Source organism: Candidatus Manganitrophaceae bacterium, from assembly GCA_012960925.1.
Taxonomy (GTDB): Bacteria; Nitrospirota; Nitrospiria; order SBBL01; family JAADHI01; genus DUAG01.
Genome location: DUAG01000030.1, coordinates 50001 through 107671, shown reverse-complemented (window position 1 = coordinate 107671; position 57671 = coordinate 50001). Strand labels below are relative to the sequence as shown.

The following is a 57671-nucleotide window of genomic DNA, read 5'->3' as shown; positions in this document are numbered from 1 at the left end:
CTTTTACACTCATAAAAAAAGCCCGTTCTCTTCAGAAACGGGCCACTCGATAAAACTTCAGTTTTTCCATTTATCCGAGGTGGCCCAACCAGCATACCTTCCGACTGAAAGAAAGAAGGTGAAGCTTTGTGACTTTGCGTCCCGATCTTTCGATCGGTTTGCCTTTATCTGGATTACATATGGTAATCCACGGCGCACGTCGCGCACCGGGACTCCCTTACTGAGGGGAATCTACGGCAATAGTACCATAAAATATTGCTTTGTCAATTTTTCTGGAAGATCAAGTTTTCATGGATGACGCCAAACGACACGGGTCTTGTTGTCCTATTGGGACAATCAGGTCCCGTCATATTGCTTTGATTCCTTTCTCAGTGTATCTTCTGATACTAAAGGACCCTCTGAATAAGTCATAGATTGTTTTTTCAGGGCGAAAATGTCCCGTTTCTGCGTTGCAAATATTGACAATAGCGGCTATGGCTTCGCGAGAACCATCCTCTGCGATTTGAGTCTTGAATTGAAACATTTTATCTCCTGAAAAATGGAAGAACCGTCCTATAAGAATGGGGAGGATTCTTCGATACGAGTTGAACTTAAATGATTTTATGCTTACGCGATGCGTACCAACCAAGACTTAATCAGAAGTTCTATAAATAAAGCCGTCATCAGGAAAGTGTGATGTTGTTGGATGGTCACCGCATCTTTATGCTGGGGTTGTTTATGTTTTCTTTGGGATCGGCGGGTTGCGAGTTTCCATCTGACCCTCAGGTCCGGCGGGTTTCTATTGTTCTCAAAGCGGAATCTCTGGGGGATGAGGCCTTTACCCCAAATCCTATCCGCGTTCCCCTGGCGGGAAAGATTATCTGGAAAAATGAAGATAATATTTCCCACTCCATTGTGGGGGACGCGAAATCGGGGCCCTGTGCCTTCAGGTCGGAACCGATTGGCCCGGGAAAGCGCTTCAAGAAGATCTTCTATAAGAGGGTTGTGTGTCGTTATTATTGTGGTCTGCATGGCCGTTCGATGCGCGGTAAATTCATCGTGGAGTAATGCCTCACGAAGAATGATTACGGATAATATTTAAGGGAGAATATATGAAAGAAGTGAAGAGAGACCGTTTGCCGGATTGTGTCCGGCCTGTCCTGTATGAGATTGCACTAAAAGTTCTTCCTGAAGAAAAAACTTTTTCCGGAAGTGTTCAGATTGACCTTCGTATTGATGCGCCTGTCCGGGAAATTATTCTTCATTCTCTTGACTTGAATATTGGTGGGGTGAAGTTTCAAGAGGGGGAGTCTGACCCGATTTCTGTCCGGATCAAGAAGGATCTTCCCTCAGAAACGATCTGTCTTTCATTGAAAGAACCGGTCCCAGCCGGTACGGCCCGGCTTTTCATCTCTTTTTCCGGCAGGTTGAACCGGCAGATGCGAGGACTGTATGAGGCCCATGCAGAAGGAGAGACCTACGCCTTTACACAATGCGAGGCGACCGACGCCCGACGGATTTTTCCTTGCTTTGACGAACCGGCGATGAAGGCCCGATTTCGCCTAAGCGTGTGCGTTCCTTCTAATCTTACGGCCCTTTCGAACATGCCGGTGATTGAAGAGAAACAGGATAAAATTCAGAGTGAAGGGATGAAAGAGCTTGTCTTTGATGAAACGCCCGTTATGTCGACCTATCTTCTGGCCCTGGCGGTTGCGAAGTTGGAGAAGGAGGAAATAAAGATTGCCGGGACCCTTGTTGCAATCTGGACGCTTCCGGGAGAACTTCATCTCGGGAAGTTTGCCTTGGAAGTCACCTCCTCCGTTCTTCCCCTTTTAAATGATTATTTTGATCTGCCTTATCCCTATCCAAAGCTCGACCTCGTTTGTGTTCCTGATTTTGCGATGGGTGCAATGGAGAACTGGGGGGCCATCTTTTTTCGGGATTCCTGTCTCCTGCTCGATAAGGATACCGCCTCGACGACGGCGCAGCGTCGCGTTGCCAATGTGCTTACCCACGAGATCGTTCATCAATGGTTTGGAAATCTGGTGACCATGGAGTGGTGGGACGATCTCTGGTTGAACGAATCTTTTGCAACCTGGCTGGCCTGTAAGATTGTCGATCAATGGCGGCCGGAGTGGCATTCCTGGGTGGAGTTTCAACAGGAAAAAGAGATCCCGCTTGCACTGGATGCCCTAGAGAGTACTCGGCCGATTCGAGCCAGTGTGGCAAGCAGTGCTCAGATCGAGGAGATGTTCGATGCGCTGACCTATGAAAAAGGCGCGGCCTGTTTGAGGATGGTTGAGCAATTTCTGGGGGAGGAGACGTTTCGAGAGGGTATTCGACAATACATCAAACAATATCAGTATAAAAATGCACCGGCGGAGGCGCTCTGGAAAGCCCTGGAATCGGCGTCCGGTCAACCGGTATCGGCCATTGCGACCGATTGGTTTACGCGACCGGGCTTTCCGTTGGTCACGGTCAAGGCCGGAGACGGCGATCTGCGGGAATTAATCCTCACACAGAAACGATTTCACGCCTCCGGCCAGGAAGAGGGTAATGAGGGAAGTCGCTGGACGATTCCATTCAGCCTCAAGTATGAAGATTCCGATGGGACCCATGTGCACCGCCTCCTTATCTCAGACGAGACGACACGGTGTCGTCTCCCCGGAGAGAGTGAGGTTCGCTGGGTTTTTGGGAATGCTGGAGAGAGCGCATATCTGAGGACTGATTATGATTCCCGTTTGCGGGATAAGCTACAACCGGTTATTGCGGCACAGCTTACACCTTCCGAGCGGATCGGAATTTTAAACCATAACTGGGCCTTGAGCAAGAATGGCGCACTTCCGATTTCTCGTTTCATGGAGATACTTTTCCGATTTAAGGGAGATAAAACGCGTGTTGTCGTTGAGGCGATGACTGGATATCTCGAAACACTATCACATCACCTGGTTTTATCCGGTGATCGCTCCGCCTTTGTCTCTCTGGCCAAAAGTCTCATTTTTCCGGTCTGGAAGGAATTGGGATGGGACCCGGCATCGGGGGAAAGCGATGATGTGCGTCTGGCCCGTGCATCCGCGCTTTGGGTGATGGGGGCAATCGTCCAGGATGTCGAGATTCTTTCAGAACTTCCCAGACGCCAGATCCTTTATCTCGCAAAGCGGGGATCTCTTGATTCGACCCTGGCGACTCCCCTGATCCGTCTTTGCGCGCGAACCGATGGCGGGACGCGTTTTGAGCAGTATCTCAATAAAATTAAGACCAGTAAGACTCCCGAAGATCGGGATCGCTACCTCATCGCACTTGCAGACTTCCAGAAACCGGCCCTCACCCGAAGGGTCCTGGACTTTGTCCTGTCAGAAGACGTTCGGGCGCAGGATTCCTGGAGACCGATCCGGGCACTCTTTGCGAATGCGGTGACGCAAGGGGAGACCTGGAAATTCGTCCAGGGTCACTGGAAGGAGTTGCGTGAAAAAGGAGGAAGTGTCGGTGCGCAGCGGATTTTACAGTCTACCCGTTCTTTGTGGGGGCAGGAATGGTATGGGGAGGTGGAGGCCTTTTTCGCGGCTCCGGAAAATAAGCTCCCCTCTGCCGAGCGGTCGCTTCGTCAAACCCTGGAGTTTATCCAGCTCGGTATTCGCTTCAAGGCGCAGCAGACGGAGGATCTCTCAACGTGGCTGCGGGAACGAAAGGGATAAGAAAGCGCTCAAGATCCGACGGTGAAATGAGAGACCTCAAGAACCTTGACGTATTTTCATTGAATCCTCTATAATGCTTTGTTTTTTAAAAGGAGTTGTCAGATGGGGACAGAGAATGATCAATATACCCAACGGGTTAAAAAGCTCCAGGCTCTCCGCGAGGCCGGGATCGATCCCTATGGTGCACGGTTTAGCGGAAAAACAGCTCTCCTTGAGATTCTGGATAAATATAATGCCGCGACAAAAGAGTCGCTTGAGGCACAGCCGGTATCGTACCGGATTGCCGGGCGGCTCATTTCGCTTCGTCGATTTGGGAAGGCTGCGTTTGCGCACATTCAGGATGCTTCGGGACGCCTGCAAGTCTATTTTAAAAAGGATCGCCTTGGGGAAGTGGGAAGCGCACTTTTCGAAAAGGTGGATATCGGGGATACACTCGGGATAGATGGTCTTCTTTTTCGGACAAAGACGGATGAATTAACCCTTGAAGCGAGCACGCTCACCTTTCTCTCAAAATCCCTCTATCCGCTTCCGGAAAAATGGCATGGACTCACCGATGTCGAGTTGCGTTACCGGATGCGGTATGTTGATCTCATCGCGAATCCGGATGTTCGGAAGGTTTTTATCCAGCGCGGGAAGATTCTTGATGTAATCCGGAACTTTCTGAAGGAAAGGGGCTTCTTGGAAGTGGAGACCCCGATGATGCATCCGATCCCGGGCGGCGCGGCCGCGCGGCCTTTTGTAACACACCACAACACGCTTGATGTTGATCTCTATCTGAGAATCGCACCGGAACTTTATTTAAAGCGCCTCATTGTCGGAGGTTTCGAACGGGTCTTTGAGATTAACCGAAATTTCAGAAATGAGGGAATGTCTACCATCCACAATCCCGAATTCACGATGCTGGAATTCTACATGGCCTATGCAGACTACGAAGAACTCATGACGATGACGGAAGAGCTCTTTTCAACGGTCGCACAGGAGGTTCTGGGGAAAACGCGGTTTACGTATCAGGGGACAGAGATTGATTTTACCTCTCCATGGGAGCGCCTTCCCTACCTTGAGGCTATCGCCCGCAAGCATGAGGTGCCCTTGGATGATCTTGCCGACGCCAAAAAGGTGGCCGATCTCCTGCTCCGGGTCGGACTCCCTGTCAAAGAAGAGGATTCTATCTGGAAACAGCTCAATATTCTTTTTGAGGAGACCGTTGAGCCTGAGTTGACGGGACCTGTCTTTATTATTGACTACCCGACGGAGATCTCTCCACTGGCAAAACGCAAGCCGAAACAACCTGAACTCACAGAGCGTTTCGAGTTGTATATCGCCTCCCGCGAGATCGCCAATGCTTTTTCAGAATTGAATGATCCGAAGGATCAGCGGGCCCGGTTCGAGGCCCAGGTGGCCCAGCGGGATGCGGGTGATCCGGAGGCACATCAGATGGATGAAGATTATCTAAAGGCATTGGAATACGGGATGCCTCCCACCGCAGGGGAAGGCATCGGAATTGACCGGCTTGTCATGTTATTGACTGACCAGGCCTCGATTCGGGATGTGATCCTCTTTCCCCAAATGCGGCCTCAATCCTCCAACAGCGGCACGACGATAGCAAGCCGGGATTAGTCCGCACCTTAAAGGAAAAACCTGATGTCCCTTCCCTATGAATTTTTTATTGGTTTTCGGTATCTGAAGGCGAAACGTCGCCGAAAGGGAGCTTCGCTGAACACCGTGATTTCGATCGGCGGGGTCACGGTGGGCGTTGCGGCTTTAATCGCGACCCTTGCCGTCATGACCGGTTTCAAGGAAGATCTGCGGGATAAAATCCTGGGAACAAATTCTCATATTGTAATCACTGACCGGACCCGGGACAACATCAGCGACTATCAAAGACTGGTTGAAAGAGTTGAGGAAGTCTCACTCGTCAAGTCGGCGACCCCTTTTATCTTCCGGCAGGTTTTGCTTTCCTCGCAGTCCAATGTTTTTGGAGTCGTCCTCAGGGGGATTGATCCTCAAAAAGAGAATGAGGTGACGGAGATTGGAAGAAATATGGTGGAAGGTACATTGAATGATTTGATGGACCCGCCCCCGCCTCTTCTCTTGGAGAGTTTGACCGGATCCGGATCTGATGTTGAACCTGAAAGGGTATATCCTGGTGTTATTATCGGAAGAGAGCTGGCCGGGCGTCTCGGGGTGTTCCGGGGAGAAATTATCAATGTCATCTCACCGGTTGGAAAGGATGGAAGCTCGATTGAGGAGTCACTTGGCGGGCCAATGGGCTTTACCCCGAAGATTCGGAAATTCCATGTGGTCGGTATTTTTGATTCAGGGATGTATGAATACGACTCTTCTCTGGCATATGTCTCGATCCGGGAGGCGCAGAAATTTTTTAATCTTTCCGATGTTGTTACCGGAATCGAGGTGAAAGTGAATGATATCTTCCTTGCCGCTGAGGTGGCTCAGGAAATAGAATCACGCCTGGATTTTCCTTTTCAGGCCCGCGACTGGATGCAACTTAACCGGAACCTGTTCACAGCGCTGGAGATGGAAAAGGATATGATGTTTGTTATTCTGATTTTAATTATCCTGGTTGCTTCGTTCAATATTGTCAGCACCCTCACGATGACGGTTGTCGAAAAAAGCAGGGAAATTGCCATTCTGAAAGCGATGGGGGCGACCCGAAAATCAATTACGCGGATCTTTATGCTGGAAGGGCTGATTATCGGCGGCGTGGGTGTCCTCCTGGGTATTCCCCTGGGACTTTCCATCTGCTGGGTCCTTCAGACGTTTTATACCTTACCGGGAGATGTTTATTACATCAGCCATCTCCCGGTCAAACTTCACGCTTTAGATGTAATCCTGGTTTCCGTGTCGGCGATGGTCATTGGGCTCCTCGCGACGATTTATCCCTCCCGGCAGGCCGCAAAGCTTGATCCCGTCGTGGCGCTGCGTTATGAGTGAGGCGCTTGCATCACAGGGAAGTGTTCTGATCGAGGTCACCGATCTCTATAAATCTTTTACCATGGCCGGAGAGGAACTGGTCATCCTCAAAGGGGTGTCGCTGACGATCCGAGAAGGAGAGGTTCTGGCGATTGTCGGCGCGTCCGGCGTCGGGAAGAGTACGCTCCTAAGCATCCTGGGTGGGCTCGACAGACCAAGTTCGGGGAAGATTACTTTTGATGGTGTCGATCTGTTTGGCCATTCTGACGCGGAACTGGCGGGATTCAGGAATAAGAAAATTGGATTCGTTTTCCAATTCCATCATCTCCTTCACGAATTTTCAGCCCTCGAAAATGTGATGATGCCCGGCTTGATCCGGCGGATGAATCGTGGAGATATTGAGACGGCCGCACGGGAGATGTTGAATTCCGTCGGACTTTCTCACCGCCTCAGGCATAAACCGGGGGAACTCTCTGGAGGAGAACAGCAGCGGGTGGCCATCGCGAGGGCACTGGTTCTTCAGCCCAAATTGATCCTGGCGGATGAACCGACGGGAAATCTCGATACCCATACCAGTGATGAGATCTTTGGATTGCTCAAGGAGCTTAACAGGAAAAAAGGGATGACCTTCATCCTAGTGACCCACAATGAAAGACTCTCGCTTCAGGCGGACCGGGTGTTCAATATGGTGGATGGAAAGATAGAGAGAGGATGAGGTTAAAAGAGCATTGTGAGGGCGAATTCGGCCTTTGCCTCCTCCGGGATCTCGTCACCGTCGATGTTGGTTGTCTCTTTTGAGATAGCCGCGGCGATATCGAAATTGAAGAGGAGAAGGTCCCATCCGATTCCGGCAGTATAGACAAGGCCGATATCACTTTCAGCAAGATTTTTATATGCGCCGCCTCTATAAATTGTTGGAATGATCCAGCGAAAATACCAGGGAAGTTCCTTGTTCAAGGCAAATTCGATTCCCGCACCCAAGGTCTGGGAGTCAAAACCCTTCCCAACTGTTGTCCCATTTTTTGTAAGATCTAGGTCAGCAGCAAGGGTGATAAAGCGGGTCGGCTTGTAGGCAAGTCCGGCCCGAATTTGAGGCCTTTCCGTAAGATGGTCCGGATCGCCCGGGAGGACGACCTTCATGTCGAACTCGGGGGAATTCAGATTCCGGCCGACGATTCCGAAGCGCAAACGGTCTCCAGGGCGGTAGAGGAAGGCGAGGTCCACACCGAAGTTGGTACTTTCAACAAAATCGTCAAGCGCGCCATTGAGGGCGGTGTCAAAATTAGTGTCAAAAAGCTTCGGGGCGAAATTATAGACGCGTGCTTTCATAAACTTGATATTTCCGCCGATGGCAAGGTCATCTGAGAGGGCCAGACCATAGGTCAGAGGAAATTCGGCGATGCCTATTCCCTTGAACTGGATTGTCGACGTGTTGTTTTCGATGGTTCCCCCGGAAGTTGGGCCGGTTGCGATACTATTTGCCAGAGTGGCTACATTCTCAATCTGTGTGGCAATGTCAGGTGGAATTGTCGTACCTGGAGGTGCGGCGGCCAAACCGGTATCCACGGCGTTGATGAACCCGATTGCTTGAGCGGAGGTCCATTCTAGTGTGGCGGTAAGATGAGTATTTAAAGCGGTTTCCTCGAAGACGCTAAGTCCGGTTGTATCTCCATTAAGAACTGTCGTACTGCAAGTGAAGCAGGAAAAATTTGTCGGGTCTGTAAAATCAGCGATGGTAAATGTTGTTGTCGTGGCATTTGTTTGCGCAATATTGACAAGATCAATAATTGCTCTTGCGGTGACATCGAGCGAGGCAGATCCGCCGAGTCCAAAATGGCCAAACTGTGTCCTGAAGCCGGCATTTTCAATAACAGTCAAGGCTCTGTTTGGATTCTCGTCAAAGGCCCTGAGCGTATCCAGGAGTTGAATGAAGTCGGAAACCTTGTCCAGGGGGATCGTGGCAGCACCGAGGACCGTAAAATCGAATTTTGAGAGGTCGTTCAGGAAGACCGCGAAGTCTTCATGACTCTTGGTCCCGACGCCGATATCCACCAATTGCAGGCTCCAGTCTCGACGCCCATAATCTCCACCGCCTGGATCGCTAAAAAACCCAAAGGCGGCGGGGTTCCAATAACTGGCGGTGGCGTCGTTGGCGACGGCGACACCAGCTCCTCCCATCCCTAAGGCCTTAGGCCCGATAATCTGCCATTCCCCGGCCATCGCTGTGAACGGCAGGGAGAACAAGACAAGCGAGAAAAAGAACATGCGTTTTAGCCGGCTTTCCTTCTTCATACGGTTAGAACTCCTACTCTAAGTTAGCTTAATGTGGCATCTCATTGATGAGAATCTCCAGAAGGTCATCTGCAATCTCCTCAAGTTTCGGCTTGAATAAGAGGTAATCTTCAGTTAGTTCATGGTTGGCTTTCCAGATGATCGTTCCTTTTGAGGCGTCTACCAGTTTCAATCCGAGACCGACCCTTCCCACCTTGTTCCCTTCCATTCGGCCATAGCCCCATGAAGTGATATAGGTCAGAAACAGCGCGTCGGCCTTCAGCTTGTTATGCAGCCGTTTCGCCATCTCGGAATCCGATACCCCCAGGGTATTGATTCTCTGGATGTAGGCCGAAAGGTCGATCGCGAGCTTCGGGGTTTCTAATGTTCGGGTCTTAATCGTGGTGACATCGACGACATTTTCGAACCACCCGCGATCGGCGAGGTTCCGGGAAACGGCCACATCAACGATATCTCTGGCCGATTCATACTGGCCGACTGTTGCCGGAAGGACGGCGATGGTTCTTGGATGGAAGTCTTTGGCTTCCGGACTGATTTGGCTGAAGTTAAGGCTACCGCAACCCACAAGAAAGGTGATTATCAGGAACAGGAGGAGTTTTTTTGTCGGTTCACAAAAGGATTGTTTCGCAGAGGGGCGCATCGGAAGTTTCATCGTATGTTCCTTTACAATTAATAATTGTCTTGTGGTATGAAAAAAATAATAGATTCTTCCGAAGGTTTGGGATAACGAATAAAAGCTATCAAGGGGATACACTTTTGTCAAGTAAACCCTCGAAAACTTTACTTTTTTACTGAAAGATGCGATAATTCGTCACTTTATTGGAAGCGACTTTAGTTTTGGTCTACTCGGAGAATAGATGAATCAGGTTCGCGTTCGTTTTGCGCCCAGCCCCACCGGATTTCTTCATGTAGGCGGTGCCAGAACCGCCCTTTTTAATTGGCTCTTTGCCCGTCATGCGAAAGGGAAATTCTTCCTCCGGATTGAAGACACCGATCTCTCCAGATCGACCGATGAGGCGATTGAGGCCATCTTTGACGGTATGCGGTGGCTCGGTCTTGATTGGGACCTCTGGGAAGGATCAGAGGCGAATCCGGTCCGTCAGACCGCCCGCTTCGACGTCTATCGGGAGAAGGTTGAGACCCTTTTAGAGCAGGAGAAGGCGTATCGTTGTTACTGTAGCCCTGAGGAGTTGGTCACCCGTAGAAAGGAGGCGCTCAAAGCGCGGCAGGTCCCGCGCTACGATGGGCGTTGCCGTCAGCTTACGGCCCCTGTTCCTGGGCGTCCTGCGGCGATTCGCTTCAAGGCCTCTTCCGTAGGGGAGATTGTTGTCGATGACATGGTCAAAGGGAAAGTGGTCTTTGACAGCAGGACGGTTGACGATCTCATTATCATGAGATCGGACGGTAGCCCGACCTATAATTTCTGTGTTGTGGTCGATGATGTCGATATGCAGATTTCCCATGTGATTCGCGGGGATGACCATTTGAACAATACTCCGAAGCAGATCCAGCTCTACAAAGCCCTTGGGTACGCCCAACCGCGATTCGGCCATCTCTCTATGATCCTAGGGTCGGATAAAAGTCGGCTGTCGAAGCGGTATGGCGCGACCTCTGTACAACAATACCGTGAGGAGGGTTACCTGCCGGAGGCGATGGTCAACTACCTGGTTCGCCTAGGCTGGTCTCATAAGGACCAGGAGCTCTTTACATTGCCGGAGATGATCGAGAAGTTCTCGATGGAACGCGTCGGATCCTCAGCCGCCATTTTTAACCAGGACAAGCTGCTCTGGATCAATGCGAATTATATCAAGACCGGTGATCTCGAACGGATTGCCCAATTGCTTCATCCTCATCTGCAGGGGCTTGGTATCGATCCCGGCCAACTCGACCCCGATCACTTGCTTAGGGTGGTGAATGCCCTTCGTGAACGATCACGAACCCTGAAAGAGATGGCCGAATCGGCCTTCTACTTTTTTTCAGACAAGATTTCGTTTGATGACAAGGCGCAGAAGTTTCTGACGGTCGAGAATCTGCTGATCCTTAAGACCGTCCGTGAAAAATTAGAAAAAATTCCATTCGAGCATGACCCGCTTCGGGAGGTCTTCAAGTCGATCAGTGCGTCGATGGATAAAAAGCTGGCCAAGGTTGCCCAACCGGTCCGTGCAGCCGTGACAGGGAAGACCGTGAGTCCGGGAATTTTTGATGTGCTGGAGGTTCTTGGAAAAGAGAAGGCCCTGGAACGTCTGGATTTCCAGATCGAAAGCTTGTCACAAACAGAAAAGGGTTCAATGCCCTGAGTCCCTAGGGTGCTTCTTCTGCGTGAATGGGAGCCGTCAATAAGGCGAGGAGTAAAATCAGTGGGAATATTTTCGTGGTATCCTCCATCTAAACGCTTCGGATCTATTGAAGCTGCAAAAATTTGATCAGATGGTTTCGGATAAGTGTGATCTCCTCCGAGATTACCTGGTGCCCCATGGGGTATTCCTTTAAATCGACCGTGTACCCTTCCTTTCGCAGTGTGTCCAAAGCCTGACGCGATCCATTTACGTTGACGACGGCGTCTGCCGACCCATGGACAAGGAGGATCGGCATCTTGGCGGATGCCGGTGATTTTTCTGTTGGAATCGCTTCGGGGGATGAGAGAAAGCCGCTCATCGCGACGAGACCGGCGAGGAGTTTCGGAAACCGGAGCCCCACATCAAGACTGACCACTGCCCCCTGGGAGAATCCCATCAGGACAATCTTTCTGGCCGAGATCTGGCCCTTTTCGATCAGGTGATTGAGCAGGTCGAAAAGGAGCATCCGGCTTTTTCTGATCCCGCTGTGCTGGTCCGGCGGCGAAGCAAACCACATTCGTCCGTCAAAATCTTCAAGGAAGGGGAGAGGCGCGTCGGGAAAGATCCACCGTAGGGAGGGGAGGGAGAATTCGTCCGCAAGGGGCATAAGATCTTTCCCTATCGTCCCACGTCCATGGAGAAAAACCACGCAGCCTTCCATCGGCTGTGCCGGTGGGATTTCATTCCAGAGAAAATGAGCGGACATTGGTTTATCCCTCCAAGCTGAAAGGGGTTGGCATCATAGCGGTGGGATAAAATCGTTTTCATCGATCGTGATCCGACGCTTGAACTTCCTCTCCAACCATTGCCTGAATGCGTTCCGTGTGGTCGGGATGAGCAGGCCGAATCCAAGAAGATCGGTCAAGAGACCCGGTGTCATCAGAACGAGTCCGGCTGCAAAAATCAAGACGCCGTTCACCATGTCCTGTGTTGGAATTCTCCCGAGTTGAAGCTCTTCCGTGATCTTTCTCCAGACAAAGAGTCCTTGCAGTTTGGCCAGCGAGGCCCCCATGATGCCGGTTCCGATCTGAATGCCTATGGTCGGCCAGAATCCGATCAGCGATCCCAATTTAATGAGGATGGTGATCTCGATGAAGGGGACCACGATGAAAAGAATGAGCAATATTGCGAACATATGTGGATACCCTCCGGTGAGCTCCCCAAGATCAGCGATTGATCTTGGGGAGGACCGTCAAGTCGCTTGAAAGACAAGGCCAGAGGCCATAAGGGCGATCGAGGCGTACTCACCTGTACGGTGGGAGATCTCTGGCCGATAACACAGTCATTTTCAGGCGAATCGGCGGTTCCTAATTCCGTAATCGCGGAATTAGGAAGATAGGGAAGTGTAGCTTTTTATCGTCAAGAGGGTCAAGATGATTCGGCATTGCAGGATGACAAGTGGGTTTCTTAATAAAACGTCATTCTTCCGGAAGTCGGGCGAAGGGCGCGTTCTTCGAGGAAAACCTCAACTTTTATTCTAACCTTAGGCAGAGGAATAAAGTGTTTTATAAAATCGTAGATCTCGAACAAGGGACCAAGGAATGGCTTGCATGGCGAAGCCAGGGAATTGGAGCATCGGACGCCCCAGCGATCATGGGAGAAGGTATTTGGAAGAGTTCGGCCACACTTATGAAGGAAAAGTGTGGGAGGACGAAAGCAAGCTTTATCAACCGTGCCATGGCGAGAGGGAGCGCACTAGAGCCTAAGGCGAGAAGGTGCTACGAAGAAAAAGTGGGGATTCGTGTTTATCCGGTCTGTCTCCAGAGCGTGGAACATGACTGGCTTCGGGCCAGTCTGGATGGTTTGGCAACGGATGGACGTACTGTCGTTGAAATCAAATGCGGTGAGAGTTGTTACCGAAAGACGTCAAAGTCTCAGGCTGTTCCCAAGTATTATTACGGGCAATTACAACATATTTTAGCCGTGACCCATCTTCCGTCCATCGATTTCTATTGTTACTTTCCGGGACAGACGGGGGTACATCTGTGCATTCCGAGAGATGATTTCTACATCAAACGGCTCCTTGATACGGAATATCAATTCTGGCAGGAGGTTTGCGAGAACCGGTAATAATCCCGCAATGTGGCAGTCCAAGGGAGTCTGCAGGGGGTGCTTCAAATCGGAACTTAAGGAAGCTCTGAATAAGTTATGAATTGTTTTTTCAGGGCTAATAATATCCCGCTTCTGCGTTTCATATCTTGACAATAGCGGGCTATTCTCCATGATTTACGCCTTGAATAGAAACATTTTATCTCCTGAAAAACTCACCTCAGACTTAATCAGAGCTTCCAAAGACGTTTTTTCCCTTCCAGGCCAGGGGTTTCCACGTGGTCCCCGCTTTGCGTCAGGATGCTCGCCATCTTTACCTTCTCCCAACTCTTTGCGTTACCCTCCTGAAGACCTAAGCGGATATTCTCCACTGTGAGAGACGCCAGGCCTCTATAGTGATTTGCAAAGAAAAGGACAGCCAACACCCTGTCTTTATGGGTTCTACTCTTTAAAGGGTTCAGGAACACAACCAGAGTCATATGCGTACTCTCCTGCTGTATCGAGCCTGTATTTACAGGATTGTTCGTTGCCTACGCGAGAGGCCCATTAATCTTATCCGATAATGAGACAGTGTCAATTCCCGAGAGATCTTGTTCGGAGCTATTCATTATGAAGTTATACTGCCGGTTTATCCCAAGATCCAATTTCGAATACGGGGGCTCCACACATTTGTTTTTGAGAAGAGAAATATGTTACGATCTTCTCCGATATTTATTCGAGTATTTATGGGGTTGAATCAACAATGAACATATCAATACGATCAACAAAAGAAAACAAATGCAGGGTGGTCACCTCTTGCTGGTTTATTGGGGGGTTGTTACTGGTTTTCTTACTCGTGGGTTGTAGGCCGCAGACCGAGATCCCAGTAGAAGAACGTGCGCCAAGCGGTTGGGAGATCAAGGATATCGGGGCCAAGGTTTCTTTGGGGGGCATCTTTTTTATCGATGAAAAAAATGGGTGGCTCAGCGGGAATAAGGGGACAATCTTTCATACGAGTGATGGGGGTGAGACCTGGTCTCAGCAGGAGACAGGAACCGAGAGGCTCATTGTCTCTATTTTCTTTCTGAATCCAAACGAGGGATGGGCCGTCGGTGAAAACGGTTTGATCCTCCACACCTCGGACGGTGGTCGTAAATGGGCCTGGCAGCTTGTAGGAAAGAAGATCCGAAGGAAAAACCTGACCGATGTCTATTTCATCGATGCGAATCGTGGATGGGTCTCAGGCTTGAAAGGGGCCTTCCTGAAGACAGAAGATGGCGGTTTGAGCTGGGGGCCCGCGCGAGGGGAATCCCGTGCCAACCTCAATTCGATCTTCTTCATCAACTCCCGACGGGGCTGGATCGCTGGAGACGGTGGTGGGCTTCTTTACACAGACGACAGCGGTACGACCTGGTCGGTTCAGGATACAGGAATAAAAATGGACCTTCATCGGCTCTTTTTTATCAATCCGGAGACAGGTTGGGCGATTGGCGCCCGCGGCACCATCCTGAAGACGATCGATGGGGGCAAATCATGGGTGGCCAAAGAGAGCGGCCTCCCTACATTTCTTCTCGGGATCTTCTTTCTGGATGAACAGCTTGGGTGGGCTGTCGGTGCGGCCGGAACGGTCCTGCGTACCGATGATGGGGGAGAGACCTGGACGCAACAGATCACCGGGACCATCCAGTTTTTGATTGATGTCCACTTTATCGACAGAAACGTGGGATGGGCCACAGGTAAGAACGGGACCTTAATCTACACGAAACGCGGCGGGATCCCGCCGGAGGGAGAAGTATCAGAGATCTCAGGGATCAAAGAAATCGGAGTTTCCCTGGAATAGAGGTCAACTTACCGAAGATTCTCAGGGTTTGAAGCTTTTCTCCTGTCCCTTCTGGCCCGTCGTTCTTTCCCGCTTCGGGTGTCTGTTCCCCGGTAATTCGGGTCACTGTTTCTACGGTCTAACCCTGATCTTATTTCTTCTCCCGAACGGCGTTTTTTCTGTATCCCGTCAGCGGGGCCCGCTGACGGGATATCTCCTTCTAAGAATCCCCATTTGTCCGCAATGCCGCATTTACATCGACATTCAGCCTTAAAACGGGTATCGAGATTGTAAGTATGGACCCTTATCGAGAGCGCCTCGCAGGCACATCTGGCGAGACCATCCTTGATAATACGTGCGATTTCCTGTTTAAGCCTCGCTTGTATTTCTTGCGAAAGGAAGGGGGGCCACCGGTATCTATCCTTCATTCTTCAACCTCATTTATTTCTTCCAATCGCTCTTTAGCATTTCCTTCATCAAAGGATTCTCTTAAGTGAGGCTAGGGTTTCTCCTGCCATTACCCCCGTTTAGATGGACACAATCGAAGACGTGACCTGCTCCAAAATTAGGAACAGACCATTAACCGGCAACCAAAAAGACCTGCGCCCTCTCTTCGTGTTGGGGCCAGAAACATGGCAATATGAATAATGACGGAGAGATTCTGACCACGAAGAATCTCTCCGCCTTTAGGACTGGCTCCCCTAGCCTGGTAAATCCGATCAATGGGAAGCATGCTTCTTTAATGTGGAGAAATTTATCAGATTGATGCTTCAAAAACAAGAAAATTACCCAGTTCTATATAGTTCCCCCTTATACTTTCATATCTGTTATAATCCCGAAAAGCATAATTTAGGGAGAAACTATGCGTGAACCAAAGAGGAAGCATATGAGATGAAGAAATTTTTATTATTGACGCCTGGCCCGGTTAATGTGGCAGGAAATGTGCGACTGGCTGTTTGTAAAGATGATATTTGTCATCGGGAAACTGATTTTAGTGATCTGTTGCAAAGCATTGAGAATAAACTGCTGAGGCTTTTTGAGATAAGGAATGTGTCTGACTATCGGGCAGTGGTCATTACGGGTTCTGGAACGGCATCGAACGAGGCCATCCTCTCTTCAGTCGTCGGGAATAAAAAGATCCTTATTTTATCCAATGGTGAGTTTGGTGAGCGTCTGCACCACATTTCTGCGATTCATAACAAAAACACTTTCCTCCTTGAAATCCCCTGGGGAAACGTCTTGGATTTAGGAAAAGTGGAAGCCTACCTACAAAACCATGAGGTTGACATCCTTATGATGGTTCATCATGAAACTAGCTCGGGGATGTTGAATTCCCTGGCGGATATTGGTGCATTATGCTTTAGATATGGCACGATGTTCATCGTAGACGGTGTAAGTAGTGTAGGTGCTGAAGTGATATGGAAAAACATCACATCACTTTTTGTTCCGGTTCGAGTTCAAAGGCAGTTGCGTCTTATCCCGGATTGTCTTTTGTGGTAGGAAGAACCTCCGCACTTGAAAACCTTAAAAATATGCCGCAGCAATCCACCTATCTGAACCTGTACCGGTATTATCAGTTCATCAAAAATATTTCTCAGACCCCGAATACCCCGGCCGTTCCTCTGTTTTATGCTCTGGAACAGGCTTTGGACAATATCTTGCTTGAAGGGCTTGCCCATCGTTGTGTTGATCTGAAATATAAAGCCAAATTCTTAAGACAGGGGATGTCGAATTTAGGCCTTAAATTCCTGATTGGACAACGCGATATGTGTTCTGTCTTAACCACCGTCCTTATCCCTTCTCACATTGATCTGGGTATTTTTCGTCAAAAATTACGAGAGAAATCTATTATCATCTATGAGGGCAAAGGTTGTTTAAATGGCCGTGTATTTCAGGTCGGAAATATTGGTGAGTTGTCTCTTGATGATCTCCAGTTTTTCCTGGATGCCCTTGGGGAGGTTTTACTGAGTTTTGATCGACTTTCAACAGGAATCATTGGCACAATCATCAAGCCTGTTCCTACTTTCTTGAAAGAATGCTTAGAGGGCGAGGATCAGGAAGCGCCCGCGACCGCTTGAATGAAACATTCCCTCGGATTCAATCCGTATTTCTCCGGTGTAAATGCTATTCTTCAGTAAAAAATAGAAGCATGCGTACGACAAAATTCACCCAAAAAAACGTAATCGAGCCGCCCTATTTTAGTAATTGGGCGGATTTATTTTTTCCAAAGATCGCTAATCTAATTCTTCCCTTCGTTTCAAGGTTCTCTTGGATTACACCTAATTTTGTGACATTATTTTCTTTCTTCTTATATGCACTAGGTTGTATATTCATTTTCATCGATGTTCCGAATCACTTATTTTACACTGCGATTCTTTTACCGATTGCTTATATCGGAGATTGTTTGGATGGTCAGTTGGCGCGGACCAAAGGATTGTCTTCCGACATCGGCAATTATCTTGATAAGGTTGTAGATGTCTTAAAAATATATATTATTACAATCTGTCTCTCCTACAATGCCTACCTTGCAAGCAATGACGTGACCTATGTCTTTCTGGGTTTTACCGCTTGTTTTTTCTTTAATTTCAGATACTACCTTAAACTTGAGACGATCTTCAGTCAGTTTAATAAAGACGCTCAATATCTGGTGAAAGCACGCGAAAGAAGACAGGTCTTGTATCGGGCGAAAGAAAGAGAATATCAACAACTTTCAGAGAGCTTTATGGGGAAGGTGAAATTATTCTGGCTCAAAAATCGCAGTATTTTTTGGGTGGATGAAGCAGAGTTTGTTGTCTTCACAAGTATCGGAGCAATATTTAATAAAATTGAAGAGGTCTTGTGGATCCTTGCCATGAGCCAAGGCTTAATCGCCTTCTGGCGTTTGTTTGAACGGGGATATCAAACGCATAAGGCCAAAGAGATGCTCCTTGATCCCATGAGAAAATAGAATGAAAGCAATAATATTGGCCGCCGGAGTGGGTTCCAGAATTAGGCCACTGACCAACAATTGCCCCAAAAGTCTATTGAAGGTCGGGGGCAATACGATTCTTGAAATGATGTTATCGCATATTCAGGATTGTGGAATTAATGAGGTTATCTTTGTTCTTGGATATTTGCAGGAACAAATCAAAGAGGCTGTGCGTGCAAAATTTCCGAATTTAAATGCTCATTTTGTGCTGAATGATCAATACGCAGAAACAAACACCGGATATTCTCTCATGTTGTGCAGGGACCGGGTCGGAGATTCTGCTTTTGTAAAATTTGATGCCGATGTCGTGTTTGATAAAGAGATTCTTAGTAGACTGATCAAAAGCGAATATGACACGTGTTTATGCATCGACAAGAACATCAATCTGGAGGCTGAAGAAATTAAAGTCATTGTTGAAGACCAGAACCGGGTTGTCAAGGCCAGCAAAACGGTACTTCCTCAGGATGCGATTGGAGAATCAATCGGCATTGAAAAAATTAGCAGCGAAACAGCTAAACTTTTGTTCAGTGAATTGGAAACCATGATGGAGAAGAAGGAAAATCATCAGGAATATTATGAAGGCGCGTACGAACGGCTCATTGAAAAAAATGTTCCGTTTTATGCCTTGGATATTTCCGGCCTGAAATGGACAGAAATTGATACAAAAGAGGATTTTGCAACAGCAGAGCTGATATTTAACCCTTAATCCTCAGGCGAGACGCCTTCGGAGGAGTATCCAGTTTTGTCCCGAATTGGCTCCTCGGGCCGGATTCGAACCAGCGACCAGTCGGTTAACAGCCGACCGCTCTGCCACTGAGCTACCGAGGAATATTCGTTATGAACACGTATAGAGGGTGCAATCCTCGTCTTTGCAGGACGGGGTTTGCGAGCGAATAAAAAAATAAATTGGTTTTTCTCCACTCGGATCGGAGAATCTTTGCCGCTTTGCGGCGGGATTCTTCAAAGCGGGGCACATTCTATCGAGACCAAGCCTTATTGTCAAGAAATCATCTAATTCATCCAGAATTCTCGCGCTTGCTCTGCGTGTTCAGAAATTGATCGATCTGCTTTGAAAGAAACTGTGCAACGTCTGTGGCGGTAAAGGGCCAGGCATAGATGATTTCAATCGTCGGGTGCTTTTTCCGTGCGCGTTGAATGGCTTCCGGAATATCTCCCTTGGAATGACTTCCTCCCTGAGTCATCATCGGGGTAATGACGATGACTTTCTCAGGCGAAGCCGCGACGGCCTCATCGAGTGCCTCGTCTATGTCCGGGCTGCAAAATTCGTTGAACCCCACGACCACGTTCCAGCCTGTTTCTCCACAAAGATGCCCCGCCAATTTGTGTGATCCGGCATAGAAGGGGTCATTTTTGGCTGTACGCGGCCAACGCCTCATTTTTAAGTCCAGGGTCTTGAGGCGTTGTTTGAGATCTGAATCGTCGGGTGGAGGATGTTTGAGCCGGGCGCGCAGTGAAAACAATGCGGCCTTCTCCTCCCTGGGGAAATCCAGAGGCGGTGTTCCGTGCATTGCCAGAACGATTACAGGTTTCTGAGGTTCTTTCTTTTGATCTGTGGCCAAGGACGGTCTCTTGAGGGGGAAAGATCTCTTTTGTTCATCGGAGTATAACATGGCCTGTTTGCAAAATCTTGTATCCCCTTCCGTTGAAAAAGGTTGATTTCACACTGGACTCGCTGTTAGAATCGATCGAAATTAAGGGCCTCATTTATAAAAAAGTGAAGGATGTTGTCGGGTTGTATTATGCGGTTATCGTGTTGTTAAATATGAAGGATGGAGGAAAGATCAATGGCAGAAATTAAAAGGCAATATGTGAATTATCTCTTCCTGAAGTTGGATCCTGCCTGGAGACGGCTTCCGGAAGCCGAACGGGAAGAGGGAAAAAAGGAGTTCCTCGCAGCAGTGGAGTCCTTTGGATCAGACTGTCTGGTTATTCCTTATTCCACTGTTGGGATCCGGGCAGAGGTAGATATCATGCTCTGGCGGATCAGCTATGATTTGCAGACGCTTCAGGACATGATGGTCAAGATTTCCAAAAGCGGCTTGGGAAAATATCTGAATACAGTCTATTCGTACCTGGCCATGACCAAGCGCTCTGTCTATGTCGATAAGCATTCCCACCCTGGACAGGAGTCAAAACGCCTGACGGTGGTCCCCGGAGAAGCCAAGTATCTCTTTATCTATCCTTTTGTCAAGACACGCGGGTGGTATCTTTTGACGAAGGCAGCCCGGCAGGGGATGATGAGCGAGCATATTGAGATCGGCCATAAATACCCAACGGTGAAGATCAATACCGGCTACTCCTTTGGTCTGGATGATGCAGAATTTGTCGTCGCTTTTGAAAGTGATTTTCCCTCTGATTTTCTGGATCTTGTGATGGAATTGCGAGAGGCAGAGGCCAGTCGCTATACAGAACGGGACACGCCGATTTTCACCTGTGTCCGGAAGAGCCTGCAAGATACACTGGAAGATCTGGGGGGCTGATGTGAGCAAAGAGATCCACGAAGTCATTATCATTGGGTCTGGTCCGGCAGGGCTGACCGCGGCAGTATACGCGGCCAGAGGCAATCTGCGACCTCTTCTGATTGAAGGTGCGCAAGCCGGAGGTCAGTTGATGATTACAACCGATGTCGACAATTATCCCGGCTTTGCGAGGGGGATTCAGGGGCCGGATCTGATCCTGGAGATGAAGAAGCAGGCGCAGCGCTTCGAGACGGCTTTCCTGACCGGTGATGTGACTTCGGTCAATTTTTCTGAGCGCCCTTTCAAGGTTGTGGTCGATGGAGACAAGACCTATACCGCAAAAACAATCATTATAAGCGCGGGTGCGCGTGCCCTGCTCCTCGGTCTGGAATCAGAGACCCGACTGATGGGCCATGGGGTCTCGGCTTGTGCGACCTGTGATGGTTTTTTCTTTAAGGACAAGCTGGTCTATGTCATTGGTGGGGGAGATACTGCTGTAGAAGAGGCCATCTTCCTGACCCGCTTTGCGAGTAGAGTTATTTTAGTTCATCGCCGTGACAGCCTCCGGGCCTCGAGAATTCTTCAGCAGAAGGCTTTTGAAACGCCGAAAATCGAAATGTTATGGAATACGGTCGTGGTGGATATTCTCGGCGGGGAATCCGGTCCGGTCAATGGAATTCTCCTGAAAAATGTAAAAACAGAGAAGATATCCGAGAACAAGGCCGACGGGGTTTTTATTGCGATTGGGCATACGCCGAACACGTCTCTCTTTGAAAAGTGGCTTGAACTGGATGAGCGTGGGTATATCAAGACGAAGCCCGGTTCAACGGAGACAAATATTCCGGGTGTCTTCGCGTCCGGAGATGTCCAGGACCCGATATACCGGCAGGCAATCACAGCCGCGGGAACGGGTTGCATGGCGGCGATCGACGCCGAGCGCTTTCTTGAAGGAGAGGGGCACGCTTAGGGTCTGTTCGGTAGTAAGATGTACTTCTGAAAGGTTCTTTTTTGAGTTCGGAGCAAAGGCGTGCATGATGGATCATGGAGCGAGTGAAGAGAAGGGGAACGTCTTACTCATTGCCTGTAGTGAAACAGATTCAAACATATACTATGCCAGCGGGTTTTTAGCGCCCGATTCCTACGTTTATCTGTCCGCAAAAGGACAGTCCTATCTCTTAATGTCCGACCTGGAAGTTGACCGTGCCCGTGCGCAGTCAAAGGTCGATCATGTCTTTTCTTATTCAGAATATGAGGAGCGTACCCGAAAAAAAGGGCTGGCCTCGCCCGGCCTTGCTGAAGTGGTTCATACCCTGATGCAGGAATTGAATATCAAGGAATGGACCGTTCCTTCTGATTTTCCCCTGGAATACGGAGATGCTTTTCGTGCGCTCGGCTGTCATCTGGTGATCAAAAAAGCCCCCTTCTTTGAAGCGCGGTCCGTCAAGACGCCCGAAGAGGTTGCCGCCATCCTTGAAACGCAGACCGCTGTGGAAGAGGCGCTTGATGAGGTGCTCGCGCTTCTTCGTCAAGCGGAAATAAAAGAGGGTTTCATTCATGTAGAGGGGAAGCGCTTGACCTCGGAGGCAGTTCGACAACAGCTGCATTTGAGCCTCATGGGGAAGGGTTGTATCGGCCAGCACACGATTGTCTCCTGCGGTATCGATGGCTGTGATCCGCACAATGAAGGGGCCGGTCCGCTCCGGGCCAATGAGTCCATCATCATGGATATATTTCCGCGTTCAGTCGGGAGCCGCTATTTTGCCGATATGACGAGAACAGTGGTCAAAGGACGTCCCTCGGATGATTTGAAAAAGATGTATGATACGGTGCTTGAAGGCCAGATCCTCGGCATCGACCATGTTAAAAATGGCGCATCCGGTCGTGAGATTCATGAAGAGATTACCGCTCTTTTTGAAAAGAAGGGGTATCATACCGGAAAGGTAAAGGGACGGATGCAAGGGTTTTTTCACGGGACCGGGCATGGCCTCGGGCTGGATATTCATGAACCCCCACGGATCAGTCGAAGCGATTGGGTCCTGAAGGAAGGAGAGGTGGTGACGGTTGAGCCGGGGCTTTACTATCCTGAAATCGGCGCAGTTCGTATCGAAGACATGGTTCTGGTTGAGAAAGAAGGTTGTCGTAACTTGACGACCTATCCAAAATTCTTAGAGATTAAGTGAGCCACAATTATGAAAGACCCTTACCCGGAAACAGAGAAAATAGAGATTAAGGACATCATTGAGAACTTGTTGGTTTCTCTTGGGGAAGACCCCGGACGTGAAGGCCTGAAGGGGACACCGGAGCGGGTCGAAAAATCACTTCGGTTTTTGACCAGTGGATACCATCAGGATGTTGAGCGTGTTTTGAATGATGCCTTCTTCACAATCACGCATGATGAAATGGTGATCGTGAAAGGCATCCAGTTCTACTCTCTTTGTGAACATCATATGCTCCCCTTTTTCGGAGAGTGCCACATCGCTTATATTCCCAATAAGAAAGTGGTTGGTTTAAGCAAACTCCCCCGTGTTGTGGAGATCTTCAGTCGAAGACTGCAGCTTCAAGAGCGATTGACCAGTCAGGTTGCTGAAGCGATTCTTGACAAGGTCGATCCCCTGGGTGTCGGCGTGGTGATTGAGGCGCAGCACCTTTGCATGATGATGCGTGGTGTACAAAAGCAGAATTCTAGAACGGTGACCAGCGCGATGCTCGGTACCTTCAAGACGGACCCGAAATCAAGGGCGGAGTTTCTGGACCTTTTGCGGCGTGATCGACCCTAATGATTACAGTTGAAGCAGCCCGAAAAATTATCCTTGCTGAGATTCGGGTTATGGGACGCGAAAAATGTCTCTTGTCCCAGACCCTCGGGCGAACCCTTGCCGAAGAGCTTGTTTCTCCCTTGAATCACCCCCCCTGGGATACCTCTGCAATGGACGGTTATGCCGTTCGAAAGACCGACATCCCAAAAGCCTCTCCATCAGAACCACGAACTTTGAAGGTGATTGAAACGATTCCCGCCGGTCGACTTCCTGAGAAAGAACTGGGTCCGGGGGAGGTGGCAAAAATCATGACGGGTGCTCCTTTGCCGGAAGGGGCCGATGCCATTGTTCGGGTTGAGGATACTGAAGGGGCCGGAGAGGAGGTTTCTATCTTTGTGGTCCCGGAGGATGGGGAGTTCATTCGCCGCAAAGGGGAAGCTGTCCGGGTGGGAGACGCCATCCTCAAGAGAGGGATTCAAATCCGCCCGGCTGAAATTGCCATGATGGCCTCAGTCGGCAAGTCGGTTGTTCCCGTATTCCAGAAGCCCCGTGTCGCGATTCTCTCGACGGGGGACGAATTGGCCGACCTGGATGAAGTGAGGGGGCCGGAGAAGATTCTGAACAGTAACGGGTATGGTTTGGCAGCCCAGGTGAGCGATGCGGGTGGTGTTCCGATCAGCCTCGGAATCGCAAAGGACACCCACGCCGATCTGATCGAGAAACTGAAGGAGGGACTTCATGCCGATATCATTCTGGCCTCTGGTGGTGTTTCGATGGGGGATTATGATTTTGTGATCGAGGTTTTGAAAGAACTCGGGGCGGAGATGAAGTTTTGGAAGGTGTCGATGAAACCCGGACGTCCGCTGGCCTTTGGTGTGATCTCTGGAAAACCGGTTTTTGGCTTGCCGGGAAACCCGGTTTCATCAATGGTTTCTTTTGAGCAATTTGTCCGGCCCGCGATTCTCCTTGCAAGCGGTCGAAATGAGATATGCCGCCCGACGATGAAGGCCGTCTTGAAAGAAGAGATCCGGAAACGGCCTGGCCGGCGTCTCTTTCTCAGGGCGGTTGTATCGAGTCGTGGAGGAGAGCTCTCAGTTTGTCTTGCGGGTGATCAGGACTCCGCCGTTCTGATGTCCCTGGTGAAGGCGAATGCCTTCATGATTCTCCCCGAAGAGGGGGATCTCGTTAAATCGGGGGAAGAAGTCACCGTCCAGTTTTTATCTGATATTCACATGGATGATTCTGCGGAATAGTTGTTTTTCGTAATAATCTCTAGAAGTTCCGGTATCAATACTATTGACTGGATTCGAGAGAAGGGTCTATGGTGTATAATTGCAACCGTGTGCGACTGCAACGCGAGGGTCTTGGCTTGCTCACATTGATCTGAAAATGAAGAATTTTGTATAGGGGAACATTGATGAAGAAAAAAATATTTCATTTGATCCTGATTAAACCTTCTCATTACGATGATGACGGTTATGTGATCCAATGGCTGCGTTCGTCAATCCCCTCTAATTCACTTGCCGCACTTTACGGTCTGGGATTGGATTGTTCCAAACGAAATGTCCTGGGCGATGATGTCGAGATTGTGTTGAGTGTCTACGATGAAACCAATACACGAACCCGTGTGAAGCAGATCTCCGGGCAGATCAAAAAATCCGGCGGCGACGGCCTGGTGGCCCTCGTGGGTGTTCAGTCGAACCAATTTCCCCGTGCGGTGGACATAGCGCGTCAATTTCTTGCAGAAGATGTTCCCGTTTGTATTGGAGGATTCCATGTCAGCGGGTGCTTGTCGATGCTGCCGGAGATTCCCGCAGACCTTCAGGAGGCAATGGATGAGGGGATTTCTCTCTTTGCCGGGGAGGTCGAAGAAGGCCGAATGGATTCGCTCCTTCAAGAGGTCTATTCAGGCAAGATGAAACCACTTTACAATTATATGGATGACCTTCCCAACATGGAAGGGGAACCGGTCCCCTTTCTCCCGGCGGAGAAGATTAAGAAAACGGCAGGTTTGAGAGCGAGCTTTGACGCGGGGAGAGGTTGCCCTTTTCTGTGTAGCTTTTGTACGATTATCAATGTGCAGGGGCATAAATCGCGTTATCGCAGCGCGGACGATGTCGAAGAAATTATGCGGGCGAATGTGGCACAGGGGATTGAGAACTTCTTCATCAGCGATGACGATTTTGCCCGAAACCGAAATTGGGAGGCCATTTTTGACCGCCTGATCAAGCTGCGGGAAGAAGAGGGGCTGAGTCTGCGCTTTGTCATCCAGGTGGATACGATGTGCCACAAGATCCCCCGGTTTATCGCCAAGGCAGCCCGGGCCGGAGTGACCCGTGTTTTTATCGGGATGGAGAGTATTAATCCGGATGCGCTGAGAGCTGCCAAGAAAAAACAGAACCGTATCTCAGAGTACAACGTGATGCTGGATGCGTGGCATGAGGCGGGTGCCCTGACCTATGCCGGGTATATTCTTGGTTTTCCGACCGATACCCCGGAAAGCATCTTGCGAGATATTAAAACGATCCAGAAAGAGATTCACATCGATATTATGGAATTTTTCATTCTGACTCCCCTTCCCGGTTCTGAGGACCACCAGACCCTTCATAAAAATGGCGTAAAGATGGTCACCGACATGAACGAATACGATGTCGTTCATGTCACCACGGCGCATGCCATTATGACGGATAAAGAATGGCTCGATATCTATCATCAGGCCTGGGAGGCCTACTATACTCCTGCACATGTGGAGAAGGTGATCCGAAGATCAAAAAAATGGGGTTTTAATACGCGGGAGATGATGCTGAAGTTGCTTAGTTTTTATGCTTGCGCCAAGATTGAGAAAGTGCATCCTCTTGAAGGAGGATTTATTCGCCTGAAATTCAGAAAAGATCGTCGGCCCGGCAGGTCTCTCGAAAACCCTCTGATTTTTTATCCCCGCTATCTATGGGAGACCCTTGGCAAGGTTGTACAATATTATCGTCTTGTCAGTCTGTATAAAAAGATTGTCCGTAAGGTGGATCAGGAACCAGCCACACCCCCGGATAAGGTGAGTGTTCTACCGGAAGAGGAAGAAGCCTTGAAAGTCCTCCCCGCGTGGGAGAGCACAGAACCCGAGAAAGCACTGGATAAAAAAGAAGATAAAGTGCTCACCTGAGCCTTACAGCGGCGGAACCTTCTGAAGCCAATCCATAATCTGACCGATCTCTTCTTCGGTAATTGCGCCCTCGAAACGGGGCATCCTGTCTTTCCCTTTCAATACCGTCTCTGTAAACTTCTCGACGCTGATCGTCTTTCCGGATTTGACGAGGGCGGGCGCGCGTGAGGTTCCCTCACCCTGTGTGCCATGACATCGAAAACACCGGATGGCCGGCTTCAGGAGTCCACTGAATAACTGACCGCCAGGATGATCAGGGAGCGGGATATCCTTTTTCGAGCAGCCCATTGTTGAAAGAAAGAGGATCAACACCAAGAGTAAGTTTCGCGTCAGGAAATTATTTTTAAGGATTTTTAGGGCCATATTGAAAGGCAGTATACCTGTTTTGTGTAGGGGCGTAAAGAAAAAACTCAGCTCTCATCTTTTAAGGCGGCGACCTTTTCCAGCCAATCTGCAATCAGAAGAATGTCTTTTTCCGACAGAACACTTTTAAAAGAAGGCATTTCACCTCTTCCATGAACCACGGCGCTCATAAACTCTCTGGGAGAGATGGTTTTTCCGGATTGAAGGAGTGCCGGTCCATGTGAAGTCCCGTTTCCCCTCAGCCCGTGGCAATGGAAACATCGGACATCCCGCCGTTTGACCCCGTTGTAGATCTTTCCTCCAGGATGTGTCGGCATCGGGAAATCTCCCTTCACGCAGCCAGTCTGAAAAAGCAAAGCAATGACCAAAAAAAGGGTTTTTATTCCCGGGAATGCCGTGATTGTCTTCATCGTGCTTATGATACGTGATATGTCATTAACTTCCAAGATCAAGATGGTCTTGTAACGATTCAGATTGCTTAAATAAGGTTTCATGGCAAGACGCGAGGAGCACAGAACCCGGAGCGTAGGTGTATATACGTGAGGATTCGAGTACCACAGCAACGCCGTCATGGAGCCTTAAATGGGTGAACTGAGTCGTTATGCTTTTCTTTCTTGAGTTTTTTAGTATTCTTCTCTAAACTTCTGCCATGCCGATCAGTTGGTCAAAAGAAGAGGTTATGGAAGAGGTAGAGGCCCTGGCCCGAATCGCGGCTGTACAAGGCGTTTCTGATGCCTCCACGGGGGAGCGAGGATGGACGGAAGACACCTATGAGGACTATAGCGAGCGGCTTGAAAGGCTCCGGGGAGTCTACCGCGAAGCACCCACGCTCTTTGATTCTTCCCTTGTGAAGTGGATCAAGCGGCTGGCGGATCAGGCCCGGATGGAACCCCTGCGCTCAGAAGGCTCTCCCAAAGAAGTCTTGCGGTCGATCTTTGGCTACGACAGCTTTCGGGCCGGTCAGGAAGAGATCATTAACGCGGTCCTTGCCGGACGGGATTGTGTGGGTGTCATGCCGACCGGGGCGGGAAAGTCTTTGACCTACCAGATCCCGGCCCGAATCCTCTCCGGGGTGACCCTGGTCATCTCCCCCTTGATCGCCCTCATGAAAGACCAGGTCGATGCCTTGACGGAATTGGGGATCAATGCCACCTTTATCAATTCCAGCCTGAGCTTAGAGGAACGTCGGTCCCGGATCGGGGTGCTCATGGCGGGGAAGTATGACCTGGTCTACGCCGCGCCCGAAGGGCTCGAAGGGTCATTGTTTGAACTGCTGTCGAAATGCCGGATCAACTTGATTGCCGTCGATGAGGCCCATTGCATCAGCCAGTGGGGGCACGACTTTCGCCCTTCTTATCGAAACCTTTCCACCCTGAAGGATTATTTTGGCCACGTTCCGGTTTTGGCACTGACGGCCACTGCAACCGATGTGGTTATCGATGATATTGTCCGACAGATGGGGATGAATGACCCCTTGCGATTCAGGCGGTCGTTCTATCGGTCGAACCTTCGGCTGCATTCCTATAAAAAAGGGGAGGGCCGGGAAACAAAACGGGATATCCTCCACCTGGTTCAATCCCGGCGGGGCCAGTCCGGCATTATCTATTGCTTAAGCCGAAAAGGAGTTGAGCAGACGGCCGCCTACCTGGTGAAGAACGGGGTCGAGGCCCTGCCCTATCACGCGGGGATGGAGACCGGCCTCCGGAACGAGACGCAAGAGGCCTTTCGCAGGGATGATATTGATGTAATTGTCGCGACGGTCGCCTTCGGGATGGGGATCGATAAGCCGAATATCCGTTATGTCATTCATCGGGATATGCCAAAAAGCGTTGAGGGATATTACCAGGAGATCGGGCGCGCGGGCCGGGATGGCATCGGGAGCGATTGTGTTCTTTTCTACTCCTGGTCGGAAGTCATCAGTTATGACCGTTTTCTCGAAGGGACATCGGACTCGGAACTGAAAGACCGAATCAAGGCCCAGACCCGTGAGATGTTCCGCCTGGCGGAGGCGAAGCACTGTCGTCATCAGGGCGTGGTGGCCTATTTTGGTGAAGAAATTGATCCCTGTGCCGGATCCTGTGATGTCTGCGGGAAGTGGGACCTCCTGGAAGAGATCCGTCCCCTGCTCCTTCAAAAAAGCCGGGGGAAAGGTGTCGGTCGTCCGGCAGATCGGCGAGAGCAGCGGAAACTCGCGGTCGAAAATATGGACGAAGCCGGAAGCGGTCTCCTAACCCAACTGAAGGAACTCCGTAAGCGTCTGGCCGATGCCAAGGGCATCCCGGCCTATCTCGTTTTCAGCGACGCCGTCCTGATCCAGTTGGTCGAGCAAAAACCGGCAACCGATGAAGCCCTCCTTCAGATCAACGGCATCGGCCCAAAAAAGCTCGTGCAGTATGGGGAAGATTTTCTGTCGTTATTGCGAGAGTGCTAGGGAAGGGGATAGGGGAGACTCACTCATTCTGTTCTCTGTTTTTCCGTGCTCGGGATGACATCGAATCCAGAGTTTCCTTAAGTTTCTCGTTCAGCCTGAAATCCATTGGCATCTCACTGAATTGCCCGAGGACTGCTTTTGCAGCGTCGCGAAGATTATTCACGTTTACGATGAGAATCCAGTGAGGCGAAAAACAGAGGTCGAGAATCTGTTCCTCCAATGGCGGGAATCAATGGAGCGGATGCTCCTCGCGCCATGTGGGATGTTGAAGCTTCCATGTATCGATGTGTTTCATGTTGTGGTCTAGCAAAATTCTGCGGGGGGCATAGTAACACCACGTCCATGGAAGCTCATCGGCAATGTCATCTGGAGCGCTCGCCTGTCTTATGCTCTTAATATTCTGAGAGTTGGGCCTCAGACAGAAAATCTTGGCAGTAGTAACGATCACCGGGATAACCCCTTCGGGATAGTACCCACAAAAGTGATACAGCCGCTCCAGACAGAATGGCACAAACCCAGAGGCGAGTTGATCAAGCGCAGCTTGGGCCATGTTTTCCTCTCGGTTGCCATCATGTGACACTGTGACTCCCCAAGTTGTTTTCGGAGCGAGTGTCAGCAATGACTCCTGGTCTGGCTTTTCCAGAGGACAGTATGGCGCAAAATGTATGACGTTCTTGTCTGCCTGCAGATTTTCTCCTGTTGACATGGCACCGTACTGGGCTTGGTGGTCCACCGTGGTGCATGGAAGGAAGAACCAGAAGCGCTGCTCATCGTGATACTTGCACTCGATTACGAAGGTCAGATCGGCTTCTCCCTCGGAAGGCGCATGCGCTATCAAATCCAGCTCAAACCATTTCAAATCGCCCGAGCGATTTACGCGCTGGTATTCATACTTCGGCTCGCACTCCCATCCCAGAGACTTAAGTGTGACCAATGTCAGGTGCTCTAATGGTAGGCCGCTCTTTAGAAAACTTTCTCCCCATTTTTTACCCATTGGTATTCCCTTTCCTTCGGAAAACAGTCTCCGATCAATTCAATACCCAAATTTTGAATATTATCCAATCGTACTGAAGATTACAATACTATCGCTAATATTTCGATAAAGAGGGGCTGGTCACGATAAATTTCTTATGTTAAAATCCCTTTTGCATTTAAAACACTTGAGGAAAGACGAAATGCGGGACTTTATTCGGCGGATGGAAGAGAAGGCGATCGCGGGGGAGCGTTTGTCTTATGAGGAGGGCTGTCGGCTGATTCAGGCGGAGGGGCCGGATATTATGGACCTCATCTCTTCCGCAAATCGGGTCCGGCTGCATTATCGGGGAGATCAAATCCATCTCTGTTCCATCGTTAATGCCAAGTCGGGGGACTGTTCTGAAGACTGCGGTTTCTGTTCGCAGTCGGCCTATCATGGGACGGCCATTCCGGCCTATGGCCTCCTGGATTCAGAGGAGATTGTTAAGGCGGCTAAGGAGGCGGCTGACAACAATGCGGAGGCCTTCGGCGTCGTCGTGGCCTGGTGGGGCTTGCGTGAGGGGCCTGATCTGGAGGCGATTCTGGAGCGCATCCGCGCCCTCACGGCCGCTGGACACACCCGGAACGATGCCTCTCTGGGGATTATTGCCGAAGAGGGGATTGCCCATAAACTGAAAGAGGCCGGGCTGGCTTGTTACAACCATAATCTGGAGACGGCCCGTTCCTTTTTCCCAAAGATTTGCACGACCCACTCCTATGAAGAACGAATTCGGACCATTGAATATTGCAAGGCCGCCGGGATGGAGATCTGTTCCGGGGGGATCTTCGGGATGGGGGAGAGCCTGGATCAGCGCATTGAACTGGCCGTCGATCTTCAGGACTTGGATGTCGATGTGGTGCCGCTGAACTTCCTGAACGCGATTCCGGACACCCCTTTTGAGGACATCCCGCCCCTTCGCCCGATGGAAATCCTGACAATTATTGCCGTGTATCGCCTGATGCTCCCCGCAAAAGACATCATGACCGCCGGAGGCCGCGAAATTCACCTTCGGGATCTGCAATCGTGGATGTTCACCGCTGGCGCGAGCCATACGCTCATTGGAAATTACCTGACAACCACGGGGCGGCAATCGAAAGACGATCTGAAAATGATCGAAGATCTTGACCTGCGTCATGCCTCCGGCTGCCATGACCCGCTTCCGATGGTAAAAGCAAAGGGATAAAACCTGTAGGGGTGGACCTGTGTATTCGCCTTTTTTTTGATTGGTTATTAAGGAGTAATGCAATGGAACGTGATCTAAGAGAAAACAGCCGCATCATCATGGCAGGCGTCGATCGCGCCCCGGCACGGGCGATGATGAAGGGGATCGGTTTTAGCGACGATGATTTGAGAAAGCCCATCATTGGTGTTGCAAATACCTGGATCGAGACGATGCCCTGCAACTACCATCTCAGACGTCTCTCGGCCAAAGTAAAAGAGGGTATCCGCGCGGCAGGCGGAACCCCGATGGAGTATAATACCATTGCAGTCTCTGATGGCGTGACGATGGGAACAGAGGGGATGAAGGCCTCCCTGGTCAGCCGTGAAGTGATTGCCGATTCCATTGAACTGGTTGCGAGGGGGCACCTCTTTGACGGGGTCGTTGCCCTGTCCGGATGTGATAAGACGATTCCGGGAACGGTCATGGCCCTTGCCCGTCTGAACCTTCCTTCGTTGATGCTCTACGGCGGCTCGATTGCACCAGGATCTTTTCAGGGACATGATGTGACGATACAGGATGTCTTTGAGGCGGTGGGTTCGGTGGCGAAGGGGAAGATGAGCGAAGCCGATCTGACTGATCTGGAAAATAAAGCCTGCCCCGGCGCGGGGGCCTGTGGCGGGCAGTTCACGGCCAATACGATGGCCACGGCGATCGAGATACTTGGAATGTCTTTCATGGGGAGCGGCAGCGTTCCGGCTGAAGATCCCGAAAAGGACCAGGTTGCCTTCGAGGCGGGGAAGTTGGTGATGGTCGCACTGCGAAACAATATCCGACCGAGCGATGTCATTACCAGGAACTCCCTGGAAAACGCCATCGCGTCCGTGGCGATGACAGGTGGGTCGACCAATGCCGTCCTCCACTTTCTCGCAATCGCCAGAGAGATGGAGATCCCCCTGGTGATTGATGACTTTGACCGGATCAGCCGAAAAACCCCTCTGTTGGCCGATTTGAAACCGGGTGGGCGCTATGTCGCGGCTGATATGCATCATGCTGGTGGAATCCGACTGATTGCGAAACGCCTCCTGGAGGCTGCCGTTCTCCATCCGGATGAGATGACCGTGACGGGAAAGACCATTGGCGAAGAGGCGAAGACAGCCGAGGAGACTGCCGGACAGGATGTGGTGCGACCGCTCTCCAACCCGATTAAGGAAACCGGCGGGCTGGTAATTTTAAAAGGGAATCTGGCTCCGGAGGGCTGCGTGATCAAGGTTGCGGGCCATGAGCGGATGGAACATACGGGACCGGCGCGTCTCTTTGATTGTGAAGAGGCGGCTTTTGCCGCGGTCCAATCCAATGTGATCAAGACGGGCGACGTGGTGGTCATTCGCTACGAAGGTCCGAAAGGGGGGCCAGGTATGCGGGAGATGCTCGGCGTAACCGCCGCCATCGTCGGTGCGGGTCTGGGAGATTCGGTTGCCCTCTTGACCGATGGCCGTTTTTCGGGGGCAACGCGTGGACTGATGGCCGGTCACGTAGCCCCGGAGGCCCAGGTGGGTGGACCCATTGCCGCCCTGCGGGATGGCGATACCATCACTTTTGATATCAATGCCCGGAAGTTGGAGGTCGTATTAACAGATGCGGAACTGAAGGAGAGGTTAAAGGGATGGAAGGCCCCGCCGGCGCGCTATAAATCGGGTGTTATGGCGAAGTATGCGAGGCACGTACTCTCAGCCTCCGAAGGGGCCATCACCCGGTAAGGGTTCCAGAGCGCTGATCTAAGGCTCCATGGTTGCGTTGCTGTGGTGCTCGAATCCTCATGTACCCTTGGGTACATTGCGGTTCTTCGCTCCTCGTGCCTTGCCCTGAAGCTTTATCTAAGCACTCTGAAACCCTTACCCTCCGTTTGAGCGTTTCGGTAACCATAAAACCTTATTAAGGATCATTAGGATGTGGCATGCTTGTTCTCCTTTAAATTCTCCGCGATCTCATCCGGCTGTTGCGGCTTATGGGGGGAAGATTTATTCCTTTGGGGGTGGAGGGCCTGGTTTTAAGAGCCTGGACTTTTCTGAGGTTTATGATCCGGGAGAAGACCAGTGGTCTTCGCTTTGTCCGATGCCGACGATGCGCTCCGGCGCATTGGCCGTTGCGTCGGGGGACGCGATTATTGTGATGGGAGGGGGCTTCCGGAAGCCTGACGGCAGGTTCCGGTTTCTGAAAACGGTTGAAACCTATTTCCCGAAGGAAGACCGCTGGGAGACCGGGCCGGACCTGCTTGCGCCGCATGACTATCCTGCCTGCGCCCTTGTTGATGGACAAGTCTATATCATCGGCGGCCACCATCCCGATGCCACAGAAGGCGGACCGCAGACCGATCCCGCTTTTGGCTTTACGGAACGCTGGGACTTCAAGTCGGATGAATGGGAAGAGATGCCGGCTTTGCCGACCCCCCGTTTTGCGGCTTCTGCCGTGTCTGTCCGGGACCAGCTCTGGGTCATGGGCGGTGTTGCCGCCACACCTCAGGGTTTCCACGAATATGACAGGATCGAAATCTTCGATCCGAAAAAGAAAGAATGGCAGCGTGCCGACGAGACGCTTCTCTGGCCTTCTGCGGGTCAAGGCGTCTCTTGTGTGGACGGCAAACTTTACACTATGGGCGGATTCAGAGAAGAAGTTGGAATCGGCACCCACGGGGCCGTCTACGATTTTGCCCGAAAGAACTGGACCGAACTTTCCCCCATGCCGGAGGCGCGCGCCGCCATGGGCGTGGCCATCATCGACCAAGCGATCTACCTTGTCGGCGGCTGGCGTCCCGACCGATCCGTGATGGAATCCGTGGTGAAGTACGAGAAACCTAACCAAGGTTCCGAGAACAGATTTTAAGAAGCCCTCTATTAGGATGTTGTAAAACTTGTAACCTGTCATTCCCGATTATTTTATCTGAAATCCAGCATGTTTAAGATCAAGTTCTTATGGATTCTCATCTACGGGAGATGACGACTTACGGCACAAACACATACTTTTTTAACAGCCTGCTATGTCCTCCCATTCCGTTGACTTTTATCATGAAAATCTGTTACCCTCCGTTCAATTATTATGAAGATTGGTGTGCCGAAAGAGATCAAGGATCAGGAGTTCCGGGTCAGTCTCACTCCTGCGGGGGTCGGCATACTGACGCGGCAGCGGCATCAGGTCTTTGTGGAATCCGGAGCCGGTGTGGGAAGTGGTTTTCCCGATGCCGCCTACCGTAAGGCGAAGGCGCGGATTCTCAAGTCCAAAAAATCGCTCTTTGAGCAGTCTGAATTGATCGTCAAGGTGAAGGAGCCTCTCCCGGAAGAGGGAGACTTTTTTCATCCGGGCCAAATACTGTTCACTTATCTCCATTTGGCAGCAAACAAAGCCCTGATGGAGGTCTTAATCACGGGAAAGGTCACCGCCATTGCTTACGAAACAATTGAACTGGCGGATGGCTCAAGACCGCTTCTGAGACCGATGAGTGAAATTGCGGGCCGAATGGCGGTCTTGGCCGGTGCGCATTATCTCCAGAAGACAAAGGGCGGCATGGGGCTTCTGCTGACCAGCATTGCTGGAGTCTCCAAGGGAAAGGTGTGCGTCATTGGCGGCGGCGTGGTGGGTCGAAGCGCGGCCCAGGTTGCCCTCGCCCTGGGCGCGGAGGTGACGGTCATTGATGAAAGTTCTTCTTGTCGCTCCCGCCTGGATGATTTTTTCAGAGGCCGGGTGGTGACCCTACCGTCGTATCCGGATGAAATCGCGGATCAGGTTAAAAAGAGTTGTCTGGTGATCGGTGCGGTATCGAGAGTGGGAGACAAGGCCCCTCATCTGGTTACACGCCGGATGATTTCGAAGATGGAAAAGGGCGCGGTCGTGGTCGATGTCGCCATCGATCAGGGGGGGTGTTTTGAGACATCGCGTCCAACCTCGCATTCTGATCCGATCTATACCGTAAAAGATGTGGTGCACTACTGTGTTACAAATATTCCGGGTGCCGTGCCGAGAACGGCAACCTTCGCCCTGGCGAATGAGACATTTCCATATGTACAAAAACTCGCGCTTTTGGGTTTAAAGCGGGCAACAGAAACAGATATTCCATTTTCTCTGGGTGTGAATACGCATCAAGGGGAAATCGTTCATCCCGGTGTGGCAAAGGCCTTCGGATTACGGACAGTTTAATCACTTTTGTCGGGGCGTAGCGCAGCCCGGTAGCGCACACCGTTCGGGACGGTGGGGTCGGAGGTTCAAATCCTCTCGCCCCGACCATTATTTCTGTCAGTAAAGGCTTGAACATTCTGGAGTCACAAAAGAAGGAAAGTAGAAAGAAATCCGCTCACATCTTTGTCAGCGGAGTCGTCCAGGGGGTAGGATTTCGAAATTTCACGCAGGATCAGGCGCTTTCCAGAAGCCTGCATGGTTTTACACGGAATCTTTCCGATGGGCGGGTTGAGATCGAAGTCGAGGGAGAAGGTATGAAGATTGAGGATCTGATCCTCAATCTGAGGAAGGGGCCACCTCGATCAAGCGTTGAGGGGGTGGATGTCTCCTGGGGGGATCCGTCTTCCCGGTTCAGTGATTTTTCAATCACTTTTTAACGAAGTTATATACCTTACTGTAATGTTAGGGCGAGATGGGAAGAAGACGAAAAAAAATTGATGACGATTGGGTAAAGGAAGATAAGGAAGGTAGCGAGCAGGACGCAACCGAAACCACGGCGAAAGACCTTGAAGTCCCACTGCCGGGAATGGGGCCTGAGCCCGTGGCCGAAGCGGAGGAGGAAGAAGAAGATCCTTATGAACCTCCGCCGGATGCCGTAAAAGTCTATCTGAGAAATATCCGCCGTTCAAACCTTCTGAACTCTGAGGAAGAGGTGATGCTTGCCAAGAAGATCGCGGAAGGGGATGAGTCCGCGAGGCAGCGCATGATCGAATCAAATCTTCGCCTGGTTGTCAGCATCGGAAAGCGATATATGAACCGTGGCCTTCCCTTCTCGGATGTGATTGAAGAAGGAAATATCGGTCTGATCAAGGCAGTCGAAAAATATGATCACACCAAGGGATTTCGATTTTCAACCTATGCTTCCTGGTGGATCAGGCAGGCTATTGAACGGGCCATTATCAATCAGGGAAAATTGATTCGTCTTCCGGTGCATGTTGTTGAACGTGTGAATCAATACCTGGGGCATCTTGAAGACTTTGTTCAGGAATTGGGACGAGAACCGGCACATGCTGAGATTTCTCGGAAGATGAATATCACAGAAGGCGACATCGCCCATATTCAACAGCTTCTCAAGAAGACCTACTCTCTGGACAGTCCGATTTCCGTGAATCAGGAGACCTCGCTGAGAGATATTATTGAAGATACCAAACAGGTTTCCCCCATGAGCCGGGCCGAAGGGGTTCGCCGGAGAGAAAACATTCTGGAATGCATGGAAACGCTCAATGACAACGAACGCCGGGTGATTATCATGCGGTTTGGACTGGAAGGGGATGAAACCTATACCCTGCAACAAATCGGGAAGGACTTCGGGCTGACCCGTGAGCGTGTTCGCCAGATCGAATCGGCCGCCCTTCGGAAGTTGCGCGGTATCCTAGCCGAAAAGACCATCACCTCTGAAGAAATACTTTAGTGGATTTAAAATCTAAAATACGTGAAGTGCCTAATTTCCCTAAGGAAGGGATCCTTTTTTATGATATTACGACCCTCTTAAAAGACCCGCTTGCCTTTCGTGATGTGATTACCCGGCTTGCCGCGCCGTTTCTCGATAAGCAGGTTGATAAGATCGTTTCAATAGAAGCACGCGGTTTTATCTTTGGTGCGCCATTGTCCGAGCGGCTCAACGCCGGATTTATCCCTGTACGCAAACCCGGAAAGCTCCCGGCGGATAAGATCGATGAGGCCTATCAACTCGAGTATGGCTCCGACCGCTTGTGTATTCATGAAGATGCTATTTCAGCAGGGGAGAGGGTCTTGATTGTAGATGACCTCCTGGCGACCGGGGGAACCGTTGCCGCGACAGCTAGGCTTGTGAAACGCCTGGACGGGGAGATTGTTGGCGCGGTTTTTGTAATCGAACTGGTCGGACTGAAGGGGCGGGAGCGCCTGAAAGATGTTCCTGTGACCGCGTTACTCCAGTATGATTAGTGCTTTCTCATTCCACGTTCGCGGAATGAGAAACCTCGGTTTATCCCCTTGGATGACTTTCCTGATGGACTTTCTTTAATCTCTCTTTAGCGACATGCGTATAAATTTGCGTGGTTGAAATATCCGCGTGACCCAGCATCATTTGAATCGACCGGAGGTCGGCACCTCCCTCCAGCAGGTGGCTTGCGAAGGAATGTCGGAGCATGTGGGGGCTGATCGGTTTTTGAATGCCGGCCTTAAGCGCGATGGCGGCGAGTTGCTTCCAAAAGGTCTGACGGCTCATCCCTTTTCCGGAACGGTTGAGGAAAAGTATCTTCGAGGCCCTTCCTTTCAGGAGTTTGGGGCGGACAACAAAGAGATAGGTTTCGAGTTTTCTCAGAGCGCATTGTCCAATGGGAACAATGCGTTCCTTCGATCCTTTTCCTCGTGCCAGTAAGTAGCCCGATTCCATATTGACGCTATCCACAGGAAGTTGCAGAAGCTCTGAGACGCGCAATCCGGTTGCGTAGAGTAACTCAATCATGGTGTCATTTCGCATCGCGTAAGGAGCATCCCCTTTTGGAATGTTCAGGAGGGATTCCACCTCTGAGAAATGGAGGGTTTTTGGGAGACGGAAGCTTTTTCTCGGGGTCCGGATTTGCGCCGTCGGGTCATGAAAGAGAAGTTCCTCCCGGATGAGAAACTTGAAAAATGTTCTCAGCGTCGAGATAATTCGCGTGACGGATGCGGGCGAGAGCGACTGTGCCCTCAACTCGGAGAGGAAGGCCATAAGCTCTTTCCGGTTGATCCTTGTGATATCGATCGGTGCCTTTCTGTCGGGTGAAGCGGGATGATACTGCTTTATGAGAAAAGAGGAAAACTTGCGAAGATCCCGATGGTATGCTGTCAGGGTATTGGAAGAAAGTCCCTTTTCGATGCTGAGGTGGTTTAAGAAATGGTCGATCAATGATTCCATCGGGTAATTTTATCTGAACAGGGCATTCTTGACAAGGAGAATCATTTCTTTTAGTATTCACATACTGCGTATACCTTTAAATACTGTAACGATTTTAGTGATTTCTGTCCGAAAAGAGCCTGGCCCGCCCAAGGGGATAAGATAAGATCTCCGTTCTCCGCTCATACTTTGATTGACGTTCTACCCATAGACATTGGAGATTTTGTTTGAGAAGATGTTTATCCCTTATTTTATTCTTCATGGTGCTAGTACTTTTTTTCCCTGCGGGCGGGTCGGCGCTCCAATTGGTTCAAAATTTATCCCTTCCCTCTCCCTTGTTTGAAATTCTGACGGTTCAAAATCGCACGGGTGTCGTTTTATCTGAAGAGCAGCATCTTTTTGACCAGGCAGGATCATATTTCGATCAAGGTAACAACGAAGAAGCCCATTCATCTTTGGAGGAATTTTTATTTAAATATCCAAATAGCACTCTTTTACCGGATGTCTATCTCTTACTGAGCTCTATCTATTCCAGGACGGAAGAACTAAAAAGATCTATTGAAGTTCTCAAAACCTTCCTGGACCAGTTTTCGAATGAGTCAAGAGCTGGACAGGTCCGTCTGATGTTGAGCGATATTTATTTTGATATGGAGGCATTCAAGGAGGTCTTTTCATTCTGGAATGATATTCCGGGGGAAGAAGGCTCAAAATCACTGGTCTATGAAAAACTGGCCAGGGCGTATCTAGAACGCGAGGATTATCTCAGCGCGCTCCTCGTTCTCATGGAGAAGACAGTCCTTGTTCGTGACCCCCTCGCCAATGATGTTGTCCGGGGAGAGGTGAAAGCGATTGTTCAGAATAAACTGGATGAAGACGCACTTTATCATATAATAAATAAATTTAAACCGAAGTTCCCGGCAGATGTGGGAATGATCCGCCTCATTGCGCTATATGGGGGGAGGGGGGATTACTATCGTGGCGGGAGAGAGATTAAACGATTTGTCTCGTTGTTTCCGACGCACCCGTTTGCACCCCGTGCCCGGGATCTTCTTGATGACTTGAAGGATAAGATTAAATTAAATCGTTTTTTAATTGGCGTCATTCTTCCCCTTTCCGGAAAGCTGGCTCCGTTTGGAAAGACCGCCTTGAACGGAACAGAGTTGGCGCTCCATTTCTTTCAGGAGGAATTGCCGGGGGCCTCGGTCGGCTTGGTTGTGAAAGACTTGAATGAGCGGATCCCTCCTGATGGATCGAGAGGTATTCGTGATCCCTTTCAGGCGGTCATCGAAGACTGGTTGGAGGAGTATCGACCGATTGCCGTGATCGGTCCACTCCTCAGTAGAGAGGTCAGTCGTGTCGCGCCGATCGTCGAGAGGGCAGGCGTGGCCCTGATTACCCCGGCGGCAACCGCACGCCGAATGACCTCCTTGGGGAAGTATGTTTTTAGAAATGCGGTGACCAACCGTTTTCTTTGCCGCGCGATCGCCGAGTATGCCGTTGTTCATATGTCGTTGCGATATTTCGGTGTCTTTTTTCCGGACGAGCGAACGGGGGAGCAATGGGTGAGCTGTTTTTCAAAGGCTGTGACTGAACTCGGCGGAGAGGTGGTCCACGCTGAATCGTACCCGATGAACAACTCGGATTTCTCACGAGCCATCCTGCGTCTGAAAAAAGCAGATTTGTCCAGGCATGGTGTTATTGAGGTTGTAGAAGAGCTTGTAGAAACAAAAGAGGGAGAACTGGAGGAGGGGGAAGTACCGGAAACGCGGGAAGAGACCCTGTACATACCGGGGCTAGATGCCATCTTTCTTCCGGGGGATGCCCGAATTACAGGACTGATTGTCCCTCAGCTTATTTTTCATGGTTTTGAGGGGGTGACCCTTTTGGGGGAGAGAGGATGGAACTCTCCTGAATTTTTGAAACTTGTGGGTCCCTACGCGGGAGGGGGTGTTTTTGTTGACGGTTTCTTTAAGGACAGTCCGGACCCCTTGACCCAGAGATTTGTTCATGAATATCAGAAAAAATATCACCAGAATCCGGATGTGTTTGCCGCTCAGGCCTTCGACGCAGTGCGCATTATTCTTACTGCGCTTCAGGAGGGGGCTTTAAGCCCTGAAGAGATTAGAGAAAGTATTTCCACGATGACCAACTTTCCCGCTGTTTCAGGGTATATTTACGAGGTCCGGGAGGGGGATATGATTAAGAAGCCATTCTTTATTGAGATCAAGAATAAGCGGTTTTTACAGGTGAATTAAATTAGGTTAATTAGGGAAAGAAGATGTTTAAAAAGGTTTTGATTGCAAACCGCGGAGAGATCGCTCTGCGGATTATTCGGGCATGTAAAGAACTTTCAATCCGGACTCTGGCCATTCATTCCGAGGTCGATGCCGCAACCCTTTTTGTGAAGAATGCTGATGAGGCCTGCCTGGTGGGTCCGGGCCCGATTGAAGGGTATCTTAATATTTACCGGATTATTGATCTGGCCAAACAAAAAGGGGCAGACGCCATCCATCCGGGCTATGGCTTCCTCGCGGAAAATGCGGAATTTGCACAGGCATGCGAGGACAATAATCTGACCTTTATCGGGCCGTCGCCAAAGGCGATCCGAATGATGGGAGACAAAATTTCTGCGCGGATGATCATGAAGAAAGCTGGGGTTCCCATCGTTCCCGGGCTGATGGAGTCGATACAATCCCTCGAAGACGCGGAGGGGTTTGCGGATGAAATTGGTTATCCTGTAATGTTAAAGGCCTCTGCAGGTGGTGGGGGAAGAGGTCTTCGTATTTGCCATAATAGGGAGGAGTTAAAGAAGTTTTTCCAGATTGTCCGCTCAGAGGCGAAGATTGCCTTTGGGAAAGATGCTATATTTATGGAAAAATATCTCCTTTCCCCCCACCATATCGAAATTCAGATTCTAGCAGACAAGCATGGCAATGTGACCCATTTAGGCGAACGGGATTGTTCTATTCAAAGGAGGCATCAAAAGTTAATCGAGATTGCGCCCTCTCTCTTGCTTGATGAAGCGCTTCGGGAGGAGATGGGGAGGGCGGCTGTTCGGGCGGCGCAAGCCGTTGGTTATGACAGTGCTGGGACGGTCGAATTTTTAGTGGATGCAGGCCGGAACTTCTATTTTTTGGAGATGAATACCCGTATCCAGGTCGAACATACTGTCACAGAAGAGGTCACCGGGATTGACATTGTCAAGGAGATGATTCGTGCGGCCGACGGACAGCGCCTCACGCAGTTGCAGGATGAGATTTTCTTGCGCGGGTACGCGATCGAGTGCCGGATCAATGCCGAAGACCCTCAGCATCAGTTTGCCCCGACCCCGGGTAAGATCACGTCTTACTATTCTCCGGGAGGATTTGGAATTCGAATTGATGGGAATATTTATAAGGGATATGTTGTTCCGCCATATTATGATTCACTTCTTGCAAAGGTAACCGTACGGGCAATGAGTTGGTCCGGCGCGGTTCAACGGATGCACCGTGCCCTGGATGAGTATGTGATCCGGGGGGTGAAGACCACTATTCCTTTTCTGAAGCAGGTCATGCAGGATCCTGATTTTGAGGAGGGTCGGTTCGACACCTCCTATATCGAGACACATCTTGAAAAGTTAAATATTGCGTCGGCGGAGAATGGGATGGATAAGGTTATCGCGATTGCCGCAGTGATTGCCGCACATTCCAGGAGAGAGGCCCGACCACTGAATAAAGAGAAGGCAAAGAAAACGCAAAGGAAGTAGTCTGCTAAATGAGGGAGCTTCTTAAGATTTCTCGTTATGCCGCGTGATGACAACATGATGCTTTTACGAATAGAACGATAAAGGAGTCACAGAGTGCCGAAATTAACATCAGAAAAAAAGAGTAAGTCAGATTCGACCCCGATCCGGATTATGGATACGACTCTCCGGGACGCGCATCAATCACTTCTCGCGACTCGGCTTCGGATAGAAGATATGCTCCCGATTGCGGCAAAGATTGATAAAGTCGGATACGCAGCGATCGAGATGTGGGGCGGTGCGACCTTCGATGCTGCGATCCGTTACCTGAGAGAAGACCCTTGGGAGCGACTTCGAAAATTAAAAAAAGTAATGCCGAAGACCCCATTTCAGATGTTGCTTCGTGGACAGAATCTAGTTGGGTATCGCCATTACGCGGATGATGTGGTGGAGCGTTTTGTGGATCGGTCCATCTCGAACGGTATTGACATCCTGAGAATTTTTGATGCGCTCAATGATTTGAGAAACCTCAAGATGGCCTTCAAGGCAACACTCAAGTACGGGGGTAAGGTTGAGGGTTCGTTTTGCTATACCCTGAGTCGCTTCCATAATAATGACCTCTTTGTTGACCTGGCAAAACGTTTGGAGGACATGGGTTCTGATGCGATCTGTATCAAGGATATGGCGGGGCTTCTCTCTCCATATGCCGCTTATGATTTGGTCAGTAAGTTGAAAGAGGCTGTCTCTGTCCCGATTCACCTTCATAGCCATGATACCAGTGCCATGGCTGTCTCGACCTATGTCAAGGCGATTGAAGCCGGAGTCGATATCATTGATACGGCGATTTCTTCAATGGCATCCGGAACATCACATCCGCCGGTTGAAACGATTGTGAACATCCTCAAAGGGAGTCGATACGACCCCAACCTGAATATGGATCTTCTCACGGAAATCTCAGATTATTTTAAGGAGGTTCGGAAGAAATATAAAGCATTTGAATCAGACTATACCGGGGTGGATCCGCGCGTGCTGGTTTATCAAATCCCCGGGGGCATGACCTCTAACCTCGCCCTGCAGCTTTCGGAGCAACAGGCCCTTGACCGTATGACGGAAGTTCTTGAAGAGGTTCCCAAGGTACGGGAAGATTTTGGTTTTCCCCCTCTGGTTACGCCTTCCAGCCAAATTGTAGGAACGCAGGCGACGCTCAATGTTCTGACAGGAGAGAGATACAAGGTCATTACAACGGAAACCAAAAATTATCTCAGAGGGCTTTATGGGAGGCCTTCCGGCCCGATCAATGCCGAGATCCAGAAAAAAGGCATTGGCGAGGAAGAACTTGTCACCTGCCGACCTGCTGATCTGATCGAACCTGAGTTGGAGCAGTCCCGGTTGCGGCTTCGAAAAGAGAATAAATCCGCGGCAAAAAGTATGGAAGATCTACTGACCTATACCCTGTTTCCCAAGGTAGCGCTTGACTTTTTCGCAAAAAGAGATAATCCTAATAAGAGGGCTGAAAAAGTTGCTGAGAAGGAGTCGGCCCTTGCGGATGTTGGCACAAGAGAGCCCGCACCTCTGATTGCACCCAGCGAATTTAACGTGAAGGTTCACGGTGAGACCTTCCATGTGAAGGTTGGAGGGATGGGGCATCCGGGAGAGGGAGGTCGGCCCTATTTTATCTACATTGATGGACAACTGGAAGAGGTTCTGGTTGAGTCTCAGCATGAGGTGGTTCAGAGTGAGGAAGGAAGAATCGCCTCTCAGGTGGGTGGCCGCTCGACCCGGCCAAAGGTCACTGATGATAGAGATGTGACAACCCCTATGCCGGGGTCTGTTGTCGCAGTAAAGGTTCGCATTGGCGACAAGGTAAAGGCGGGACAGGTGGTCCTGGTGATTGAGGCAATGAAGATGCAAAGCGAGGTTCACACAGCCGTCGCGGGCGTGGTGGAGGAAATATATGTGAAGGAGGGGGATCGCGTGAATCCAGATGAAGTTCTCATCCAGGTCGGATCGGAGGTTTCAGCGCAATGAATGACAAGATACAACAGATTGCAATAATGGCCCTTCCGCTGATCTTTGCGGTGACGCTTCATGAGGCCGCCCACGCTTGGGTTGCGGATAAAAAGGGAGACGGCACGGCAAGGATGCTTGGCCGGATCACCCTGAATCCGCTTGCCCACATCGACCTGTTCGGAACAGTTCTTATTCCCTTGATGATGCTGATGACAACGGGTTTTATTTTTGGATATGCTAAGCCTGTTCCGGTGAACCCCAATAATCTCCGTCGTCCCAAGGAAGACATGGCCTGGGTCGCGGCGGCCGGACCGGGCATGAACTTATTCCTGGCCGTCGTCAGCGGCATCCTCTATCGGCTGATCTTGATGGTTGATCCAATGTTATTCAGCCGAGGTTCCCTTATTCCCAGCTCGGGAGATATGCTGAGCTATATCCTGTTTCCTCTGATGCTGATGCTCCGTTTTTCTGTTTCGATCAATGTGGTTTTGATGATATTTAACCTGATTCCTGTTCCACCGCTCGACGGCGGGCGGGTACTTGTGGGGCTTCTCCCTGAGCGGCAATCGCGCCTGATCAGACGGATAGAGCCTTATGGGATGCTCGTTATTGTCTTCCTGGTTTTTCTTGATCCGCTGGGATTGATGCAGAAGATTGTCTGGCCGCTGGTCTCGGTTGTCTCAAGTTATATCTTCGGCCAAAGAATCATCTAACCCCGAACTTTCCCTAATCCCGTTCCGGTTCTGCCCCCCCTTGCCGGTGTACAACTTTATCTTCGTCGAAGATCTCTTGCATTTCCTTGGCAATTTCTTCTGCATCATTCGGAACAAGACGGAGCGGAATACGGAAGCTCCCTTCTTTTTTCTTATCCTCTTTTTTTTCAGACATGACGGCTTCCTCCGACAAAGAATATAAAATGGTGCTGTCCCACTGTGGAATAAAAAACCCGGAAGCAGACCGATTGATCTTAGAGCGGCTACAGCATCCGCGCTTCCGGGCCTTGGCGGCGCTGGGGTTCGTCGCCCCCAAGCGTCACTTTTCGTGCTGTGTGACTGTCCTGTCAGGGCGTCGCCACCTCACATGCCGTAGGATTCATACTGCCCACTGGACCACCTCCTTTCACCGGCGCGGAAACATGATGGCAGGGCCCAAGCCCTGCCCACCCCTGAAAGCGGCTCGCCGAGCGCCGAACCAGGGGACGCCCCTGTTTATACAGGGACTTGGAGGGGTGTGTTGTCCCTCCTATCTTCTAACGATTCAGTTTAACCATCCTTCCCTCCATGGCCGCGCTACTGTGGTACTCGAATACTCACGTATAAACCATACGCTACGGTTCTCAGTTCCTCGCGCCTTGCCCTGAAGTAAAATCTGGTCATGCTGAACCATTACATGCAGCCAATATAGCACATACTATGAAAATTCTTTCCAGTTCAGGAAGCTTTTCTCGCGGTAGAGGCCTTCAATATCCAGAGTGAAAGGAATGTCTCTGTGGCGTAGAAAATCGGCAATGGAACGGAGGGGAAGTCCGACTGCGGCAAGATAATCCCCCTGAAGTCTCTGAATGAATTGTCGGCCTTTTCCCTGTATGGAGTAGGCCCCTGCTTTGTCCAGAGCTTCTTCTGTTGCGACATAGTGGTCTATCTCATCCTGATCGATACGGCACATTTGGATATCGATCCGCTCCACGGAGATCTCCGTCGTCTGATCACGCGTATCGATCAGGGAAATCGCGGTCCAGATATGGTGTTGCCCACCCTGCAATCGGTGCAGAATTTTTTTGGCGTCCTCCGGGCCTGAGGGTTTTCCAATCTTTCCGTTTGCATCTTCAATGAGTGTATCGCTGCCGATGACAATGCTGTCTGGAAAAGCGGGTTTTACCGACTCGGCTTTTCCTGTCGCAAATGAAATGGCATCTTCTTTTGCAGAATATGCAGGATTCCAATGTTCTTCAAAGTCGGGGTCCACACTCTTGAAAGGAATGCCAAGGAGGGCCAGAATTTCTTTTCTGCGAATGGAGGTGGAGGCCAGAACAATACGCGGACCGGCTCTCATCCTAGAATCGCGTCGGCACAGATCAATTTTTTTCTGAGGAAGGGACTGAGAAGGGTTTCGATATCCTCCAGGCTGTTGACGCGAACGATCTTTGCGCGCAGGCTCCGTGCACCTGGAAATCCCCGGCAGTACCAGCCCAGGTGTTTTCTCAAGCCGACAAATCGAGAGACGCCACAAGTTTTCTGGAAAATTTTCGCATGTTCAAGGGCAATACCAAACCTTTCCTCCAGGGAGACCGGAGTATCGGATGACATGAGGCTTGTCTCTTGGTCTGCGTCCAGATCTGTTGTATTGAACCTCCGCCGGAGTTCTTCTATATTCCGAAAAATCCACGGATTTCCCAGAGCGGCGCGCCCGATGAGAACGCCATCGACGCCCGACTGACGGATCTTAAAAACTGCGTCGTTCAATGAGAGGATATCGCCATTCCCCATGATCAGCGTGCCCGAGCCATGGGCCGTCTCGACCGCTTCTGAGATTGCGTCCCAATCGGCGTCTCCCCGGTACCTTTGCATCAGCGTCCGACCATGAATCGATATTGCGGCGGGGCTTTCCTCAAGGAGATGTTGGACCCATTCCCGAATGACAACCTGATCAATGCCCAGCCTTGTTTTGAGTGAGACGGGGAGGGGAAGGCGGGGGGAGAGAGGATCCCGTTGCGCATAAAATGCACCCATCTTGTTCAGGCGAAAGTGGGCGTACCAATCGGCTACTTTTGGGTGACGTTTTAGAATAGAAAGAGGGCCCCCATCGGCCCATGCGGCGATTCCTCTGCGGGTCTCCTGAAGGATTGCCCTGGCACGAGGAGGGTCCTTAATAAGTCCCGCCCCGCATCCTCTCGCGGAAACCTTTTTTGCGGGACACCCCATGTTAATATCAATTCCATCAAAGCCCAATTCGCAGATGAGCTGGGCAACATAAAAAAAAGCCTCCGGTTCTGCGCCGTAAATCTGAGCAATGACGGGGCGTTCGATTTCACTGTAGAGTAATTGCCGGAGTTCACTCTCTGCGCCATGGCAGATTCCTTCTACAGAGGCAAACTCCGTAATGGTGAGATCCGGCTTTCCGTAGGTCGCTGCAATGCGTCTGAAACTGGCATCGGTCACGCCGTCCATCGGTGCAAGGCCAACGATGGGCCGGGGAAGGGTATTCCAGAAATTAACCAAGGGTGTCCTACTCGTGGATATCACAATAGATAGAGAAACTTATATAACATAAAGATTGTCCGGAACCAAGCCTATTCACGATGGGACAAAATCGGTGGAAATGTAATTTCATTCATAGTATGATGTTGTCTTCAAAAAGAATAACTCTAAATTTTTAGGACAGTGATAATGGATGCTTTTGTTTTGTTCAGGGGAAGTCGGGAGGGTGCGCAAGGGGGAGAGGTTCCCAGAGTGCTTTTTCCGTTGGAGGGTCGTCCTCTTTTTTTATATGTTCTGAAGGCGCTTGACTCGGTCCGGGGCATCGAGCAGATAGTTGTGATCGGACCGCAGAAGATGATCATGGCGGCGATAGAAAGATCGCTCCCGGATGTGCTCTTTGAAAAAAAAATAGTGGTGCTGAATGAGAAAGCCGGTCTTTTTGAAAATGTGCAGCAGGTGCATGAAGGATCGGTGCCCGTCGGACAGGAGATGACGGACCTGAGCGTGTTGCGTCAACCCGCTCCCCCGGCACTTTTTCTCCCCGCAGAGATACCCTTGGTAACCACTGAAGAGATCGAAGCCTTTCTCTCCGCAGCAGATTTGTCTGAATATGAGTCTTGTCTGGGTGTGGCAAGGGAAGAGACCTTGGAATTGTTTCATCCACAGGGAGAAAAGCCCGGATTCAAATTAAAAGGAAAGTCTGTAAAAGGAGAGGTTTATCGAATGACCCACCTTCATCTTGTCCGACCTGACCACTCAAAGGGTGTGGAGACCCTCCAGAAGTTTTATAATGACCCGCTTGCGCCGATTCCCGGTGACCGGACTTGTTCTTTAAGAAAATTCATCGATTATTCTGCATCGAAAATGACAGGGCCTGAGAGATCCGTAGCGTTAAAAACACAATTAAAACTGGTTGAAACGACCCCAGGCGGGGGGGCGGTCAAGGTGGATGATGATGAATCCTATCAAATTGTGTCGCTTCGCTTCAGGGAGTGGCAGTCTTCTCTGATGCCGAAAAAGGAAGGTGAAGAGGAGATCTCGATCTGTCCTCTATCCGGACATATTTGTAAGGAGGGCCAATTTCAGGGAGTGATTGAGTCGGAATAAGGGAAAACTCCGGTCCTGAACCGAAAAGATCAGTCTTTTTTAGATGAAAATCTTGGAAGGTCCCGGATGGAAATCATTCCAATCAGATCCCGGATAGAGAGTATTCCAACGATTTCTTTTTCCTCTCTGACGGCAAGATGGCGAATTCCCTGAAGGGCCATCTTCTCTGTTGCTTCCAGAACCGAACGAGAGATGTCGATATCGACAATCGGCGTGTTCATGATTGCCCCGACGGGGATATCCGATGCCGAGAGGTTGAATCCGATGATTTTTCGTGTCAGATCTGTTTCGGTGACAATTCCGCTATACTGTCTGCCCTCAGAGACCAGAAGAGAGCCTATCTTGCTTCCGGTCATCTTTTGAGCCGCTTCTCGGCATGAGGCAGATCCACTGATCGACTGGATGTGCCGTCGGGTCAGGACGGACAGTGGATTGTAGATATCTTCCATTTTATTCAAAGTACTGTTTTGATCAGAATAAAAGTGCTGGACAATGTCTCGAACCGAAACTAGGCCGATGATTCTGCCTTCTTCCGAAATCGCCAGATGTCTGATCCCATTTAAATGCATCAGGTGGTTTGCTTCGACCATGGACTTTTCAATGTCAATTTCCAGGATGGGTGAGTGCATGATGTCGCGAGCAGGCATGTCATAAGGTATTTTTTTTGTTAAAACCTTTCGGCTCAGGTCACTGTCTGTCACGATGCCGATATACCGTCCGTTTTCCTCGATAAAGAGGGAGCCAATTTTCCAGAGACGCATTTCCTCTGCGACCTTGAGTATTGTCGTGGCAGGGGAAGTTGACTTGATCTCCCGAGAGGCCAGTTCACTGAGTGTCATAGGCTTTTCCTCATGTCCAAGGATGGTGACGTGTGGGATGATAACTGATTGATTTCGTTCTGTCAATGTGTGATCGATAGGACAAAAAGTTTAAAAATACTTGACATCATTACGTTATCTCCGATAATATCGGCCCGGTTATTTGTTCGTCCCCATCGTCTAGCCAGGCCTAGGACACCGCCCTTTCACGGCGGTAACTGGGGTTCAAATCCCCATGGGGACGCCAAAAAAAGTAAATTATGATCTTTTATACTACGAATAAGGCCCTGCCAGCGGAGCCGAGTAAAGCGAGTTTACTCACCTCATTTCGAAATTTCATCTGATCCGCCCTCATTTCCACAAAATCTAACCGAATTAGGATTTCAATCCCTTTTTTATTGTCTTATAATGGCCTTACTGGGTTTACAATAAAATAGGAGTATTGATATCAAGAAAGTCGCCTTTTTAGCGATTCTGCTGGGCCTGTTAGTTGTCAATGATGTCTCTGCCTTCATGGGGCTCTCTACAGAAGGCGCCAGTTTGAAATTGAATGACATCGGCTCAGTCGGGAGAGTGATGAACGGTCTTAGCCTGAGCCTTGGAAATCCTCTATTTGATTCAGATGCGCTTTATGGTAAACACGATGATGGAGTGGACGGTATTTCAAGTTCGTTTGCACCGGCATCACGTCTATTCAAGGGAATATCGATTAATTTCTCCGGGGAATTTTCAAAAGAAGGAATCACCGGTCTGGCGCTTGGTCCCTATGCGGTATGGGGCGGCAATTTGGCGGGAATCTTTGTCGGGGCGGGTGTTGTGGTAAAAGATTTGGCCGGAATCGCGATTGGCGGTGTTCTCTTGGGTGATCGGGTCAATGGAATCGAAATCGGCCTTCTGATTCGTGTCGAGCAGAAAATCACCGGTCTGGCGATTTCGGTGTCGAACAGGACGAAACACTTGAGCGGTATTCAGATTGGTCTGGTGAACTATGCTGAAGTGCTTTATGGTGTTCAGATCGGCCTGATCAATTATGCCGGAAATAACCCTAAAGGACTAAAGTGGCTCCCTTTGATCAACGTCCATTTTTAAGGGGGTGCCCGGATGGAAAATAAACCGCGTGTAGAGATTTCTTATTGTACGCAGTGCCGTTGGTTATTACGGGCGGCCTGGTTGGCTCAGGAGCTACTGACAACTTTCGAGACTGAACTGGGAGAGGTTGCCTTGTGTCCTGCAAGCGGCGGGGCTTTCGAGATTCAGGTTGACGGCGTGGTGCTCTGGTCCCGAAAAGAACGTGGACGTTTTCCAGAATCCAAAGAGATCAAGCAATTGGTCCGGGATCGGATTTCTCCGGAGAAAAACCTTGGCCACTCAGAACCTGAAGTGGTTTGAAAGAGAGCTACTCCCCGACTCGAACAGATCGCCCCAGTCTCACCCGATAATGAACCATTTCTTCAAAAATTTTAGTAACTGTTCAGCGTGCCACTATTTTGCATCAGGGCAAGACGCGAGGAACACAGAACCGCAACGTAGGTGTCTCTACGTGAGGATTCGAGTACCACAGTAACGCCGCCATGAAGAAAAAGAGGGGTGTGCTGAATAGTTACAACGCTTCCCGAATATGCTATCATTCCCTCCTATGAAGATTGATCGAAGGCTGTTATTTTTATCGGTCCTTGCGGTTGGTCTCTGCCTTGCTTCCCTCCAAGGGTTATCCGGTGAGATGCTTCCTCAGAAGCAAGTTGATCCGTCTGCAAGGGAGGAATGCGCGGTTTGCCACAAGGGTCCTTTCCGGCACCAGATTGATGACTCACGCGGCCCGTGGTGTGTCAATTGTCATAAGTTACACAATGTTGGCCACCGCTTGGGGCTGGAGACCTATTTCAATCGATTTGTCCGTGTTTCCCATGAGGGGGAAAGGCCGCTTAAGAGGCAGGAGGTCATTGCGCAACTTATGGTTCTCATCCCGGCCGGAGAATTTATCATGGGCGAAGACTTTTCAAAAAAGAGTCTCGGCCCGCGGCATACCGTCACGCTGGCCTCTTACTATATCGACCAGTATCATGTGACCAATGCGCATTATAAACAGTTTGTCGATGCAGACGGTCGCATGCCTCCGCCGCATTGGTTCGGTCCGACGCCTCCTTTGTCCAAACTCAATCATCCGGTTACATTTGTGAGTTGGTTCGATGCCGATGACTATTGCAGGTGGGAAGGGAAACGTCTGCCAACCGAGGCGGAATGGGAGAAGGCCGCGCGGGGGATAGACGGGAGGATGTTCCCATGGGGGAAGAAGTATTTGAAAAAGCGGGCCAATGTTACCCCAGAAGGATTCAAGGATACGACGCCGGTCAATGCGCTTCCTGAAGGTGTGAGTCCTTACGGTGTTTTTGACATGGCAGGAAATGTTTTTCAGTGGACCTCGGACTGGTTTCTTCCTTATCCGGGGAACAAGGTTCCCCATCCAAACTTCGGGGAAACCTTGAAGGTCTTGCGTGGCGGATCTTTTTTTGATTGTAGTTTTTATAAGTGCGGGATTTCATTTCAGACCTACAACCGGATTTCTTTGATGAAGCAGACGAAGTCGATCTCAGCCGGATTTAGGTGTGTGAGTGAAGCGAAACTATAAGAGAGGGATGTTAAGCAGTGAGAAGGAACCTGATCAATTCAATTCTTTTGTTGAGCCTGATCCTTGGCTTCAGCGCAAAAGCTTACGCGAGGGAATGGACCCTTTTTGTGAAAGACGACCTGTTCCTGCATTATTATGATCAGGAGAATATGAAAACGACGCCTAAAAAGATCCTTCAGGTGCTCATTAAGGTGGTTCCAAAGTCGCAGAAAGGAAAAGATCTTCTTCTTGCCGTTCGCAAAGAGAAGATGTTTCTGATGGGCGGATATGAGGACTATGCCTATACCGTCACAGCACTTGAAATTAACTGCCCGGACAAGATGAAGGCTGTTCTGGAAAGCAGTGATTTTAATCATAAAGGTCATGTTCTTGATACGGTGAGAGATCCTCTTTCTACATTGAGAAGAAGATGGATCCAGATCGACTCGGATTCGTATCCCGAGTCTTTCTATCATAAGGCACTCTGTAAAAAGCTGGGTGAATCCCAGAATTGAGAAACCCCTGTAAAAAAGGTAGAGAGAGAACTTGTTCCTGAATCGTATTCTCCGCGCACTGCAACTTGAGGACGCGGTCTATGAAGAGCTGGCTTCAGATCCCGCACCCCTCGCCCAGAGTATCCTGCTGGTGGCTCTTTCAAGTCTTTCGGTCGGGGTCGGGGGGAGTGGTGGGCATTCTGAAAATATACTTCCAGGAACGATCACCTTCTTGATTGCATGGACACTTTCGGTAATCATTATATATATTATCGGGATGAAGGTTTTTCCGGGTCAGGCAAGACACAAGAGCATTCTTCCTTTATTGCGAACGACCGGATTTGCCAGTTCCCCCGGCCTTGTTCGTCTCCTGGGCTTTCCCCCGGCGACCTCGGCGATTGTGGCTGTTGGCGCGTCTCTCTGGATGTTTGGGGCAATGGTGATTGCCGTCCGCCATACATTCCAATACCAAAGCATCCAGCAGTCGCTCCGGGTCTGTGTATTCGGCTGGATTGTCTATCTTGTCATCATCATACTGCGTTGATTATCCTCCCTATTAATTGGGCTTGACTTGTCTCTAATTTCTTGATACGGTGATCTTGGCTTTGTTTCATTGAGTTTAGGAGGTACGGATTACCGCAGAGACTTTTACACATTGTCCTGCGGTTTTTTTTTGATACCTTAGAAGACTGAAGTAAAGCAACATATAAATAAAAGGAGAAAAGTAGCATGCCAAAAGGTACAGTGAAATGGTTTAACGGCAGCAAGGGTTTCGGATTCATCTCGCAGGAAGATGGCGAGGATGTCTTCGTTCATTTTTCAGCCATTCAGGATGATGGCTTTAAATCGCTCGATGAAGGCCAGGAGGTTGAGTTCGAAATCACCCAGGGTCCCAAAGGTGCTCAGGCATCGAATGTCGTTAAGCTGTAATTCACTTAACACACATTAAAAAAGCCTCCCGATGATACGTCGGGGGGCTTTTTTAATGGTGGTTCAAGCCCGACATGATGTCTGCTTGAAGCCGGGTCGTTCCTTTGGTTGACACCCACCATCCTATCCGTTAAAATCCCTGACTATGTCTTTCGAATTTCTTTCCAAAAAGGTGTTCTTCATTCTTGTTTCCGTTCTTCTGATGGCCTGCCAAAAGAGTGAGCACGTGGTCGAGGTGAGGGAGGGGCTTTCCGCCCTTCCTGTCCCTCCCGCTGTTTCTCCATCTCCAGTCCAGTTTGCTCCCGTTGCACCGCATGCTCCCCCACGGGGCGGCACTTCATTCATGGAGAAACTGGAAGGTTTTAAAAAGAAGCTGGATAAAGATCCAAAAGATGTCGAGGCCCTTATCTTTATGGCCAATGCAAATTTCGATATTCAGCGTTTTGAGAAGGCTCAGGTCTTCTATCTTAGGGCACTTGAGGTTGATCCGGACAATCCTCACATCCGAACAGACCTCGCTTCGACATATCGCCATATGGGAGATTCGGACAAGGCAATCGTGGAGCTGGACCATGTGATCCAGGCGCATCCGAATCATGAAATCGCGCTCTACAATATGGGAATTATATTACTCAATGATAAAGAGGATGGTGCAGGGGCCGCGAAGACCTGGGAGCGATTGGTCCAACTCAACCCGCACGACCCGCTCTCGGATGAACTGAGAAAAAAGATTAGTGAAATTAAGGAAGGCAAGCTTAAAAAAATTGAACCGGAAAATCATCCAACCCCGTAAGAAAGGTCTGCTATGAAGTTTTTTTTAGATACCGCGAATATTAATGAGATTAAAGAAGCCGTTTCCTTAGGGTTGATCGATGGAGTCACGACAAACCCTTCTTTGGTTGCGAGAGAAAAGCGGGATTTCAAAGGTTTGATCAAAGAAATTACTCAGATTGTAGATGGTCCGATCTCTGCGGAGGTTGTTGCTACCGATGAAGAGGGGATGTTTACGGAAGGGATGGACCTCTCGAAGATTCATCAAAATATTGTTGTGAAGGTCCCCATGACGCCGGAGGGCTTGAAGGCCACCCGCCGTTTCGTGAAAGAGGGCGTCCGGGTCAATGTCACACTTGTTTTTTCGGCCGCCCAGGCTCTTCTTGCCGCCAAGGCGGGTGCCAGCTACTGCAGCCCCTTTATTGGCCGACTCGATGATATCGCGCAGGTCGGGATGGACCTCATTCAGCAGATCGTCACCATATACACAAACTACGCATTCAAGACTGAGATATTGGTTGCCAGTATACGAAACCCGGTCCACATTATCGAAGCCGCCCAGCTTGGTGCGGATGTGGCCACGATGCCGTTTTCGGTCATTCAAAAACTCTTTAAACACCCTCTGACCGATGCGGGGCTTGCAAAGTTCCTTTCCGACTGGGATCAGTCGAAACCTGTTTCATCCTGATTGTTCCTAATAGACTTCTCTGCCCCACTTCTTGGCATTTATCGATAGTTTTCAAACTGCAGGTCAATGTCGAAATCCTTTGACTTCAGGAGAGCCATGACCTCCTGAAGGTCGTCCTTGCTCTTTCCGGAGACGCGAAGGTGCTCTCCCTGGATTTGGGACTGAACCTTCAATTTACTGTCCCGAATCGCCTTTCCAACGGCCTTTGCCTTCTCCTGGGAGATGCCTTGTTGAAGCGTGATCTTCTGGCGGGCCGTTCCGCCAAGGGCCTGTTCAATTTTTTCATAGACCAGAGCCTTGAGAGAGATCCCGCGTTTGAGTAGTTTTGATTGGAGGATATCGTTTACGGCCTTGAGTTTGAATTCATCTGAAGATGAGATAATGAGTACTTTTTCATTCTCCAGCTTGACCTCACTCTTTGTACCCTTTAAATCAAAACGCTGCCGAAGTTCTTTGGTCGTTGTTTCGACCGCATTCTTCACTTCCTGAATATCAACCTTGGAAACAACATCAAACGAACTCGTACTCGCCATTTATATCTCCTTTACGATTAGATTAAGGTTCTTAGGGAAGCTCTTAATAAGTCATGAATTATTTTTTCAGGGCTAAAATGTCCCGTTTCTGCGTTGAAAATCTTAAAAATAGCGGGTTATGGCTTCACGAGAACCATCCTCCTTAATCAGAATTTCCTGAAAAGTACAATGAGTTTATCGAACTTGTCAACCGGCTGTTTCCCATGGCTTGCGTTAGTTTTACTCCCCCCGGGGTTTTCTAATCATGTCGCCTTCGACGTTGAACTTTTGTGACTCTGGCCTTGTGTAGAGTTCAATCCATTCGCTTGGGATGACCTTGAAGATAAATCGGGGCCGAAAGGTCATGATGATGGCGGGGAGGAGGATGACGGCGGAAAAGGCGCTGGTCAGCATCGCGATGGGCATGAGGATGCCTTCCATGTGGAGGTAGTAACCGGGAAAGGCGACCAGTGCTGTGCCGGCGGCAAATGCGATCGCGATCAGAAGAATGGCCTTGCCAGCCGATCTCAAGGTGACATCCAGAACCTTCTCCAGATGTCGGTTCATCGAGAGTTCTTCCCGCAGACGGTAGAGAATGTAAATGGAATAGTCGGCCCCCATCCCGACGGCCATGGCGGAAACGGCGGCAGTGGATATCCCGAGAGGGATTCCGACCAGACCCATGAATCCAAAATTCCAAAGGACGGCAATGACCAGAGGAACCAGGACGATCAGACCGGCAACGAAGGAACGAAAAATCAAAGAAACGAGGATAAAACAAATTGTAATCATCTGGGCGATATTGAGAAGTTTTCCGTGGATCACAACCTCATTGAGGGCAAGGGTAACCGGAACCGTTCCGGCCAGCGACAGGGTCACGTCCGGCGGAAAATGCTCTACCTTGTATTGATCAATTGTCTTGATCAGCTCCTGACCGAGTTGTGTTGAATCCGATTTTAAAAAGGTGGTGATGACGGCTTTCTGAAATGAAACATCGGCCATCCGTTTAAAGTCTTCCGGGCTTCCGGAGACCGAATAAAGGAAGAGAAATTGTGCGGCCTCTTCCCGGCTTTCAGGGACCTGTTCCGCCTTTGGATCATCGCCATAAAAGGAACGTCGCATCCGCTTTACATAATCAACGTAGGATTCAGTGCGTCCCACTAAAGGATTTTCTTTAAGCCGGATTTGAAGCCCTTCTATGGCCCGCATGACCGCGGGTTCCTTCAGACCACCTGAGGAGGGTGTGGTCACGAGGATATTTAAGGTCGACGTCCCCCCGAACTTCTGATTCAGTACCTGATCGTCCTTGCGGAGTGTGGTCCCCTCAAAGAAAAGACCACGAAGGCTGTTTGCAAAATCGATCCGGCCAACGAATATGAAGGGGATGAGAAGCATCAAGACCCCTCCAACCAGGACCCAACGTTGTTCCGGGCCGTGTGCCCAGCGTCCGAACATGGAAAGAAGTCGGTCGGATAGCCCTTTCCGAAGGACGGTCTCCAACTCGTCTCCACTCGGCGGGGGGATCAAGGAGCGAAGGGCCGGGACGAAGGTCATTTCAAGGAGGAGGGCGCTGACGACGCCGAAGGCCGTCATGAGTCCGAAGGAACGAAAGGCTGCCAATTCAAAAGTGATTAACGAAGCAAAACTCGCCGCGGCGACGAGACCGGCCGTCAGGACAACTGGGGCCATCTTCGATGTTGCCGCGACGGCCGCCGCCCTTTGGGCCGGGATCGGGATATCCATTCCGATGGCATAATCAAGTTCTTCATAAAAGCGGCGAAGAATCTGGACGGAGTGCCCTGCCGCCATCGCCACGATCAAAATCGGGGTGAGCCCCTTGGTCCAAAGGTCGAGTTTCATCCCCACCAGGCTGATCAGCCCCATTGCCCAGATGACACTCAGGATCGCGGTGAAGGAGGGAATCAGCATCCCCTGAAATGTCCTGAAGGAGAGGTAGTGGATGAGCATTATCAGGGCGAAAGCGACCGGAAAGACCCATTGGTTCATCAGAAAGGTATCTTTCTCCAGGTAGGCGAGCGAAATAGGTAAACCGCCGAGATGGATACGGGTGTCGGCATCTTCCTCCCGCTCAATAATGCCTTGGAGTCTTTCATGAATTGCCGAATCACTTAAAGGTTCATCCAGATCTTCCCCGGCAATCTCGCGACTCTTGAGAGCCGCTTCTTTATCCTGAACATCGATAATAATGGCGGCGGCCGTGGCATCAGACGAAACGAGAGATCCGACATAGAGCGGGTTGGAGAAGACCCGTTCCCTCACCGCCTCAGATTCAGCCTGAGTGGTGGGGACCGTTGGCAT

At 50.2% G+C, this 57671-nt stretch carries 53 protein-coding genes, 3 tRNA genes, 1 pseudogene and 1 riboswitch (1 of these 58 only partly in view); of the genes and pseudogenes, 40 read left to right on the top strand and 17 right to left on the bottom strand.

Annotation, left to right across the window (positions count from 1 at the left end; translation table 11 throughout):
• Positions 1–75: 75 nt before the first annotated feature.
• Positions 76–173: riboswitch (cyclic di-GMP riboswitch) on the bottom strand.
• 529 nt (positions 174–702) lie between these two features.
• From EYQ01_04210 to EYQ01_04190, 5 genes are all read left to right on the top strand, one after another.
• A complete protein-coding gene (locus tag EYQ01_04210; protein ID HIE65007.1) occupies positions 703–1047 on the top strand; it encodes a hypothetical protein in 345 nt (114 codons plus the stop codon).
• A gap of 44 nt (positions 1048–1091) precedes the next feature.
• Positions 1092–3674: a M1 family peptidase gene (locus tag EYQ01_04205; GenBank protein HIE65006.1), complete on the top strand. Its 2583-nt coding sequence runs from the start codon at positions 1092–1094 to the stop codon at positions 3672–3674.
• Positions 3675–3776: 102 nt separating this feature from the next.
• The gene (gene lysS / locus EYQ01_04200; GenBank protein ID HIE65005.1) at positions 3777–5291 is read left to right on the top strand and encodes a lysine--tRNA ligase; all 1515 of its coding nucleotides are present in this window, start codon (positions 3777–3779) and stop codon (positions 5289–5291) included.
• A 24-nt stretch (positions 5292–5315) separates the two neighbouring features.
• A complete protein-coding gene (locus EYQ01_04195; GenBank protein ID HIE65004.1) occupies positions 5316–6626 on the top strand; it encodes an FtsX-like permease family protein in 1311 nt (436 codons plus the stop codon).
• Positions 6619–7320: an ABC transporter ATP-binding protein gene (locus EYQ01_04190; protein ID HIE65003.1), complete on the top strand. Its 702-nt coding sequence runs from the start codon at positions 6619–6621 to the stop codon at positions 7318–7320. The genes EYQ01_04195 and EYQ01_04190 overlap by 8 nt, the downstream gene beginning before the upstream one ends.
• Before the next feature lie 2 nt (positions 7321–7322).
• Here EYQ01_04190 and EYQ01_04185 read toward each other — a convergent pair whose 3' ends face one another.
• Both EYQ01_04185 and EYQ01_04180 read right to left on the bottom strand, forming a co-directional pair.
• Entirely contained in the window at positions 7323–8897 is a 1575-nt protein-coding gene (locus EYQ01_04185) for a hypothetical protein (GenBank protein HIE65002.1), read from the bottom strand.
• A 28-nt stretch (positions 8898–8925) separates the two neighbouring features.
• Positions 8926–9549: a hypothetical protein gene (locus tag EYQ01_04180; GenBank protein ID HIE65001.1), complete on the bottom strand. Its 624-nt coding sequence runs from the start codon at positions 9547–9549 to the stop codon at positions 8926–8928.
• Positions 9550–9754: 205 nt separating this feature from the next.
• On the opposite strand from EYQ01_04180, the gene gltX reads away from it, so the two are divergent.
• Positions 9755–11194, top strand: a complete 1440-nt coding sequence (gene gltX, locus EYQ01_04175; protein ID HIE65000.1) for a glutamate--tRNA ligase — start codon at positions 9755–9757, stop codon at positions 11192–11194.
• A gap of 103 nt (positions 11195–11297) precedes the next feature.
• Here gltX and EYQ01_04170 read toward each other — a convergent pair whose 3' ends face one another.
• Together EYQ01_04170 and EYQ01_04165 are read right to left on the bottom strand one after the other, a co-directional pair.
• Positions 11298–11939 carry an alpha/beta hydrolase gene (locus tag EYQ01_04170; protein ID HIE64999.1) on the bottom strand — a complete coding sequence of 214 codons (642 nt, stop codon included), beginning with the start codon at positions 11937–11939 and terminating at the stop codon, positions 11298–11300.
• A 33-nt stretch (positions 11940–11972) separates the two neighbouring features.
• Complete coding sequence (locus tag EYQ01_04165) at positions 11973–12368, bottom strand: FxsA family protein (protein ID HIE64998.1); 396 nt, start codon at positions 12366–12368, stop codon at positions 11973–11975.
• A gap of 263 nt (positions 12369–12631) precedes the next feature.
• Between EYQ01_04165 and EYQ01_04160 the strand changes: the two genes are divergently transcribed.
• Positions 12632–13303 carry a hypothetical protein gene (locus tag EYQ01_04160; protein ID HIE64997.1) on the top strand — a complete coding sequence of 224 codons (672 nt, stop codon included), beginning with the start codon at positions 12632–12634 and terminating at the stop codon, positions 13301–13303.
• A 209-nt stretch (positions 13304–13512) separates the two neighbouring features.
• Here the strand turns inward: EYQ01_04160 and EYQ01_04155 are convergent, their stop codons facing one another.
• Positions 13513–13761 carry a hypothetical protein gene (locus EYQ01_04155; protein ID HIE64996.1) on the bottom strand — a complete coding sequence of 83 codons (249 nt, stop codon included), beginning with the start codon at positions 13759–13761 and terminating at the stop codon, positions 13513–13515.
• A gap of 263 nt (positions 13762–14024) precedes the next feature.
• Here EYQ01_04155 and EYQ01_04150 point away from each other — a divergent pair, with 263 nt between their 5' ends.
• A complete protein-coding gene (locus tag EYQ01_04150) occupies positions 14025–15101 on the top strand; it encodes a hypothetical protein (protein HIE64995.1) in 1077 nt (358 codons plus the stop codon).
• An 8-nt stretch (positions 15102–15109) separates the two neighbouring features.
• Here EYQ01_04150 and EYQ01_04145 read toward each other — a convergent pair whose 3' ends face one another.
• Positions 15110–15508, bottom strand: coding sequence for a hypothetical protein (locus EYQ01_04145; protein HIE64994.1), 399 nt, complete (start codon positions 15506–15508; stop codon positions 15110–15112).
• A gap of 463 nt (positions 15509–15971) precedes the next feature.
• Here EYQ01_04145 and EYQ01_04140 point away from each other — a divergent pair.
• The 3 genes and pseudogenes from EYQ01_04140 to EYQ01_04130 all read left to right on the top strand — a co-directional run bounded on the left by EYQ01_04140 (position 15972) and on the right by EYQ01_04130 (position 18754).
• Positions 15972–17158 (top strand): annotated as a pseudogene (locus EYQ01_04140) (alanine--glyoxylate aminotransferase family protein).
• Positions 17116–18027 (top strand): CDP-alcohol phosphatidyltransferase family protein, encoded by a 912-nt coding sequence (locus tag EYQ01_04135; GenBank protein HIE64993.1) that lies wholly within the window; start codon positions 17116–17118, stop codon positions 18025–18027. Before EYQ01_04140 ends, EYQ01_04135 begins: the two are co-directional and overlap by 43 nt.
• A 1-nt stretch (position 18028) precedes the next feature.
• Positions 18029–18754, top strand: a complete 726-nt coding sequence (locus tag EYQ01_04130) for a phosphocholine cytidylyltransferase family protein (GenBank protein HIE64992.1) — start codon at positions 18029–18031, stop codon at positions 18752–18754.
• A gap of 47 nt (positions 18755–18801) precedes the next feature.
• On the opposite strand, the gene EYQ01_04125 is transcribed toward EYQ01_04130, so the two are convergent.
• Both EYQ01_04125 and EYQ01_04120 read right to left on the bottom strand, forming a co-directional pair.
• Positions 18802–18876: transfer RNA gene (locus EYQ01_04125), tRNA-Asn, on the bottom strand.
• Between the two features lie 188 nt (positions 18877–19064).
• Positions 19065–19679 carry a hypothetical protein gene (locus tag EYQ01_04120; protein HIE64991.1) on the bottom strand — a complete coding sequence of 205 codons (615 nt, stop codon included), beginning with the start codon at positions 19677–19679 and terminating at the stop codon, positions 19065–19067.
• 174 nt (positions 19680–19853) lie between these two features.
• On the opposite strand from EYQ01_04120, the gene EYQ01_04115 reads away from it, so the two are divergent.
• The 6 genes from EYQ01_04115 to EYQ01_04090 all read left to right on the top strand — a co-directional run bounded on the left by EYQ01_04115 (position 19854) and on the right by EYQ01_04090 (position 26441).
• Positions 19854–20549 (top strand): chlorite dismutase, encoded by a 696-nt coding sequence (locus tag EYQ01_04115; protein ID HIE64990.1) that lies wholly within the window; start codon positions 19854–19856, stop codon positions 20547–20549.
• 1 nt (position 20550) lies between these two features.
• Positions 20551–21495 carry a thioredoxin-disulfide reductase gene (gene trxB, locus EYQ01_04110; GenBank protein HIE64989.1) on the top strand — a complete coding sequence of 315 codons (945 nt, stop codon included), beginning with the start codon at positions 20551–20553 and terminating at the stop codon, positions 21493–21495.
• Between the two features lie 64 nt (positions 21496–21559).
• Positions 21560–22708, top strand: coding sequence for an aminopeptidase P family protein (locus tag EYQ01_04105; protein ID HIE64988.1), 1149 nt, complete (start codon positions 21560–21562; stop codon positions 22706–22708).
• 9 nt (positions 22709–22717) lie between these two features.
• Positions 22718–23305, top strand: coding sequence for a GTP cyclohydrolase I FolE (gene folE / locus EYQ01_04100; GenBank protein HIE64987.1), 588 nt, complete (start codon positions 22718–22720; stop codon positions 23303–23305).
• The gene (locus tag EYQ01_04095; GenBank protein ID HIE64986.1) at positions 23305–24537 is read left to right on the top strand and encodes a molybdopterin molybdotransferase MoeA; all 1233 of its coding nucleotides are present in this window, start codon (positions 23305–23307) and stop codon (positions 24535–24537) included. Before folE ends, EYQ01_04095 begins: the two co-directional genes overlap by 1 nt.
• A 164-nt stretch (positions 24538–24701) precedes the next feature.
• Positions 24702–26441: a radical SAM protein gene (locus EYQ01_04090; protein ID HIE64985.1), complete on the top strand. Its 1740-nt coding sequence runs from the start codon at positions 24702–24704 to the stop codon at positions 26439–26441.
• Between the two features lie 3 nt (positions 26442–26444).
• Here EYQ01_04090 and EYQ01_04085 read toward each other — a convergent pair whose 3' ends face one another.
• Together EYQ01_04085 and EYQ01_04080 are read right to left on the bottom strand one after the other, a co-directional pair.
• Positions 26445–26804: a cytochrome c gene (locus EYQ01_04085; GenBank protein HIE64984.1), complete on the bottom strand. Its 360-nt coding sequence runs from the start codon at positions 26802–26804 to the stop codon at positions 26445–26447.
• 47 nt (positions 26805–26851) lie between these two features.
• Positions 26852–27376 (bottom strand): cytochrome c, encoded by a 525-nt coding sequence (locus EYQ01_04080; GenBank protein HIE64983.1) that lies wholly within the window; start codon positions 27374–27376, stop codon positions 26852–26854.
• A gap of 77 nt (positions 27377–27453) precedes the next feature.
• Between EYQ01_04080 and EYQ01_04075 the strand changes: the two genes are divergently transcribed.
• Positions 27454–29235: an ATP-dependent DNA helicase RecQ gene (locus tag EYQ01_04075; protein HIE64982.1), complete on the top strand. Its 1782-nt coding sequence runs from the start codon at positions 27454–27456 to the stop codon at positions 29233–29235.
• A 229-nt stretch (positions 29236–29464) separates the two neighbouring features.
• On the opposite strand, the gene EYQ01_04070 is transcribed toward EYQ01_04075, so the two are convergent.
• Positions 29465–30229 carry a hypothetical protein gene (locus EYQ01_04070; protein HIE64981.1) on the bottom strand — a complete coding sequence of 255 codons (765 nt, stop codon included), beginning with the start codon at positions 30227–30229 and terminating at the stop codon, positions 29465–29467.
• A 136-nt stretch (positions 30230–30365) separates the two neighbouring features.
• Here EYQ01_04070 and bioB point away from each other — a divergent pair, with 136 nt between their 5' ends.
• The 8 genes from bioB to EYQ01_04030 all read left to right on the top strand — a co-directional run bounded on the left by bioB (position 30366) and on the right by EYQ01_04030 (position 37565).
• The gene (gene bioB, locus EYQ01_04065) at positions 30366–31433 is read left to right on the top strand and encodes a biotin synthase BioB (protein ID HIE64980.1); all 1068 of its coding nucleotides are present in this window, start codon (positions 30366–30368) and stop codon (positions 31431–31433) included.
• 62 nt (positions 31434–31495) lie between these two features.
• Positions 31496–33169, top strand: coding sequence for a dihydroxy-acid dehydratase (gene ilvD, locus EYQ01_04060; protein HIE64979.1), 1674 nt, complete (start codon positions 31496–31498; stop codon positions 33167–33169).
• 190 nt (positions 33170–33359) lie between these two features.
• Positions 33360–34292 (top strand): kelch-like protein, encoded by a 933-nt coding sequence (locus EYQ01_04055; protein HIE64978.1) that lies wholly within the window; start codon positions 33360–33362, stop codon positions 34290–34292.
• A 213-nt stretch (positions 34293–34505) separates the two neighbouring features.
• On the top strand, positions 34506–35600 hold the full coding sequence (ald, locus tag EYQ01_04050; protein ID HIE64977.1) for an alanine dehydrogenase: 1095 nt from the start codon (positions 34506–34508) through the stop codon (positions 35598–35600).
• A 10-nt stretch (positions 35601–35610) separates the two neighbouring features.
• Positions 35611–35687: transfer RNA gene (locus tag EYQ01_04045), tRNA-Pro, on the top strand.
• Positions 35688–35713: 26 nt separating this feature from the next.
• Positions 35714–36016, top strand: coding sequence for an acylphosphatase (locus EYQ01_04040; GenBank protein HIE64976.1), 303 nt, complete (start codon positions 35714–35716; stop codon positions 36014–36016).
• 35 nt (positions 36017–36051) lie between these two features.
• Positions 36052–37050, top strand: coding sequence for a sigma-70 family RNA polymerase sigma factor (locus EYQ01_04035; GenBank protein ID HIE64975.1), 999 nt, complete (start codon positions 36052–36054; stop codon positions 37048–37050).
• Entirely contained in the window at positions 37050–37565 is a 516-nt protein-coding gene (locus EYQ01_04030; protein ID HIE64974.1) for an adenine phosphoribosyltransferase, read from the top strand. The genes EYQ01_04035 and EYQ01_04030 overlap by 1 nt, the downstream gene beginning before the upstream one ends.
• Positions 37566–37605: 40 nt before the next feature.
• On the opposite strand, the gene xerD is transcribed toward EYQ01_04030, so the two are convergent.
• Positions 37606–38520, bottom strand: coding sequence for a site-specific tyrosine recombinase XerD (xerD, locus tag EYQ01_04025; GenBank protein HIE64973.1), 915 nt, complete (start codon positions 38518–38520; stop codon positions 37606–37608).
• Positions 38521–38759: 239 nt separating this feature from the next.
• Here xerD and EYQ01_04020 point away from each other — a divergent pair, with 239 nt between their 5' ends.
• The 4 genes from EYQ01_04020 (at position 38760) to EYQ01_04005 (ending at position 44943) form a co-directional block, all read left to right on the top strand.
• Positions 38760–40754: a tetratricopeptide repeat protein gene (locus EYQ01_04020; protein HIE64972.1), complete on the top strand. Its 1995-nt coding sequence runs from the start codon at positions 38760–38762 to the stop codon at positions 40752–40754.
• Positions 40755–40777: 23 nt separating this feature from the next.
• A complete protein-coding gene (gene accC / locus EYQ01_04015) occupies positions 40778–42244 on the top strand; it encodes an acetyl-CoA carboxylase biotin carboxylase subunit (protein HIE64971.1) in 1467 nt (488 codons plus the stop codon).
• Between the two features lie 150 nt (positions 42245–42394).
• The gene (gene oadA, locus EYQ01_04010; protein HIE64970.1) at positions 42395–44248 is read left to right on the top strand and encodes an oxaloacetate decarboxylase subunit alpha; all 1854 of its coding nucleotides are present in this window, start codon (positions 42395–42397) and stop codon (positions 44246–44248) included.
• Positions 44245–44943 (top strand): site-2 protease family protein, encoded by a 699-nt coding sequence (locus EYQ01_04005; GenBank protein HIE64969.1) that lies wholly within the window; start codon positions 44245–44247, stop codon positions 44941–44943. Before oadA ends, EYQ01_04005 begins: the two co-directional genes overlap by 4 nt.
• 697 nt (positions 44944–45640) lie before the next feature.
• Here the strand turns inward: EYQ01_04005 and maf are convergent.
• Positions 45641–46282, bottom strand: a complete 642-nt coding sequence (gene maf / locus EYQ01_04000; GenBank protein HIE64968.1) for a septum formation protein Maf — start codon at positions 46280–46282, stop codon at positions 45641–45643.
• Entirely contained in the window at positions 46279–47448 is a 1170-nt protein-coding gene (locus tag EYQ01_03995; GenBank protein HIE64967.1) for a tRNA-dihydrouridine synthase, read from the bottom strand. Before EYQ01_03995 ends, maf begins: the two co-directional genes overlap by 4 nt.
• Positions 47449–47616: 168 nt before the next feature.
• Between EYQ01_03995 and EYQ01_03990 the strand changes: the two genes are divergently transcribed.
• The gene (locus EYQ01_03990; protein ID HIE64966.1) at positions 47617–48534 is read left to right on the top strand and encodes a hypothetical protein; all 918 of its coding nucleotides are present in this window, start codon (positions 47617–47619) and stop codon (positions 48532–48534) included.
• Between the two features lie 29 nt (positions 48535–48563).
• Here the strand turns inward: EYQ01_03990 and EYQ01_03985 are convergent, their stop codons facing one another.
• Entirely contained in the window at positions 48564–49373 is an 810-nt protein-coding gene (locus EYQ01_03985; protein ID HIE64965.1) for a CBS domain-containing protein, read from the bottom strand.
• Positions 49374–49521: 148 nt separating this feature from the next.
• Here EYQ01_03985 and EYQ01_03980 point away from each other — a divergent pair.
• The 9 genes from EYQ01_03980 (at position 49522) to fsa (ending at position 54840) form a co-directional block, all read left to right on the top strand.
• Positions 49522–49599: transfer RNA gene (locus EYQ01_03980), tRNA-Glu, on the top strand.
• A gap of 329 nt (positions 49600–49928) precedes the next feature.
• Entirely contained in the window at positions 49929–50441 is a 513-nt protein-coding gene (locus EYQ01_03975; protein HIE64964.1) for a hypothetical protein, read from the top strand.
• Between the two features lie 12 nt (positions 50442–50453).
• Positions 50454–50741: a SelT/SelW/SelH family protein gene (locus EYQ01_03970; protein HIE64963.1), complete on the top strand. Its 288-nt coding sequence runs from the start codon at positions 50454–50456 to the stop codon at positions 50739–50741.
• 229 nt (positions 50742–50970) lie between these two features.
• Complete coding sequence (locus EYQ01_03965; GenBank protein HIE64962.1) at positions 50971–51978, top strand: hypothetical protein; 1008 nt, start codon at positions 50971–50973, stop codon at positions 51976–51978.
• 17 nt (positions 51979–51995) lie between these two features.
• The gene (locus tag EYQ01_03960; protein ID HIE64961.1) at positions 51996–52472 is read left to right on the top strand and encodes a hypothetical protein; all 477 of its coding nucleotides are present in this window, start codon (positions 51996–51998) and stop codon (positions 52470–52472) included.
• Positions 52473–52503: 31 nt separating this feature from the next.
• Positions 52504–52995, top strand: coding sequence for a hypothetical protein (locus EYQ01_03955; protein ID HIE64960.1), 492 nt, complete (start codon positions 52504–52506; stop codon positions 52993–52995).
• Between the two features lie 185 nt (positions 52996–53180).
• Complete coding sequence (locus EYQ01_03950; protein ID HIE64959.1) at positions 53181–53381, top strand: cold-shock protein; 201 nt, start codon at positions 53181–53183, stop codon at positions 53379–53381.
• 145 nt (positions 53382–53526) lie between these two features.
• Positions 53527–54174 carry a tetratricopeptide repeat protein gene (locus EYQ01_03945; GenBank protein ID HIE64958.1) on the top strand — a complete coding sequence of 216 codons (648 nt, stop codon included), beginning with the start codon at positions 53527–53529 and terminating at the stop codon, positions 54172–54174.
• A gap of 12 nt (positions 54175–54186) precedes the next feature.
• On the top strand, positions 54187–54840 hold the full coding sequence (gene fsa, locus EYQ01_03940) for a fructose-6-phosphate aldolase (GenBank protein ID HIE64957.1): 654 nt from the start codon (positions 54187–54189) through the stop codon (positions 54838–54840).
• A 38-nt stretch (positions 54841–54878) separates the two neighbouring features.
• Here fsa and EYQ01_03935 read toward each other — a convergent pair whose 3' ends face one another.
• Together EYQ01_03935 and EYQ01_03930 are read right to left on the bottom strand one after the other, a co-directional pair.
• Positions 54879–55373 (bottom strand): YajQ family cyclic di-GMP-binding protein, encoded by a 495-nt coding sequence (locus EYQ01_03935; protein ID HIE64956.1) that lies wholly within the window; start codon positions 55371–55373, stop codon positions 54879–54881.
• Positions 55374–55592: 219 nt separating this feature from the next.
• Positions 55593–57671 carry the 3' portion of a hypothetical protein gene (locus tag EYQ01_03930; GenBank protein ID HIE64955.1) on the bottom strand. Its footprint extends 384 nt past the window's final position, so only the last 2079 of its 2463 coding nucleotides appear in the window; its start codon lies beyond the right edge, outside the window — the gene reads right to left on this strand; the stop codon is at positions 55593–55595.

Coding starts and splice junctions, on each gene's coding strand:
- EYQ01_04210 (HIE65007.1), top strand. CDS start 703: ATGCTGGGGTTGTTTATGTTTTCTTTGGGATCGGCGGGTTGCGAGTTT.
- EYQ01_04205 (HIE65006.1), top strand. CDS start 1,092: ATGAAAGAAGTGAAGAGAGACCGTTTGCCGGATTGTGTCCGGCCTGTC.
- lysS (HIE65005.1), top strand. CDS start 3,777: ATGGGGACAGAGAATGATCAATATACCCAACGGGTTAAAAAGCTCCAG.
- EYQ01_04195 (HIE65004.1), top strand. CDS start 5,316: ATGTCCCTTCCCTATGAATTTTTTATTGGTTTTCGGTATCTGAAGGCG.
- EYQ01_04190 (HIE65003.1), top strand. CDS start 6,619: ATGAGTGAGGCGCTTGCATCACAGGGAAGTGTTCTGATCGAGGTCACC.
- EYQ01_04185 (HIE65002.1), bottom strand. CDS start 8,897: ATGAAGAAGGAAAGCCGGCTAAAACGCATGTTCTTTTTCTCGCTTGTC.
- EYQ01_04180 (HIE65001.1), bottom strand. CDS start 9,549: ATGAAACTTCCGATGCGCCCCTCTGCGAAACAATCCTTTTGTGAACCG.
- gltX (HIE65000.1), top strand. CDS start 9,755: ATGAATCAGGTTCGCGTTCGTTTTGCGCCCAGCCCCACCGGATTTCTT.
- EYQ01_04170 (HIE64999.1), bottom strand. CDS start 11,939: ATGTCCGCTCATTTTCTCTGGAATGAAATCCCACCGGCACAGCCGATG.
- EYQ01_04165 (HIE64998.1), bottom strand. CDS start 12,368: ATGTTCGCAATATTGCTCATTCTTTTCATCGTGGTCCCCTTCATCGAG.
- EYQ01_04155 (HIE64996.1), bottom strand. CDS start 13,761: ATGACTCTGGTTGTGTTCCTGAACCCTTTAAAGAGTAGAACCCATAAA.
- EYQ01_04150 (HIE64995.1), top strand. CDS start 14,025: ATGAACATATCAATACGATCAACAAAAGAAAACAAATGCAGGGTGGTC.
- EYQ01_04145 (HIE64994.1), bottom strand. CDS start 15,508: ATGAAGGATAGATACCGGTGGCCCCCCTTCCTTTCGCAAGAAATACAA.
- EYQ01_04135 (HIE64993.1), top strand. CDS start 17,116: ATGCTTAGAGGGCGAGGATCAGGAAGCGCCCGCGACCGCTTGAATGAA.
- EYQ01_04130 (HIE64992.1), top strand. CDS start 18,029: ATGAAAGCAATAATATTGGCCGCCGGAGTGGGTTCCAGAATTAGGCCA.
- EYQ01_04120 (HIE64991.1), bottom strand. CDS start 19,679: ATGTTATACTCCGATGAACAAAAGAGATCTTTCCCCCTCAAGAGACCG.
- EYQ01_04115 (HIE64990.1), top strand. CDS start 19,854: ATGGCAGAAATTAAAAGGCAATATGTGAATTATCTCTTCCTGAAGTTG.
- EYQ01_04105 (HIE64988.1), top strand. CDS start 21,560: ATGATGGATCATGGAGCGAGTGAAGAGAAGGGGAACGTCTTACTCATT.
- folE (HIE64987.1), top strand. CDS start 22,718: ATGAAAGACCCTTACCCGGAAACAGAGAAAATAGAGATTAAGGACATC.
- EYQ01_04095 (HIE64986.1), top strand. CDS start 23,305: ATGATTACAGTTGAAGCAGCCCGAAAAATTATCCTTGCTGAGATTCGG.
- EYQ01_04090 (HIE64985.1), top strand. CDS start 24,702: ATGAAGAAAAAAATATTTCATTTGATCCTGATTAAACCTTCTCATTAC.
- EYQ01_04085 (HIE64984.1), bottom strand. CDS start 26,804: ATGGCCCTAAAAATCCTTAAAAATAATTTCCTGACGCGAAACTTACTC.
- EYQ01_04080 (HIE64983.1), bottom strand. CDS start 27,376: ATGACGGCGTTGCTGTGGTACTCGAATCCTCACGTATATACACCTACG.
- EYQ01_04075 (HIE64982.1), top strand. CDS start 27,454: ATGCCGATCAGTTGGTCAAAAGAAGAGGTTATGGAAGAGGTAGAGGCC.
- EYQ01_04070 (HIE64981.1), bottom strand. CDS start 30,229: ATGGGTAAAAAATGGGGAGAAAGTTTTCTAAAGAGCGGCCTACCATTA.
- bioB (HIE64980.1), top strand. CDS start 30,366: ATGTTAAAATCCCTTTTGCATTTAAAACACTTGAGGAAAGACGAAATG.
- ilvD (HIE64979.1), top strand. CDS start 31,496: ATGGAACGTGATCTAAGAGAAAACAGCCGCATCATCATGGCAGGCGTC.
- EYQ01_04055 (HIE64978.1), top strand. CDS start 33,360: ATGTGGCATGCTTGTTCTCCTTTAAATTCTCCGCGATCTCATCCGGCT.
- ald (HIE64977.1), top strand. CDS start 34,506: ATGAAGATTGGTGTGCCGAAAGAGATCAAGGATCAGGAGTTCCGGGTC.
- EYQ01_04035 (HIE64975.1), top strand. CDS start 36,052: ATGGGAAGAAGACGAAAAAAAATTGATGACGATTGGGTAAAGGAAGAT.
- xerD (HIE64973.1), bottom strand. CDS start 38,520: ATGGAATCATTGATCGACCATTTCTTAAACCACCTCAGCATCGAAAAG.
- EYQ01_04020 (HIE64972.1), top strand. CDS start 38,760: ATGGTGCTAGTACTTTTTTTCCCTGCGGGCGGGTCGGCGCTCCAATTG.
- accC (HIE64971.1), top strand. CDS start 40,778: ATGTTTAAAAAGGTTTTGATTGCAAACCGCGGAGAGATCGCTCTGCGG.
- oadA (HIE64970.1), top strand. CDS start 42,395: ATGGATACGACTCTCCGGGACGCGCATCAATCACTTCTCGCGACTCGG.
- EYQ01_04005 (HIE64969.1), top strand. CDS start 44,245: ATGAATGACAAGATACAACAGATTGCAATAATGGCCCTTCCGCTGATC.
- maf (HIE64968.1), bottom strand. CDS start 46,282: ATGAGAGCCGGTCCGCGTATTGTTCTGGCCTCCACCTCCATTCGCAGA.
- EYQ01_03990 (HIE64966.1), top strand. CDS start 47,617: ATGGATGCTTTTGTTTTGTTCAGGGGAAGTCGGGAGGGTGCGCAAGGG.
- EYQ01_03985 (HIE64965.1), bottom strand. CDS start 49,373: ATGACACTCAGTGAACTGGCCTCTCGGGAGATCAAGTCAACTTCCCCT.
- EYQ01_03975 (HIE64964.1), top strand. CDS start 49,929: ATGAACGGTCTTAGCCTGAGCCTTGGAAATCCTCTATTTGATTCAGAT.
- EYQ01_03970 (HIE64963.1), top strand. CDS start 50,454: ATGGAAAATAAACCGCGTGTAGAGATTTCTTATTGTACGCAGTGCCGT.
- EYQ01_03965 (HIE64962.1), top strand. CDS start 50,971: ATGCTATCATTCCCTCCTATGAAGATTGATCGAAGGCTGTTATTTTTA.
- EYQ01_03950 (HIE64959.1), top strand. CDS start 53,181: ATGCCAAAAGGTACAGTGAAATGGTTTAACGGCAGCAAGGGTTTCGGA.
- EYQ01_03945 (HIE64958.1), top strand. CDS start 53,527: ATGTCTTTCGAATTTCTTTCCAAAAAGGTGTTCTTCATTCTTGTTTCC.
- fsa (HIE64957.1), top strand. CDS start 54,187: ATGAAGTTTTTTTTAGATACCGCGAATATTAATGAGATTAAAGAAGCC.
- EYQ01_03935 (HIE64956.1), bottom strand. CDS start 55,373: ATGGCGAGTACGAGTTCGTTTGATGTTGTTTCCAAGGTTGATATTCAG.